Source organism: Rhodococcus (subgen. Prescottella) equi (genome assembly GCF_003013675.1).
In the GTDB taxonomy this organism is placed as follows: domain Bacteria; phylum Actinomycetota; class Actinomycetes; order Mycobacteriales; family Mycobacteriaceae; genus Prescottella; species Prescottella equi.
The window spans coordinates 3,544,338-3,601,581 of record NZ_CP027793.1; the positions used below are offsets into that span (position 1 = coordinate 3,544,338).

Genomic DNA, 57,244 nt, shown 5'->3' on the forward strand with positions numbered 1-57,244 from the left:
TTGAACGTGGTCTTGATGACGCCGGCGCGGGTGCCGCCGATGCCCTTGGCGTAGGACAGAGCCAGGGCCTGGCCCTCACCCTTCGGGTCCTGGTGGACGGCGATCAGGGCCGGAACGCCCTTGCCGTCGACGAACTGGCGGCGGACCAGGTGGCCCGGGCCCTTCGGCGCGACCATGCCGACCGTGACGTTCGCCGGCGGCGTGATCAGGTCGAAGTGGATGTTGAGGCCGTGGCCGAAGAACAGCGCGTCGCCGTCCTTCAGGTTCGGCTCGATGTCGTTCTTGAAGATCGACGCCTGAGCGGTGTCGGGGGCGAGCACCATGATGACGTCGGCCCACTCGGCAACCTCGGCCGGCGTGCCGACGGTCAGGCCCTGCTCCTCGGCCTTCGCGCGGGACTTCGAACCCTCCTGGAGGCCGATGCGCACATCGACACCGGAATCGCGCAGGCTCAGCGAGTGCGCGTGGCCCTGGCTGCCGTAGCCGATGACCGCGACCTTGCGGCCCTGGATGATCGACAGGTCTGCATCGTCGTCGTAGAACATCTCGACTGCCACAGTTCTTACCTTCCCTCTGGGTTCTATGAACGCTTGATTGTCTGTTGTCGGCTGGTGAACGGTTCTAGCGGGTGGCCGTGATGGACTTCGGCCCGCGGCCGACGGCCACCACACCGGACTGCACGATCTCGCGGATGCCGAACGGATCGAGCATGCGCAGGAGTGCGTCGAGCTTGGAACGGGTGCCCGTCGCCTCGATGGTGACGGCCTCCGGAGCGACGTCGATCACCTTGGCGCGGAACAGGTTCACCGTCTCGATGACCTGTGTGCGCACGCTGGAGTCCGCCCGCACCTTGATCAGGATCAGCTCGCGCGCCACCGACGCCTCGTTGTCCTGCTCGACGATCTTGATGACGTTCACCAGCTTGTTGAGCTGCTTGGTCACCTGCTCGAGCGGGAACTCGTCGACCGTGACGACGATCGTCATGCGCGAGATGTCGGGGACCTCGGTGCCGCCCACGGCGAGCGACTCGATGTTGAAACCCCGGCGGGAGAAGAGTGCAGCGACACGGGCCAGCACGCCCGGCTTGTCCTCGACGAGAACACTGAGGGTGTGGCTGGTGCTCACTGACGTTCCTCTCCGGAAGCGGCCTCACCGGCACGCTGCTCGCGTTCCATGGCCTCGTGAATGGTTGCGGGCTCGTCCGCAGCTTCGTCCTCGTCGAACAGCGGACGAATTCCGCGGGCGGCCATGATCTCGTCGTTGCTGGTGCCGGCGGCGACCATCGGCCACACCTGGGCGTCCTTGCCGACGATGAAGTCGATGACGACGGGCTTGTCGTTGATCGACTGAGCGGTGCGGATGGCGTCCTCGACGTCCTCCTCGCGCTCGACGCGGATTCCGACGCAGCCCAACGCCTCCGCCAGCTTGACGAAGTCCGGGATGCGGACGGCGCCGTGCGTGCCGAGGTTCGTGTTGGAGTAGCGCTCGTCGTAGAACAGCGTCTGCCACTGGCGGACCATGCCCAGGTTGCCGTTGTTGATGAGCGCGACCTTGATCGGGACACCCTCGACCGCACAGGTCGCGAGCTCCTGGTTGGTCATCTGGAAGCAGCCGTCGCCGTCGATGGCCCAGACCTCGCGGTCCGGCAGACCCATCTTGGCGCCCATCGCGGCCGGGACGGCGTAGCCCATCGTGCCGAGGCCACCGGAGTTGAGCCACGTGCGCGGCTTCTCGTAGTTGACGAACTGTGCCGCCCACATCTGGTGCTGACCGACTCCCGCGCAGTAGACGGCGTCCGGACCGGCGAGCCGGCCGACGGCCTGGATCACATACTCGGGCGACAGCGCACCGTCCGAGGGACGGTCGTACGCCAGCGGATAGGTGCGACGGATGCCGTCGAGGTACGCCCACCACTCGGTGAGATCGAAGGACGTGCCCGTCGCCTGGTCGGCGCGGATCGCCTCGATCAGCTCGGCGATGACCTCCTTGCAGTCGCCCACGATCGGGACGTCCGCGTGGCGGTTCTTGCCGATCTCCGCCGGGTCGATGTCCGCGTGGATGACCTTGGCGTCGGGGGCGAAGGAGTCCAGCTGGCCGGTGACGCGGTCGTCGAAGCGCGCGCCCAGCGTGATCAGCAGGTCGCTCTTCTGCAGCGCGGCGACGGCCGCGACGGTGCCGTGCATGCCGGGCATGCCGCAGTTGAGCTGGTGGCTGTCGGGGAACGCGCCGCGCGCCATCAGCGTCGTGACGACCGGAATGCCCGTCAGCTCAGCGAGTTCGAGCAGTTCGGCCGATGCCTCGGCCTTGATGACACCGCCACCGACATACAGCACCGGCGACTTCGCGTCGGCGATGAGCCGAGCTGCCTCGCGGACCTGCTTGCCGTGCGGCTTGGTGACCGGACGGTAGCCGGGCAGGTGCATCTCCGGCGGCCACGAGAACGTGGTCTGCGCCTGCAGGATGTCCTTCGGGATGTCGACGAGGACCGCACCCGGGCGACCGCTCGACGCGAGGTAGAACGCCTCCGCCAGGATCCGCGGGATGTCGACACCGTCGGTGATGAGGAAGTTGTGCTTGGTGATCGGCATGGTGATGCCGGAGATGTCGGCTTCCTGGAAGGCGTCCGTGCCGATCAGCCCGCGACCGACCTGGCCGGTGATCGCGACGACCGGAACCGAGTCCATCTGTGCGTCGGCGAGCGGCGTCACCAGGTTGGTCGCGCCGGGACCGGAGGTCGCCATGCAGACGCCGACCTTGCCGGTGGCCTGCGCGTAACCGGTCGCGGCGTGGCCTGCGCCCTGCTCGTGGCGGACCAGGACGTGGCGGACCTTCTTCGAATCGAAGAGCGGGTCGTACACCGGCAGAACGGCACCACCCGGGATACCGAACACGGTGTCGACCTCGAGCTCCTCGAGGGCGCGGACCACCGACTGCGCGCCGGTGACGCGCTCGGGCGCGACCTGACGACGGTTACCGGGCTGCGAGGCGGCGGCCCTGCTGTCTCCCGCGGTCGGGCCGGTAGCTCCCGACTTGCGCGGCGTGGGTTGAGGCCGTGCGGTTGGTGCGCTCACTGGAGAAGTCCTCTGCGATTCTGGCTCTGCGGTTCTGGATCCGGGCAACAAAAAACCCTCGTCAGCATCAGCTGTACGAGGGTGGCGCGTCGTTATCTGGCGAGTTGCAACAACCGGCTCAGGCGACGACGCGCCGGCCGATTACGAGCAACTCATTCTGCTTCACGCGCTCGACGGTAGGCGCGCCAATGGTAGACAGTCAACTTTGGTGAGTGCGCTGTCCCAGAATGTAAGATGCCTCGGCTGCAGTGCGAAGATGTAGAGGTGTCATCTCCTCAGCAGCCCGTGCCACCACAGCCATCATCCCATACGCCCGCGGACAGCCGACAGGTCATCCGGATTTCGCCGCTCGCGCTGATTGCGTGCATCTTCCTGCTGTTCTGCCTCAGCTTCCCCGTTCTGGGTTGGCCGGCGGCGTTCGCCTGGACGTTGGTGATCCCCTTCCTGATCGGCGCCTGGGTGCTGCGCGTGCGCACCACCGTCACGCCGGACGGGCTCGAGCTGCGGCGAGCCTTCTCGTCGCAGTCCATATCGTGGGATCAGGTGAAGGGCTTCCGCTTCCCCAAACGCGGCTGGGCCCGGGCCGACCTCGTGGACGGCACCGAGGTGTCGCTGCCGACCGTGACGTTCGGCCGACTGCCCCAGCTGGCGTCCGCGAGCGGTGGGCGGGTCACCGACCCGTACGCGGCCGCTCGTGCGGCCGAGGCACGCAAGCGTGCGGCCGAAGCCGAAGCAGCCCGGTCGGACGAGACCGCAGCTACCGACGCGCCGGAGCCGAATGCCGAATGACCCGGTCACGGGAGTAGCGTCGCACCAGGACGTCTCCCACTCCCACCGGAGATGACGAGGCAGTTCTCACAGCCGATATCGGGTCCAGCCGACCAGCACCCCACGGGCCCACACGTACACACTTTTCTCGCTGCGCTCGGCGTGCACAGCCCGCCGCCGAGAACCGCTGATCGACGAAGGAATCCGCCCATGCCCCCGCTGAGGTCACGCACCACCACCGTCGGACGCAACGCTGCCGGAGCCCGCTCGCTGTGGCGGGCCACCGGTATGACCGACTCCGACTTCGGTAAGCCGATCGTCGCGATCGCCAACTCGTACACCCAGTTCGTCCCCGGCCACGTTCACCTCAAGAACGTCGGCGAGATCGTCGCCGAGGCCGTCCGCGCCGCCGGCGGCGTGCCCCGCGAGTTCCACACGATCGCCGTCGACGACGGCATCGCCATGGGCCACGGCGGCATGCTGTACTCGCTGCCCAGCCGCGAGATCATCGCCGACTCCGTCGAGTACATGGTCAACGCCCACACCGCCGACGCACTGGTGTGCATCTCGAACTGCGACAAGATCACCCCCGGCATGCTCAATGCCGCGATGCGCCTGAACATCCCGACCGTGTTCGTCTCGGGTGGCCCGATGGAGGCCGGCAAGGCCGTCGTCGTCGGTGGCGTCGCGCAGGCACCCACCGACCTGATCACCGCGATCTCCGCGAGCGCCAACGACTCCGTGTCCGAGGAGGGTCTCGACGAGGTCGAGCGCTCGGCGTGCCCGACGTGCGGTTCGTGCTCGGGCATGTTCACCGCCAACTCGATGAACTGCCTCACCGAGGCACTGGGCCTGGCCCTGCCCGGCAACGGCTCCACGCTGGCCACCCACGAGGCGCGCCGCGCCCTGTTCAGCCGCGCCGGCACCACCGTCGTCGAGGCCGCGCTGCGCTACTACCGCGACGAGGACGAGTCGGTTCTGCCGCGGAACATCGCCACCCCCAAGGCGTTCCGCAACGCGATGGCACTGGACGTCGCGATGGGCGGCTCCACCAACACGGTGCTGCACACGCTCGCCGCGGCGCAGGAAGGCGAGGTCGACTTCGACCTGAGCACCATCGACGAGATCAGCCGTCGGGTGCCGTGCCTGTCGAAGGTCTCCCCCAACTCGGACTACCACATGGAGGACGTCCACCGCGCCGGTGGTATTCCCGCGCTGCTCGGTGAGCTGCGCCGCGCCGGCCTGCTGGAGACCGACGTCTCCACCGTCCACACCAAGAGCTTCGACGAGTGGCTCGACACGTGGGACATCCGCTCCGGCAAGGCGTCCGACGAGGCGATCGAGCTCTTCCACGCGGCACCGGGCGGCGTGCGCACCACCGAGCCGTTCTCGACGAACAACCGTTGGAGCGCACTGGACACCGACGCCGAGGGCGGCTGCATTCGCGACCTCGAGCACGCCTACACCGTCGAGGGCGGCCTGTGCGTGCTGCGCGGCAACATCGCCGTCGACGGCGCGATCCTCAAGACGGCCGGTATCGACGAGGAACTGTTCTCGTTCCAGGGTCCGGCCGTCGTCGTCGAGTCGCAGGAAGCGGCCGTCTCGGTGATCCTGCAGAAGCAGATCAAGCCGGGCGACGTCATCGTGGTTCGCTACGAGGGTCCCAAGGGCGGCCCGGGCATGCAGGAGATGTTGCACCCCACCGCCTTCCTCAAGGGCGCCGGGCTCGGCAAGGAGTGCGCCCTGATCACCGACGGCCGCTTCTCCGGCGGCACGTCGGGCCTGTCGATCGGCCACATCTCCCCCGAGGCCGCGTCGGGCGGTGTGATCGGACTCGTCGAGGACGGTGACCAGATCCGCATCGACGTCGCGACTCGCACGCTTGAGGTCCTCGTCGACGACGAGACCCTCGCCGCGCGCCGCGCCAAGATGGAGGCGTCCGAGCGTCCGTGGCAGCCGGTCGACCGCCAGCGCACCGTCACCACCGCGCTGCGCGCGTACGCCGCCCTGGCCACCTCGGCCGACAAGGGCGCCGTCCGCCAGGTGCCGTAACACCGCTACAACGGCTGAAGGGTCCCTTCGCGCGCTGTGAGCGCGTGAAGGGACCCTTCAGCTGTATCGGGCGGCTCAGATGACGGGATTCGCGCCGTTGAAGACGAACCACACCGTCAGACCGGCGGCGACCCCGACGAGCAGGATGACGACGGACCCGACGTGCGGCCGGGTGGCCCACTTGCGCCGGCCGTCGAGCGCGATCCGGCCGGGACCGGTGAGGACGATGGCAGCGGCGGCGGCCCCCAGGAGCGTCTCGTACTCGACGCCGTCGGGCGCGAAGTACTCGAGACCGGGCAGCGCCGACTGCTTCAGGCACCACGCGTTGATCATCACCGCCAGCACCGCCGCACCCGCGAACGGCGTGAGCAGGCCCAGGATCAGCAGCGCACCGCCGGCCACCTCGCCGACCGCGCCCGCGACCGCGAGGGCACGCGCGTGATCGAAACCGGCAGTGACGAGGTCGTCGCGGTATCCGCCGAGCCCCGGGCCGTTCCACCATCCGGTCAGCTTCTGCAGACCGTGCGCGAGGAGGGTGCCTCCCACGGCCAGACGCAGGACGAACAGTCCGACGTCGAGCGTGCCGCGACGCTGGTCCGTGCTCTCGGGCGGTGGCCCCTGCGGGGACACTGCGACGGGGGCGGCGACCGTGACGGGTTCGGACACTATCGGCTCCGAAGCAGTCGGCCCCGAAACGATCGGCTCCGACACCGTGGGCTCGGGACGCGCAATCACCTCGGTGACCTGATCGTCGACAACCGGCGGGGCCGGTGCGTTCGCGGCGGGCCGGTAGACGGGCAGCTGTTCGGTCGGCAGACTGCTCAGATCGTCCGCCCCGGGGTCGAAATCGTCGTCGGTGCGCGGGATCGACGGCCGGACGGACTGTGCGGGAAACCGCTCCGTCGGCTGGTCGAACGGACTGGGCGCGGTTCCCTGGCCGGTGGACGCTGGGTGCTCTCTCGGCTTGTCGGTCACGAAAGGCAGCCTAGGGCGGATCGCGGTGGGTCACCGGATTGGCGCCTCGGCGCGCCGGTCACACCGGGCGACGTGGCGGCGACGGCGTGCCCTTCCGTAACGTCGTGCAGCATGAGGATGCGTGTACCGAGCCTGCGGGCCCGCCGTGCGACGGCGGCCGCATTCTGTTCGATCGTCGTGGTCGCGGCGGCGGGATGCGCTCGCTTCGACGACACCGCGTCCTCCCCGTTCACCCCGGAACCGACGTTCGGGTCGGGTGGCGAGGTGCAGCCGAAGGAACCGTCACCGCCGTCGTCGGTGGCGCCGCAGCCGTCGGTGCCCGACGAGCCGTGCTTCGACCGCGATCCGAACGTCGTGGCGACGTGTCTCGACGCCACCGGCGGACTGGTGATGCTGCCCGACGGGGCGTCGGCGCTGGTGACCGAGCGGCGCACCGGGCGCATCCTGCTGGTGACGCAGGGCCAGGCGCCCACCGAATTCGCCTCGGTGCCCGTGGATTCGGGATCCGACGGCGGCCTGCTCGACATCGCGCTCTCCCCCACCTTCGGGGAGGACCGGCTGGTCTATGCGTACATCACGACGGACACCGACAACCGCGTCGTGCGCGTCGCCCCCGGCGACGTTCCCAAGGACGTGCTCACCGGCATTCCGCGGGGCGCCGAGGGCAACGCCGGGTCACTGACCTTCGCGAAGCCCGGCGAGCTCATGGTGCTCACGGGCGATGCGGGCAACCCGGCCGCCGCGGCCGATCCGGGATCGCTGGCCGGCAAACTCCTCCGTGTCACGTCGCTGTCGACGGCTCCGGCGCCGCCGCCTCCGGCCGTCGCCGCGTCGGGGTTCGGCCGCGCCGGCGGCGTCTGCACCGACGTGGACGGCGGAGTGTGGGTGACGGATCGGACGGCGACCGAGGACCGGCTGCAGCGGATCCGCCCGGACGGCGGCGTCGGCGCCGCCCCGGTGTGGACGTGGCCCGACAAGCCGGGCGTCGCGGGATGCGCGGTGGCGGCGGGCGCCGTCGCGATCGCGCTCACCGACGGGCGCGCGGTGGCGGTGCTGACGACCGACCGCGAGACCGGTTCGGTGTCGTCCGCGCCCGCGCAGCTCGCACAGAATCTCTACGGCCGGCTCGGCGACGTCACGATCAGCGGTGAGGGTCAGATCTGGGCGTCGACGGTCAACAAGTCGGGCGGCGAGCCCGGGCCGACGGACGACCGCGTCGTGAAGATCCCCTTGCCGTCCGGCGGCGGCGGATTCGACTGACGCTCAGGCGCTCACCCCCTCGTGGGCGTCGCCCGGCGACGTCGGGGAGCGCCTCACGAGGAACCCCGCGAGCATCGGCAGGATCAGCACCGAGATGGCGCCCGCGGCAACGAGGATGGATGCGGTGGCGTTCGACATCTGCCCCGCCGACACCGCGACGCCGGTGACCGCGACGATGAGCGGCAGACCGGTGGTGGAGTACAGCGCGACCTGCAGGCTCTCGCGCGTGTCGAACGATGCGATCCGGTCGTAGCGCGACGCGACGAACACCGGCAGACCGCGCACCACCACCAGCAGGGCGAGGAACGCGGCCAGCACCCCCGGCTCGTCGGCGACGGCCGACACGTCGATCGCCATGCCGGAGGTGACGAAGAAGATCGGGATGAGCAGGCCGAAGGCCAGACCCTCGAGTTTGTGTTCGAGCTGCTCGTTGCCGTCCGGCACGGTGCGCCGCAGGATGAAGCCTGCCGCGAACGCGCCCAGAATGATGTCGAGGTCGAAGACGGCTGCGACCGCGATGAGCGCGACGAGCAGCAGCATCACTAGCCGGACCGTGGTCTGGGCGGTGGTGTCCGACCCGCGGCGGACGACGGCCAGCAGGTCGGTGCCCTCGCGCAGGATCCGCGCCGGGAGCAGCGCCACCACCACCGCGACGGCCGCGAACGCCGCCAGCACGACCAGCGACAGCACCGCACCGCGCGCACCCAGCAGCACCGCCATCGCGATGACCGGGCCGATCTCACCGATCGCGCCGTGGTTGAGCACCGCGCGGCCGACGGGGGTCTCGACGAGACCGCGGTCCTTGAGGATCGGCAGCAGGGTGCCCAGCGCGGTCGACGTCAGCGCGATCGCAACGGCGATCTCGGAGTGCACCAGTCCCGCCGCGGCCAGCCCGCCGACGACGGCGAACGCCAGCGCCAGGCAGATCAGCCACGTGATCAGGGCACGGCGTCCGCCGCGGCCCGTCAGTTCGTCCCTGTCGATCTCGTATCCGGCGAGCAGGAACAGCATGCCGAGCCCGAGCTCACGCAGCAGCTCGATCTCGGAGTCGACGTTCGCCAGGTCCAGCGCGTACGGCCCGATCACGATCCCGGCCACGAGCAGCAGCACGACCTCGGGAATCAGCTTGCGCCGCAACGATCCCGCGATCAGTGGCGCGATCGCCGCGGCGACTGTGATCCAGAAGAGTGACGTGGCTACGGCAGCGCTCATGCGCCGCTACATTAGCTGCACGCGGCGATGACGAGTTCCTTGACACGCGCCGGATCTGCTTGTCCGCGAGTGGCCTTCATGACGTCGCCGACGATCTTGCCGGCCGCCGCGACCTTGCCGCTGCGGATCTTGTCGGCGATGTCGGGGTTCGCGGCGAGAGCCTCGTCGACCGCGGCCTGGAGTGCCGAGTCGTCACGCACCACCTCGAGGCCACGGGCGGCCACGACCTCTTCCGGCTCACCCTCGCCGGCGAGCACGCCGTCGACTACCTGGCGGGCCAGCTTGTTGGTCAGCTTGCCGTCCGCGACGAGGGCGACGACCTTGGCGACCTGCGCCGGGGTGATCGCCAGCTCGGTCAGCTCGACACCGCGAGTGTTGGCCTGCTGCGCGAGGTATGCCACCCACCAGGAGCGGGCCTCGGACGCGGGTGCGCCGGCCTCGGTGGTCGCGATGACGAGGTCGAGGGCACCGGCGTTGACGAGGTCGCGCATCTCCTCGTCGGAGACGCCCCACTCCTCCTGGATGCGGGCACGGCGGAGCCACGGCAGCTCGGGCAACGTGCCACGCAACTCCTCGACCCACGCGGCGTCCGGTGCGACGGGCTCGAGATCGGGCTCCGGGAAGTAGCGGTAGTCCTCGGCGGTCTCCTTGCGGCGACCGGCGGACGTGGTGCCGTCGCCCTCCTGGAAGTGCCGGGTCTCCTGGATGACTTCGCCACCGGAGAGCAGAACGGCGGCCTGACGGCGCATCTCGTAGCGGACGGCCGTCTCGACGCTCTTGAGCGAGTTGACGTTCTTGGTCTCCGTGCGGGTGCCGAACACGTCGGCGCCGATCGGCATGAGCGAGACGTTCGCGTCGCAGCGCAGCGAGCCCTGATCCATGCGGACGTCGGAGACGTCGAGGGCCTTGAGCAGGTCGCGCAGGGCGGCGACGTAGGCCCGCGCCACCTCGGGGGCCCGCTCACCGGCACCGGTGATCGGCTTGGTCACGATCTCGACGAGCGGCACGCCCGCGCGGTTGTAGTCGAGCAGCGAGTGGCTGGCGCCGTGGATACGACCGGTGGCGCCGCCCACGTGCAGCGACTTTCCGGTGTCCTCCTCCATGTGCGCGCGCTCGATGTCGACCCGCCACGTGCTGCCGTCGTCCAGCACGACGTCGAGGTAGCCCTCGGTCGCGATGGGCTCGTCGTACTGCGAGATCTGGTAGTTCTTCGGCTGGTCCGGGTAGAAGTAGTTCTTCCGGGCGAACCGGCCCCACGGGGTGATCGAGCAGTTCAGCGCGAGGCCGATGCGGATCGCCGACTCGACGGCGGCCTGGTTGACGACGGGAAGCGCTCCCGGCATGCCGAGGCACACGGGGCACACCTGCGTGTTGGGCTCGGCACCGAACGTCGTGGGGCACGGGCAGAACATCTTGGTGGCGGTGTGCAACTCGACGTGCACTTCCATGCCCAGTACGGGCTCGAACTTCGCGAGGACGGCGTCATAGTCGAGAAGGTCAGCGGACACGGCGGCAGTCATGGCCATGAGTTTATGCGCCTCGTCACCCGAAGAACGCGGCCGCCTCCCGGTAGCGCTCGACGGGCACCGTCTTGAGTTGCTTGGTCGCCTCCGACAGCGGCACCAACTCGATGTTCGTGCCGTGCAGCGCCACCATCTGCCCGAACTGTCCGTTGTGCGCCGCGTCGGTCGCATGGACGCCGAACCGGGTCGCCAGCACCCGGTCGTACGGGGTGGGTGTGCCGCCGCGCTGCACGTGACCGAGCACCGTTGTGCGCACCTCCTTGCCGATGCGTCGCTCGATCTCGACCGCCAACTGCTGCGCGACGCCCGTGAAGATCTTGTGCCCGAACTCGTCGATCCCGCCCTCACGCAGCGTCATCGACTCCGGGTCCGGCGCCGCTCCCTCGGCGACCACACAGATGAAGTGCGAGTCGCCGCGCTGGAACCGCTTCTTGACCAGTGCGCAGACCTCGTCGACATCGAACGGCACCTCGGGCACCAGTGTCAGGTGCGCGCCGGACGCCATGCCGGACTGCAGAGCGATCCACCCGGCGTGCCGGCCCATCACCTCGACGAGCATCACGCGCTGGTGCGACTCGGCGGTGGTGTGCAGCCGGTCGATCGCCTCGGTCGCGATCGTCAGTGCCGTGTCGAACCCGAACGTGACGTCCGTGCAGTCGATGTCGTTGTCGATCGTCTTCGGGACGCCGACGACGGGCACGCCGCTCTCGGCGAGCCAACTGCCGGCCGTGAGCGTGCCCTCGCCGCCGATCGGGATGAGGACGTCGATGCCGTTGTCGTCGAGCGTCTGCTTGATCCGGTCGAGACCGTCGTGCAGTTTCTGCGGGTTGACGCGGGCGGTGCCGAGGATCGTGCCGCCGCGCGCGAGGATGCGGTCGATCCGGTCCTCGTTCCGCATCTGGACCTTGCGGTCCTCGAGCAGGCCGCGCCAGCCGTCCCGGAATCCGACGACGGTGCTGCCGTACCGACTGTCCGCGGTGCGCACGACGGCGCGGATCACGGCGTTGAGACCGGGGCAGTCGCCGCCTCCGGTGAGTATTCCGATGCGCATCACGGCACCTCTCGGCGTTCGCTTGCAGAGCGGTCCCTGTTCATCTTGCCGCTCCAGCGCCGATCCGGCACGCCGAGTCGATCAACCGGGGGTGACCAGCCCCGATTCGTACGCCATGACGACGGCCTGCGCGCGATCGCGCAGCGAGAGCTTCGACAGCACCTTGCCGACGTGGGTCTTGACGGTCTGTTCCGCGACGAACAGCCGTTCGGCGATCTCGACGTTCGACAGTCCCGCCGCGATCAACTCGAGTACCTCACGCTCGCGGGGCGTGAGCGTCTCGAGCTGCCGGTCGCGGCGGCGCGGGGAGGCCCGGCGCCGCGTGACGTCCTCGATCAACCGTTTGGTCACGCTCGGAGCGAGCAGCGCCTCCCCCGCCGCCACCACCCGCACCGCCCGGATCAGCTCCTCCGCCGGCGCGTCCTTGAGCAGGAAGCCGCTCGCGCCGATCCCGAGCGCCTCGTACACGTACTCGTCGATGTCGAACGTGGTGAGCATCAGCACGCGCACCGGCGGTTCCATTGCTGCTGCGAGGATCTCGCGCGCCGCGTCGAGCCCGTTCATCTCCGGCATCCGCACGTCCATCAGCACGACGTCGGGCCGCAGCCGCTTGACCTCGGTGACCGCGGCACGACCGTCGGGGGCGTCGCCGATGACGCTGATGTCGGGCTGGGCCCCCAGCAGCGCACCGAAGCCCTGCCGCACCATCGCCTGATCGTCCGCAATGAATACCGTGATCGCCACCGCCACAGCCTAGGCGAGCGGGGCGTTCGGGATATGTCCCCGGACCTCGAATCCGCCGTCGTCCCTCGCGGTGGCGTCGAGAGTGCCGCCGATCGCGGCCGCGCGTTCACGCATGCCCGCGATCCCGCTGCCGCCCGACGATTCCGGCCGCGGCGAGGCCGCCGAGGAGGCGAGCGCGGGACCGTTGGCCACCACGAGGGAGGTGACCGAGGGCCCGTAATCGACCGACACCGTCACGTGTGCGCCCGGGCAGTGCCGCGACGCATTCGACAGCGACTCCTGCAGGATGCGGTACACCGTCAGCCCGGACATCTCGGACAGCACCGACGGATCACCGGTCACGTTCCACGACAACGTCATCCCGGCACGCCTACTACCGTCGAGCAGCGCCTGGACCTGGTCTACGCCGGGCTGCGGCGCCCGCTCGATCGTCTCCGCGTCGCTCCGCAGCACACCGAGCAGACCGCGGATCTCGTTGAGCGCCTCCCGCGCGGTGGCGCCGATGGACTCGAACTCGGCCTTGGCCTCGTCGGACACCGATGCGATCCGGTACGGCGCACTCTGCGCCTGCACGACGACCATCGACATGTGGTGGGCCACGACGTCGTGCAGGTCCCGGGCGATGCGTGCCTTCTCCTCGAGGATCGCCCGCCGTGCCCGCTCCAGCTCACCGGCCTCCTCTTCCGCGGCGAGCTGTCGGCGGGACAGCACCAGCCAGCGGACCAGCAGACCGAACACCACCAGGGCACTCAACCCGACCGCCCAGCCGATGCCGTCGTCGCCCGGAGCGTCGGCGAAGAACAACAGCACCGTGGAGATCCACGCCACCACGACGGTGGGCGGCCCGGCGACGAGGCTCACCGCCAGCAGCAGCGTCATGATCACGATGATGTGCACGACCTGCCACGGGTACACGTACCCGGAGTCCGGGACGAGGTCGAACACCCACGGGATCACGAGCGCCGACACGGCCGAGACTGCCCATCCGAGTGCGGGATTGGCCCGGACGAGGATGAACGGCCATGCGGCGAGCGCCGCGATGATCGGCTGCATCGGGTACGAGACCTGATGGGTGAGATGCAGCGTCGGCCACGCCACCGCGTACAGGACGACGGTGACGAGGCCGATGAGGATGTTCACCCCGTGCCCACGCATCCGATTCGTCGCATCACGGACCACTCGATTGCCACTCACGGATCCGACTCTAGGAACTGCGGTCTCGTCGGGCGTCATACCTGAGAGTGAGATCGCGGTGGTTCCCCGGTACGAGCGGCTCGTCGCCCGTCCCGCCGCGGGGCGGGGCGTGATCCGCACTTCGGGGTGATGTCCCAGCGCAATACCCGTTTCTAGCGTCGTTTGGCATGCGAACCAGAATCTGGGCCGGCGCGGTCCTGGCCGCCACCTCGATCGTGACCGCGACGTCGTACGCTCCCGCAGCCGACGCCGATCCTCTGCGCGAGGACACCGTCGCCGCGCGTGCGGTGGCCGCGCTGACGGCAGACGACCGGTCACCGGAGGTCGTCCCGCACGATTTCACCACGGTGATGGGCTACCGGCCCACCGTCGTGGACGGGATGCTCGTCAATCCGGACGGAGCATGCTCGTCGCCGATCCCGCTGCCGTCCGAGTTCGACACCGCCTGCAAGTCGCACGATCTCGGCTACGACCTGCTGCGGTACGCCCACCTGAACGGCGGCGACCTGGGAACGTGGGCGCGCACCGAGATCGACGCCCAGCTGGACCGGCGCCTGCACGACGCCTGCGATGCCCGGATCCGGGACCGCGCACAGTGTTTCGTGATGGCCGATACCGCCGCGACCGCGGTCGGCTGGAACTCGCGGCGGCAGGGTTACGGCGCCCCCGTCGACGAACCCTGGATCCGGTACACCGTCGGGGGCGCCCTCGCCGCCGCCGGCGTACTGCTCACGGCGTTCGTGATCCGGCGGATCAGGACGGGGGGTGCGGCATGAGTGCCGTCGACGCGTCACGCGCGGCGGCCGCGGGCGCCCTCTCCCTGCCCCGCGTCGCCACGACGGCGGCGGTGACGAGCGGGGCCGTGGCGTCGCTCGCACCGTCGCTGTTGCCCCGCGGCCCGGTGGTGCAGGGTGTGCTGACCGGGATACTGGCGGTGCTCGGCTGGGGCGTCGTGACGACGGTGCGACGCCTGCGGTCCGTCCACCCGGCCCCGCACCGGGACGCCCGGGTGGTCGCGCTCGTCCTCGCGGGTGCCGCCGTCGTCTGGTCGGTCGGAACCGCGAATCACTGGCAGAATGCGGTGCGGGCGGCGATGGGAGCACCACCGGTCGGGGCCGGGCACTGGGCGGAAGTGACGGTCTGGGCAGGAATCACCGGCCTGGCCCTGTTCGCGGTCGCTCGCGGAATCCGCAGTGTCGCGCGACGTCTCGGTCTGCTGCGCGGCGCCGCACTGGCGCTCGTCGCCGGGACCGTGCTGATCGCGGGCGCCGCACCGGCAGCGGCCGATGCTGCGGCGCAACACTTTCGGAACACGAGTGGCCGTATCGACCCGACACTCGCGCCGGGTGATCCGGATTCGCTCGTCCCGTGGTCGACGCTGGGCGCGGAGGGCCGCCGGTTCGTCGCCGGTATCTCCGACCCGCGCAGCGTGCGGACCTACGTCGGTCTCGACTCGGCCCCGGAGCCGGGGGCCCGGGCGCGCCTCGCGGTCGCCGAACTCGAGCGCGCGGGCGGCCTGCGCCGGGCGCACGTGGTGGTCGCGGTGCCGACCGGCTCCGGGTGGATCGACGGTGAGGCCGCACGCGGACTCGAACGCCGCTTCGCCGGCGACGTCGCGATCGTGGGCATGCAGTACTCGTACGCGCCGAGTTGGGCGACGTTCGTCTTCGGCCGGGCCGATGCGGAGGCGTCCGCCCGTGCACTGTTCGCCGCCGTCGCGGCGCGGATCGGAGAGTTGCCCGCCACCGAACGTCCCGCGCTGCACGTGTACGGGCAGAGCCTGGGGTCCATCGGTGGCAGCGCGATCTTCGACGACGTCGCCGACCAGCGCGCACGGACGTGCAGTGTGCTCTGGGCGGGCCCGCCGGCCGGCTCGGTGCGCACCGACGACGCGACAGTCCTCGCGAACAGTTCCGACCCGGTCGTCTGGTGGTCGCCGGCACTTCTGACGCGAGCACCCGACCTCGCCCATGCGCGGGTCGATGCGCCTGTGCCGCAGTGGATTCCCGTCGTCAGCTTCGTCCAGACCGGCATCGATCTCGTATTCGCCCTGAATGCCCCGTCCGGGCACGGCCATCGCTACGGCGACGACCAGGGACTGGCGATGCGTGACTGCGGCTGACCCCGATCCCCGGACACATTCGTCTGACCCACCTACCGTGGAGACATGAGTGCAACGGACACGGAACCAGCGCGGGCGATCCTGCGGGACAATTTCGAACGGATCCGCGAACTCGTTCTCGCGAGCACCGACGGACTGACCACCGAGATGGCCGACTATCGTCCCGGCCCACAGGCGAATTCGATCGCGTGGCTGATCTGGCACCTCACCCGCGTCCAGGACGACCACGTGAGCGACATCGCCGACGTGGATCAGGCCTGGACGTCCCGTGGTTGGCAGGACCGGTTCGGCCTGCCGTTCCCCGCGTCGGACATCGGGTTCGGGCACGACAGCACCCAGGTCGGCGAGGTCCACGCCGACGCCCAACTGCTCGCCGACTACCACGGCGACGTCCACCTGGCGACACTCGAGTACCTCGACGAACTCACTGCCGACGAACTCGACCGGGTAGTGGACCGGCGGTGGGATCCGCCCGTCACGGTGTCCGTCCGACTGGTCAGCGTGATCGGGGACTGCCTGCAGCACCTCGGGCAGGCCGCGTACGTGCGGGGGCTGTTCGAGGAACGTTAGCCGCGGACCCGCCCCAGTCGCGGCCCGCGAACGCCGACGGCCCGGATCCGTGTCTCGGATCCGGGCCGTCGTGCGGAGCGGGTGTTACGCGACGGGCGACGCGATCGGCCCGCGGGCCGCCTCGTAGGCCGCGCCGACGCGGTACAGGCGCTCGTCGGCCAGCGCCGGGGCCATGATCTGCAGGCCGACGGGCAGACCGTCGTCCACCGACACACCCGACGGCACGGACATCGCGCAGTGACCGGCCAGGTTGGTCGGCAGCGTGCACAGGTCGGACAGGTACATAGCCAGCGGATCGTCGACCTTCTCGCCGAGCTTCCACGGCGTGAACGGGCTCGTCGGCGACACCAGGACGTCGACCTTCTCGTAGGCGGCATCGAAGTCGCGGGCGATCAGCGTCCGAACCTTGAGCGCCGAACCGTAGTAGGCGTCGTAGTAGCCGGACGACAGCGCGTAGGTGCCGATCATGATGCGGCGCTTGACTTCCTTGCCGAATCCGGCCGCGCGGGTGGCGGCCATGACCTGCTCGGCGCTCATGTTGCCGTCGTCGACCCGCAGGCCGTAACGCATCGCGTCGAAGCGTGCGAGGTTCGAGGACACCTCACTCGGCAGGATCAGGTAGTACGCCGCGAGCGCGTGCAGGAAGTTGGGGCACGACACCTCGACGACCTCGGCACCGAGCGCCGTCAGCTGCTCGACGGCGGCGTCGAACGACGCGATGACGCCGGGCTGATAGCTGTCGGAGTGCAGTTCCTTGACGACGCCGACCCGCACGCCCTTCAGGTCGCCGGTCGCACCCTGACGGGCGGCCTCGACGACCGGGCGGACCGGCTCGTTCACCGACGTGGAGTCGCGCGGGTCGTACCCGGCGACGACCTCGTGGAGCAGCGCGGTGTCGAGGACCGTACGACCGCAGGGACCGCCCTGGTCGAGCGACGACGCGCACGCCACCAGACCGAAGCGCGAGACGGTGCCGTACGTGGGCTTGGTGCCGACGGTCGCGGTGACCGCGGCCGGCTGGCGGATCGAGCCACCGGTGTCGGTGCCGATCGCCAGCGGCGCCTGGTACGACGCGAGCGCGGCCGCGGAGCCGCCACCCGAACCACCCGGGATACGCGTGGTGTCCCACGGATTCCGTGTGGGGCCGTACGCGGAGTTCTCGGTGGACGAGCCCATCGCGAACTCGTCCATGTTCGTCTTGCCGAGGATCGGGATGCCGGCCTCGCGCAGCTTGGTGGTGAGCGTGGCGTCGTAGGGCGAGACCCAGTTCTCGAGGATCTTCGACGCGCACGTGGTCGGCATGTCGGTGGTCGTGAAGACATCCTTGAGGGCGATCGGCACGCCCGCGAGCGCCGATACCGGCTTGTCACCGGCGGCGATCGCGGAGTCGACCTCCTTGGCCGCGACGAGCGCCTGCTCGCCCGCGACGTGCAGGAACGCGTGCAGCTCGCCGTCGACCTTTGCGATCCGATCCAGGTGCGCCTGCGTGGCCTCGACCGACGAGATCTCGCGCGAATGGATCTTCGACGCCAGGTCCGAGGCGTCGAGACGGGTCAGATCGGTGCTCATTCGCCCTCTCCCAGGATCTGCGGAACGGCGAACCGGTCCTCTTCGACGGCCGGAGCGCCGGACAGTGCCTGCTCGGGCGTCAGACCCGGGACGACGACGTCGGGCCGGGTCACGTTGACGACGGGGTTGGGGTTCGCGGTGGGCGGGACATCATCTGCCGCGACCTCCGCCACCGCCTTCACGTGGCTGAGAATCGAATCCAGCTGACCGGCGAACTCGTCGAGTTCCGCGTCGGTCAGGGCGAGCCGGGACAGCCGGGCGAGGTGGGCGACCTCGTCACGGGAGATGGCAGGCACCTTCGGTGACCCCTTTCAGGTCGGAGTGAACGTTCCCACCAGCCTAGAGCGTGGCCGTCGCGGGCCGTGCAGCCCGTCACCCGAGCAGCGGCGGGACCGGGGTGAAAGGATGGAGGCGGCGGGGGCTCGCACCGTGTCCCTTCTTCGGTGTCGAAACTTCAGTCTTCGAACGAACGGAAAGGCCGCACGTGTCGTACCTGCTGCGAGTCCAGCTGCCCGATCGTCCCGGCAGCCTCGGCGCACTCGCCGTCGCGCTCGGCTCGGTCGGCGCGGACATCCTCTCGCTCGACGTCGTCGAGCGGGGTTCGGGATTCGCCGTCGACGATCTCGTAGTGGACGTCGCGAGCGGCTCGCTTCCCGACACGCTCATCACCGCCGCCGAACATCTCCCCGACGTCCGCGTGGACTCGATCCGCCCGTACGCCGGAATCCTCGACACCCATCGCGAACTCGAACTCATCGACAACGTCGCGGCGGCGCACTCCGACCGGCTGCAGGTCCTCGTGGACGGCGCACCGCGCGTGCTGCGCGTCGGTTGGTCGACGGTGATGGACCTCGGTCCGCACGGCGCGTTCCGGGTCGTCGGCAGCCCGGGGGCGCCGGAGACACACGCCGGCGACGCCCCGTGGATGCCCCTCGCGAAGGCGACCGTCCTCGACGGCCAGGCCGACTGGGTACCGCAGTCGTGGCGCGACATGGACACCACCCTCGCCGCCGCGCCGCTCGGCACCAGCGGCAAGGTGCTCGTGCTGGGCCGCCCCGGCGGGCCCGAGTTCCGCCCGTCCGAGGTGGCCCGCCTGGGCTATCTGGCCGGGATCGTCGCGACCGTGCTGGGCTGAGACCGCTAGACCAGTTCGCGGACGAGGGCGGTGAGCTCCATGCCGGGAACCGGCTCCCAGTTGCGCTCGGGCGCCGGGACGAAACCGTTGCGGTCGTAGATCCGTCGGGCGTCCACCATGTCGGACTGCGTCGAGATCACGACAGCGCGGTCACCGCGCTCGTAGGCGACGTCCAGCACGTGCCGGACGAGGGCCGATCCGACGCCCTTGCCGCGGGCGGTGGGCGCGACCGCCAGCATGCGGAACTCGAGCTCACCCTTCTCCGCGACGTCCGCGAACTTCGATTCGGGTGCGGCGATGGTGACCGACCCGACGATCTCGTCACCGACGACCGCGACGACCACGTCGGCGTGCTCGGCACGGGACGCCGTGTCGCGCAGCCGTTCCGCGTACATGTCGGACTCCGATACGAAACCACCGTCGATGTAGACGTCGGCGGTCAGGGTGCCGACGGCGTCGTAGTCGGCAGGCGTGGCGGTCCGGATATCGATCATGGCGTCACTATGTCAGCCACTGCCCTCCGTCAGAAAACCGATTCAGATGCCCCGAGCGGCGGAAATGAGACGCCCGCCACACTCGGACCACTCGGTCTGGACGAACGCGATCACCACCGCGGGCGCGCCGGGTACGTGCGCCGCGCCACAACGGAACCGACTCCCACCAGGATCGATGGACGTCGACCCACCTCGCCGAGCGGCGACCGAACCCCCGCTCGCTCCGCCCGGCCGATGCCCGACGCCAACGACGCCTCGTCGTAGAGTGGCATTCATCACGTAGACAAGATGCCCGATTCGGTGTGAATGTTCGTGTCGCGCTGCGCTTCTCCGGCTGTGGCCGTCAGACTCCCTCGGGCCCGTGGTCGAGGAGGCGCCGGAAACCGTCCTCGTCGAGGATCGGGACACCCAACTCCTCCGCCTTCGCCGCCTTCGATCCGGGCGCCTCCCCGATCACCACGAACGCCGTCTTCTTCGACACCGATCCCGCCGCCTTCCCGCCGCGAACGAGGATGGCTTCCTTCGCCTCGTCACGACTGAAGCCCTCGAGCGAACCCGTGACGACGATCGACAGTCCCTCGAGATTGCGCACGATGGACTCGTCTCGTTCGTCCTCCATCGTCACTCCCGCGGCACGCCACTTCGCGACGATGTCGCGGTGCCAGTCGACCTCGAACCAGGCCACGACAGCCGCCGCGATCGTGCCGCCGACGCCGTCGACCGCGGCGAGTTCCTCGACACCGGCGTTCTCGATCCGCTCGAGGCTGCCGAATTCGCTTGCCAGGGCCCGCGCCGCGGTCGGCCCGACGTGCCGGATCGACAGCGCGACCAGCACGCGCCACAGCGGTTGCTGCTTGGCCGAGCCCAGATTGTCGAGCAGGCGGCGGCCGTTGGCGGACAACTTCCCCGCCTTGGTGCGGAACAGCGGCGCCTCGAGCAGGTCGTCCTCGGTGAGCGAGAACAGGTCGCCCTCGTCACTGATGACACCCGCCTGCAACAGTGCGGTCGCGGCCTCGTAGCCGAGCACCTCGATGTCGAAGGCGCCGCGCCCCGCGACGTGGAACACCCTCTCCCGCAACTGCGCCGGGCACGAGCGCTGGTTGGGGCAGCGGATGTCGGCGTCGCCCTCCTTGGCGGGGGCCAAGGTGGTGCCGCACTCCGGGCACTCGGTGGGCATCACGAACTCGCGCTCGGAGCCGTCCCGCACGTCGACGACCGGGCCGAGAACCTCGGGGATCACCTCGCCGGCCTTCCGGATCACCACGGTGTCCCCGATCAGCACACCCTTGCGCTTGACCTCGGACGCGTTGTGCAACGTCGCGAGGGCCACGGTCGACCCGGCGACCAGCACCGGCTCCATGTAGGCGAACGGCGTGACGCGTCCGGTGCGGCCGACGCTGACCCGGATGTCGACGAGCTTGGTGGTGGCCTCCTCCGGCGGGTACTTGTACGCGACCGCCCAGCGCGGCGCCCTCGACGTCGCGCCGAGGCGACGGTGGAGCGACATCTCGTCGACTTTCACTACGAGGCCGTCGATTTCGTGTTCGACGTCGTGCCGGTGTTCGTCCCAGTACTTCACCTTCTCGACCACCGCGTCCGCCCCGACGACCCGCGACGTGTGGGTGGAGACCGGCAGGCCCCACGCCGCGAGCGCGGTGTACGCGTCGTACTGCCCGGCCGGATCGAACCCCTCGGTGCGGCCCAGGCCGTGGCAGATCATGCCCAGCCGCCGTCGCGCGGTGACCGCGGGATTCTTCTGCCGCAGCGAGCCGGCCGCGGAGTTCCGCGGATTCGCGAAGGGCGCCTTGCCGTCCGCGACCAACGAGGCGTTGAGAGCGGCGAAGTCCTCGAGCCGGAAGAAGACCTCGCCGCGCACCTCGAGCAGCGCGGGAATCGGGTATTCGTCACTGGGCGTCAGGGTTTCGGGAATGTCCGAGATGGTGCGGGCATTGAGCGTGACGTCCTCACCGGTGCGACCGTCACCCCGAGTCGCGGCCCGGACGAGTCGACCGTTCTCGTAGACCAGGTTCAGAGCGACGCCGTCGATCTTGACCTCGCACAGATAGTGCAGGTCGGGGTGGGCGGCAGCGGAGCCCGCAGAGCGACCGTCGGACACCTCTGCCTCGATGCGGCCGATCCAGGTACGGAGCTCGTCGTAGTCGAAGACGTTGTCGAGGCTGAGCATTCGCTCGAGATGGTCCACGGCCTTGAATTCGGTCGCGAAGCCGCCGCCGACCAGCTGGGTGGGCGAATCGGGCGTGCGCAGATCCGGATGCCGTTCCTCGAGGGCGTTCAGTTCGCCGAACAACTGGTCGAACTCGCCGTCGGAGACGATCGGCGAATCGAGCACGTAGTAGCGGAACTGGTGGTTGCGTACGACCTCGGCCAGCTCCTGCCAGCGCTCCCGATCCTCGGCGCTCGCGGGCACGACCTCCACGTCGGGCTGACTGGTCACGGAGGCGGGGGCTTCGTTCTGGTCCACCTGGGAAGGTTATCGCAGCCAGCCGACAAGTTTCGGCCGCCGAGAGACCCCTCAGCGGGTCCGGTCGGGGTCCGCCCCGTCCGCGAAAGCGCGGGTCACATCGTTCGCCGACCGCAGCGCCGCGCGGGCCCGGTCCAGGCTCGCGCCGGCCAGTCCGCACGCCGGGGTCACAGCGACGCGCGACGACAGCAGTTCGCGGGGGAAGCCGAGCCGGTCGAACAGCCGGGTCGCGGGCTCGGCCAGCTCCCGCCAGCCGGGCGTGCGCTCGGGCTCACCGGTCGGCACCAGTCCCAGCGCGAGGTCGACGCCACCGTCGAGCAGTTCGCCGATGCCGTCCAGGTCGGAGGTCCCGAGGGTGTCGACATCGAAGCCGACCATCGCGGCGCCGCTGCGGCGCAGCAACCCCCACGGGACATCGGACGCACAGCAGTGCACCAGAACCGGGGCATCGATGCGCCCGATCGCCTGCTGCAGGACATGAAGTGCCTCGGGCTCCGGCAGCGCACGAGGCGTCTGCAGGATCGACACTCCGGACAGCGAACCTGCGAGCACCGCCGGCAGGCCCGGCTCGTCGAGTTGCACCACCACCGGCGAACCGAGACGTCGCGCGGTGTCGGCGACGTGGTTCGCGACGCCCTCGGCGAGCGACTCGGCCACGTCCCGCAGCGCCCCGGGATCGGTGAGCACGCGGTGCCCGCCGTGCAGTTCGAGTTGCGACGCCAGCGTGAGCGGGCCGACGGCCTGCACTTTCACCGGTTGGTCGGTGCCACGGCGTCCGGCCAGCTCCCACGCCTCCTCGAGCGCGTCGAGATCGCGGGCCAGCAGGTCCCGGGCGGTGCGGGTGGCGGCGCCGACGCGCTGCGCCAGGCGATACCCCGTCGTGGAGGTGTCGATCGGGATGTCGATCAGCAGGGCTCCCGCTCGGCCGATCATGTCGGCGCCGATGCCCCGCGCGGGCAGTTCGACGAGGTGCGGCAGGGCCGCTAGTTCTCCGACGACGATCTCCGCCGCCGCTCGCGGATCGGTGCCCGGCCACGATCCGACACCCGTCGCGACACCGACGGGAACCCGGGAGGCGGTCACGGACGGTCCGCGGAGGTTCCCGCGATGGTGCCGCTGCCGATGACGACGTCGCCGTCCTCGTCGGGGCGGTACAGCACCACGGCCTGTCCCTTCGCGACGCCGGTCAGCGGTTCCGACAGCTGCACGACGATGCCGCCGTCGCGACCTTCCCCGTCGCTGCGCTCGCCCCGGACCGCCTCCGCGACAGCACGCGCGGTACCGCCGTGCGCACGCACCTGCACGATGCACTCGATCGGCCCCTCGGGCGCCTGCCCCGACGTCCAGATCGCTCGTTCGGCGGTGATGGTCCACACGTCGAGGCGCGCGGCCGAGCCGACCCGCACGGTGCCGGTCTCGGGCTCGATCGCGGTCACGTAGCGGGGCTGACCGTCGGCGGCCGGCCCCTGCACGCCGAGCCCCTTGCGCTGCCCGATCGTGAACCCGTGGACGCCCTCGTGCTGCGCGAGCACCTCACCGGTGTCGGCGTCGACCACCGCGCCGGGTCGGATCCCGATCCTGGCTCCGAGGAACGCCCGGGTGTCGCCGGACGGGATGAAGCAGATGTCGTGGCTGTCGGGCTTGTTCGCGACCGCGAGTCCGCGTGCGGCGGCCTCTTCGCGGATCTGCTCCTTGGGGGTGTCGCCGACCGGGAACATCGCCCGGGACAACTGGTCGGCGGTGAGCACCGCCAGCACGTACGACTGATCCTTGTCCGCGTCCACCGCACGGCGCAGCTCGCCGTCCTCGAGACGGGCGTAGTGCCCGGTGGCGACGGCGTCGAAGCCCAGCGCGTACGCCCGGTCGGCGAGCGCCGCGAACTTGATCTTCTCGTTGCACCGCAGGCACGGGTTGGGGGTCTCGCCGGCGGCGTACGACTCGACGAAGTCGTCGATCACGTCTTCCTTGAAGCGGTCCGCGAAATCCCATACATAGAAGGGGATTCCGAGTACGTCGGCGGCACGCTTCGCGTCACCGGCGTCCTCCTTGGAGCAACAGCCTCGCGAACCGGTGCGCAACGTGCCGGGCGCGGTCGACAGGGCGAGGTGCACGCCCACGACGTCGTGACCGGCCTCCACGGCGCGGGCCGCGGCCACCGCCGAGTCCACACCACCGCTCATCGCAGCCAGAACTCGCATCTAACGATTCCCTCCTCGAGCGCCCGCGCTCGCCAGTCCGGCGGCCCGGGCACGTTCGATCACCTGCGGCAGAGCGGACAGCAGCGCCTCGACGTCCCGCTCGGTCGACGTGTGCCCCAACGAGAAACGGAGCGATCCACGAGCGACGACCGGGTCGACGCCCATCGCGGTGAGCACGTGGCTGGCGCTCGCGACCCCGGCCGTGCAGGCCGACCCGGTGGAGCACTCGACACCCGCGACGTCGAGGAGCATCAGCAGCGAATCCCCTTCGCAGCCGGGGAAAGTGAAGTGCGCGTTACCCGGGAGCCGCGCCGGCCCGGTGGCGCCGTTGAGGATGGCGTCGGGCACGACGGCGCGCACACCCTCGATCAGACTGTCCCGCAACGTGATCAGCTCGGCGCTGCGCGACGCCATCTCCGTCGTCGTGATCTGCAGAGCCGATGCGAGGCCGACGATCGACGCCGTATCCTGCGTGCCCGAACGCAGGTCACGCTCGTGGCCGCCGCCGTGCGACAGCGGCACGCACGGCACCTGCCGGCCGAGCAGGAGTGCACCGACACCCTGGGGGCCGCCCAGCTTGTGGCCGGCGATGCTGAGCGCCGACAGCCCACTCGTCGCGAAGTCGATCGGCAGGTGCGCTGCGGCCTGCACTGCATCGGAGTGGATGGGGACGCCGTACTCGGAGGCGATCGCGGCGATCTCCGCGATCGGGTTGACAGTACCGACCTCGTTGTTGGCCCACATGACGGTGACGAGCGCGGTCTCCTCGGCGTGCAGTGCCAATTCGGCCCGCACGGCGTCGGGGTCGACGGCACCGTCGGCGTCGACGGGCAGCCACGTCACCCGGGCGCCCTCGTGTGCGGCGAGCCACTCGACGGCGTCGAGCACGGCGTGGTGCTCGACCGCGCTCGCCAGGATCCGGGTGCGCCGGGGGTCGGCGCCGCGCCGCGCCCAGTAGATGCCCTTGACGGCCAGGTTGTCGCTCTCGGTGCCGCCGGAGGTGAAGATCACCTCGGACGGGCGGGCGCCCAGGCACGCCGCAATCGACTCGCGGGCCTCTTCGATACGGCGTCGCGCCGACCGACCCGATCCGTGTAACGACGAGGCGTTACCCACCGTGGCGAAGACCTCGGTCATCGCCTCGATCGTGGCCGGATACATGGGTGTGGTCGCGGCGTGGTCGAGGTAGACCGCTGAGCTGGTGGCAGGCGAGATCATGACCCGACAAGGATAGCCCGTCGCCCGCAGTCACCGTTTGGCCGGAGACCGCAGTCACGCTGCTTGCGCGTGGTCCGGCTGGTCGAGCCGCGCCAGGAGCCGGTCGATCGTCGGCCGGGAGCCGTCCCGCACCTGTCGCGAGCAGCGGTCCGCGAGCTCGCGCCGATCGCTGCCGGGGTGCTGCATCTCCCCCGCGGTCACCCGGACGCGCAGGCCCCGGGCCCGGAGGACGCGGCGCATCGACGCGCCGATCGTGTCGGCGCCGACGAAGGCCGGCACCGTGGTGCCGTCGCCCGCGGCGTCGAGGTAGTCCACCGACAGCGGCAGCACCGGTCGCTGCGCGTCGATCGCCGACTGGAACAGCGCGGGCCGGAAGCGCCCGAACGCCCGACCGCACCACGTGGTCCCCTCCGGGAACGCGATCACCGTCTCCCCCGCGGACAACCGGTCGCGGACGGTGGCGACCGTCGCGGGCAGGCCGCGCAGTCGGTCGCGGTCGATAGTGATGACTCGTGCTCGCCTCGCGACCGCGCCGAGCAGCGGCCACGTCACCAGGTCCGCCCGGGCCACGAACCGGCCGGGCACCACGGCGGCGAGCACCAGCACGTCCAGCCACGACACGTGGCCCGCCACGACCAACGTGCCGTCCGGGACCCGTAGCCCGGCCCCACCCTCGACTCGGATCCCGATGCCCCGCAACGCAGCCCGGGCCAGACGCCGGTGACATCGCGCTCGCGTGGGCTGTGGGAGCGCGCGCAGGAGCGGGAACAGCAGCATGCTCGACGCGGCCGCCGCCAGCGCCACCCATCGCGCGCAGGCCGTCGGCACCGAGACGCGGCCGACCCCGCTCACGCAGCGCTCACCGCACGGACTCGTAGGCGCCCAGGGGTGGCTCACGCCGCGGCCTCGAGGGTCGCGGCGGCGCGCTGGAGCCGTTCCAGGTAGCGGGTGTCGGCGTCGTGCAAGGTCTGCAGCGCGACGAAGTCCGCGACACCGAAGTCCGGGTCGTGCGCCGGCTCCCCGCAGATCTTCGCCCCCAGCCGCAGGTAGCCGCGCAGTAGTGGCGGAACCGCCGGCCGCAGGGGTGCGGCGATGTCATCGAGCGGTCGACCGTCCACCCGCACCGGTCGCAGCGGTCGCACCCACGACGACGGCTCCGCGGCGTGGCGGCCCAGCAGGAAGTCGCGGACGCCGCGCACGTTCGCGCCGGCAACGGCGTCGGGCCGGTCCTGCATCGGCACCGACACGCAGCCCATGACCGTGTCGTGGCCGGTGAGCTGCAGGTAGTGCAGGATGCCCGCCCACATGAGCGCGAGCACCGAGCCGGAGCGGTGCTCGGCGTCGACGCACGCGCGCCCCATCTCGACCACGCGACGCCCAGTGGGATCGAGCGCTTCCAGGTCGAACTCGGTGGCGGTGTAGTAGCCGCCGGCCGCGATCGCGGCGTCGGGCGGAAGCATCCGGTAGCAGCCGACGAACTCGTCGGTCGCGTTGTCGCGGACCAGCAGGTGGTCGCAGAAGTCGTCGAAACGGTCGGCGTCCAGACGGTCGTCGGACGCGGGGATCACGAAGCCGGGTTCGGCGGCGAACACGCGGTAGCGCAGGGCCTGAGCGGCTAGGCGGTGCTCACGATCGGAGGACACCAGGAGGGAGTAGCGCGAGGTCTCTCGCGGGGAACAGACGGTCTCGACAGTCGACGAAGTTGTCATGCCAGAGGTCTATCGAGTGGGTACGGCGATCAGGCGTCGCGGACGTGTCGCGTCGATGCAGCTTCGGTGAACGTGCCGCACGGCCTCCCACCCGCGCCCTCCGACCACCACCATCTGATCCATGGACGAGCTCACACCGCACGCACTGCGCCGCCGCGACGCACTCGCCCGCGGGTACACGGACTCCGAGATCCGCACGCTCTGCCGCAACGGCGGCCTCGACCGGCTTCGTCCGGGCGCGTATCTGCGTGGCGGAGTCGAACTCGATCCGCGGCAACGACACGTGGAACTGATCAGGGCGACGTTGCCCGGAGTGAGCGTCGACGCAGTCGTCAGCCACCAGTCGGCGGCCGTCCTGCACGGCCTGCCGATGTGGGGAATCCCACTCGACCGTGTACACGTCACGCGCGACAGAACCGGCGGCGGGCGGCGGACCCGGCACCTGCACTCACACTCTGCGCCCCTCCCCGACCGGAACGTGCTCGTCCGCAACGGGATCCCGCTGACGTCACTCGCCCGCACCGTCGCCGACCTGTGCCGAACCTCCTCGTTCGAGACGGCTGTCGTCATCGGCGATGCAGCGTTGCGCGTGTCCGCCGTCCAACCCGACGAGATCAGGGACGCATCGACCTACGCGATCGGACCCCCTGGTTACCCCGCCGCACTGAGGGCGCTCGAATTCCTGAACGGTCGCAGCGAGAGCGTCGGCGAGTCACGCAGTCGCGTCGCTCTCGCTGCGCTCGGACTCCCGGCCCCGGATCTCCAGGCGTCGTTGCTCGACGCCGACGGCCTGTTGCTCGGGCGAGTCGACTTCCTGTTCGCCGATACGGGAGTGGTCGGCGAGTTCGACGGGAAGGTCAAGTACGGCAAGTACCTACGCGACGGCCAGGCTCCGGGTGACGCGGTGTTAACCGAGAAGCAGCGTGAGGATCGGATCCGCGACGCCGGATGGGGACGAATGCGCGCGCGAGAGCGACCGACACGACGCGAGAGCCCCCGCCACCGGATGCGGTGACGGGGGCTCTGCGAGCGCGTGGCCGGGTGTCAGCCCTTGTGAGCCTTGACGGCCTCGGTGAGCTGCGGAGCGACGTTGAACAGGTCGCCCACGACGCCGAAGTCCGCGATCTCGAAGATCGGGGCCTCTTCGTCCTTGTTGACCGCGACGATGGTCTTCGAGGTCTGCATGCCGGCGCGGTGCTGGATGGCGCCGGAGATGCCGAGCGCGATGTACAGCTGCGGCGAGACCGTCTTACCGGTCTGACCGACCTGGAACTGACCCGGGTAGTAGCCCGAGTCGACTGCGGCACGCGAGGCACCGACGGCGGCACCCAGCGAGTCGGCGAGCTCCTCGACGACCGAGAACTTGTCCGCCGAGCCGACGCCACGGCCACCGGAGACGACGACCGACGCCTCGGTGAGCTCCGGACGATCGCCACCGACGATGGGCTCACGGGAGACCACCTTGACGGCGCCCTCTTCCTGGCCCGGAACCTCGACGACGACCTGCTCGCCGGCAGCGGCCTGCGGCTGGGCCTCGACGGCACCCGGGCGGACCGAGATGACCGGGACCTCGCCGTTGGCCTTGGCGTCGACGGTGTAGGCGCCACCGAAGATCGAGTGGACGGCGCTGCCGTCGGACTTGACCTCGACGACGTCGGACAGCAGGCCGGAGCCGATGCGGGCCGCCAGGCGACCGGCAACTTCCTTGCCCTCGGTGCTGGCCGCGAGGATCACGGCGGCCGGGCCGGCGGTCTCGACCAGGCCGGCGAGGACGTCGACCTTCGGGGTCACCAGGTAACCCTCGATGTCGTCGGACTCGGCGACGTAGATCTTGGCGGCACCGGCAGCGGCCAGGGCCTCGGCCAGCTTCGCGGCGGTGCCGGCGGGACCGGCGACGACGGCGGCCGGCTCACCGAGAGCACGGGCGGCGGTGATGAGCTCGAGGCTGACCTTCTTGAGTGCACCCTCGGCGTGCTCGACGAGCACGAGTACTTCTGCCATTGCTTACTTCTCCCTGTCTTGTCTGCTGGTCTCGAGGGGGCCGGATCAGATGATCTTCTGGCCCACGAGGTACGCGGCGATCTTGGTGCCGCCGTCGCCCTCGTCGGAAACGCGCTCGCCAGCGGTACGCGGGGGCTTGGGGGTGGAGCCGGTGACGGTGGTGCCGGCGTTCGCGACACCCACGGTCTCGGGATCGACACCCAGGTCGGCCAGGGTGAGGACCTGAACTTCCTTCTTCTTCGCGGCCATGATGCCCTTGAAGGACGGGAAGCGCGGCTCGTTGATCTTCTCGGTGACCGAGACGATGGCCGGGAGGCCGGCCTCGAGGCCGAATACGCCCTCGTCGGTCTCACGCTCGCCGGTGACCTTGCCGCCCTCGACCGTCAGCTTGCGCAGCTGGGTGAGCTGCGGCAGGCCGAGGTACTCGGCGATGATGGCCGGGACGGCGCCGATGCGGCCGTCGGTGGCCTCGTTGCCGGCGATGACGAGGTCGGCGGCCTCGCCGTTCTCGAAGCTGATCTGTCCGAGCGCCGCGGCGAGAGTCCAGCCGGTCTGGATGGCATCGGAGCCGTGCAGCGCCGGGTCGTTCACGTGAACGGCCTTGTCGGCGCCCATGGACAGCGCCTTGCGGATGGCATCGGTGGCGCGGTCGGGACCGGCGCACAGGACGATGACCTCGCCGCCGTCGCGCTCCTTGATGAGGAGGGCTTCCTCGACGGCGCGCTCGTTGATCTCGTCGAGCACGGCGTCGGCGGCCTCACGGTCGAGCGTGAAGTCGCCGTCGGACAGCTTGCGCTCGGACCACGTATCGGGGACCTGCTTGATCAAAACGACGATGTTCGTCATGGGTCTTCGTCGACCTCCTGTGTGTAGCCGGCTGATAGTCGCGAGAAACTCCGCGACATGCCGAGCTCTCGTAAGTAATTTCGTCGCACGTTGGCTGTGCGACAGATTACCTCACACTAAGTTACCAGCCGGTAACTTAGGCGAAATCCGGTCTCACCATAACCGCCGGAGCGGCGTGTCGCGGCTGTGATGTGGACCACCCCGACAACTGTCCCTCGCGGTGCCACTAACCTCGCTGGGGTGAGCGAATCCACAGTCGGTTCCACAGCCAGCCCCCTCGACGCCGGGGCGACATCGCCCGACGATGCCTCGACACTGCCGTTGACGGGCGAGCGAACGGTGCCCGGAATTCCCGAGGAGAACTACTGGTTCCGGCGGCACGAGGTGGTCTACCGCGACCTGCTCCCCCGTTGCACCGGTCGCCACGTGCTCGAGGCGGGTTCCGGAGAAGGCTACGGCGCCAACATGATTGCCGATGTGGCAACGAAGGTCACAGGACTCGACTACGACATCTCCGCGGTCGAGCACGTCCGTTCCCGGTACCCCCGAGTGGAGATGCTGCACGGCAATCTCGCGGAACTGCCGCTCCCGGACGGCTCCGTCGACACGGTCGTCAATTTCCAGGTGATCGAGCACCTGTGGGATCAGGCACAGTTCCTGCGCGAGTGCCACCGCGTGCTGGCGCCCGGTGGCGAACTGCTCGTGAGCACCCCGAACCGAATTACGTTCTCGCCCGGGCGCGACACTCCCCTCAACCCGTTCCACACGCGTGAGTTGAATGCCGCGGAGCTCACCGAACTTCTCGTCGACGCGGGCTTCCGGGTCGAGGTAATGACCGGAGTGCACCACGGCGAGCGCCTGCGCGCCCTCGACGCCAAGCACGGCGGCTCGTTCATCGACGCCCAGATCGAGCGCGCTCTCGCAGGAGAGCCGTGGCCCGAGGACCTCACGCGCGACGTCGCGGACATCGGTGTCGACGACTTCGAGCTGCGTGAGGCCGACATCGACGCGAGCCTCGACCTCGTGGCGATCGCGATCAAGGATCCCGTGGCGTGACCGCGGCTCAGGGGGAAACCGTGACATCCCGCGAGCCGGGCATGTTCTGCCTGGTCCTGCACTCGCACCTGCCGTGGCTCGCCAACCACGGCCGCTGGCCGGTGGGCGAGGAGTGGCTGTACCAGTCGTGGGCAGCCACCTACCTGCCCGTCACCGCTGTGCTCCGCCGCCTCGCCGCCGAGGGGCACTCGCGGATGCTGACGCTCGGCGTCACCCCGGTCCTCGCGGCTCAGCTCGACGACCCGCACTGCCTCGACGGGATGCACCACTGGCTCGGCAACTGGCAGATCCGCGCCCACGAGGCCGCGGGGATGCCGTCGGCCTCGCACAAGGAGCTCGGCGCGCGCGAGCACCGCGCGTCCGCGGCAGCCCTGGCGGACTTCGAAACCCGTTGGCGCCACGGCGGTTCCGCCGTCCTGCGGGAACTGATCGACGCCGAGGCGATCGAACTGCTCGGCGGTCCGCTCGCGCACCCGTTCCAGCCGCTGCTCGACGAGCGGTTGCGGGCGTTCTCCCTCACCGAGGGCCTCGCCGACGCGCACGCCCGCTGGGGCCACACCCCGTCCGGGATCTGGGCACCCGAGTGCGGCTACACGCCCGGCATGGAACGCGGGTACGCCTCCGCGGGCGTGTCGCACTTCATGGTCGACGGACCCGCGCTGCGCGGCGACACGTCCGCCGGTCGGCCGGTCTGGGGCTCCGACGTCGTCGCGTTCGGTCGCGATCTAGAGGTGAGCTACCGCGTGTGGTCGCCGAAGACCGGGTACCCCGGTCACCCGGCCTACCGGGACTTCCACACCTACGACCACGACACCGGGCTCAAGCCCGCCCGGGTCACCGGGCGCTCGGTGCCGTCGGAGAAGAAGGCACCGTACGACCCCGAGTCGGCGGCGGCCGCCCTCGACAAGCACGTCGACGACTTCGTCGAGACCGTGCGCCGACGACTGCGCAGCGAGTCCGAGCGCATCGGCAAGGGCGCCCTCGTCGTCGCCGCGTTCGACACCGAACTGTTCGGGCACTGGTGGTACGAGGGCCCGCAGTGGCTCGAGAAGGTGTTGCGCGCCCTTCCCGAGGCCGGCATCCGTGTGGGCACCCTCGCCGACGCCCGCGCCGCCGGTTACGTGGGCCAAGCGGTGGAGTTGCAGGACTCGTCGTGGGGGTCGGGCAAGGACTGGCGGGTGTGGGCCGGAGACCAGGTGCAGGACCTGGTCCAGCTCAACGCGGAGGTCGTGCAGACCGCGCTGGACACGATCGACAAGTCCCGCGACGCGAATCCGGGCAGACCGGAACTTCGCAATCGGGTCCACGACCAGATGTTGCGTGAGACGCTGATGACGGTCTCCAGCGACTGGGCCTTCATGGTCAGTAAGGATTCGGCGGCGGGATACGCCCGCGACCGGGCCCACAAGCACGCCCACGCGCTGCGGGAGATCGCCGACGCCGTCGCGTCCGGCCGCGACGATCTCGCACGACGTCTCGCGGACGGATGGAACGCCGCCGACGGCCTCTTCCCCGCACTCGACGCGCGGCGCCTGCCCGGTCGCCGGACCGAAACAGCCGCATTCGCTGGGAGCGTGTGATGAAGATCCTCATCGTGTCGTGGGAGTACCCGCCGGTCGTCGTCGGCGGGCTGGGGCGGCACGTCCACCATCTGGCGACGGAACTCGCCGCGGCCGGCCACGAGGTGGTCGTGCTGTCGCGCCGGCCGTCGGGTACCGACGCGTCGACGCATCCGACGGTCACCGAGATCGCCGACGGAGTGCTCGTGGTCGCGGTCGCCGAGGATCCGCCGCACTTCATCTTCGGCGAGGACATGCTGGCGTGGACGCTCGCCATGGGTCACGCGATGGTCCGCGCCGGCGTCGCACTGGCGAAGGAGGGCATCGGCGCGGGCTGGCAGCCCGACGTCGTGCACGCCCACGACTGGCTGGTGGCGCACCCCGCCATCGCACTGGCCGAGTTCTACGACGTCCCGCTGGTCTCGACGCTGCATGCCTCGGAAGCCGGTCGGCACAGCGGCTGGATCTCGGGCCGGATCAACCGCCAGGTGCACTCGGTGGAGTGGTGGCTGGCCAACGAGTCCGACTCGATCATCACGTGCTCGGCGTCGATGCACGACGAGGTCACCGAGCTCTACGGCCCGGAGCTGCCGCCGATCACCGTGATCCGCAACGGGATCGACGTCACCACCTGGAGCTTCCGGCCCCGCGCGCCGCGGTCCGGGCCGGCGACCCTGCTGTACGTGGGACGACTCGAGTACGAGAAGGGTGTACAGGACGCGATCGTCGCGCTGCCGCGGATCCGGCGCAGCCACCCCGGCACGACGCTCGCCGTCGCCGGTGAAGGCACGCAGTTCGAGTGGCTGCAGCAGCAGGCCCGCACGCATCGGGTCGCGCGTTCGGTGACGTTCCTGGGCAACCTCGACCACGAGGAGCTGCTCGGCTGGCTGCACGGAGCCGACGCGATCGTCCTGCCCAGTCGATACGAGCCGTTCGGCATCATCGCCCTCGAGGCGGCCGCCGCGGGCACCCCGCTGATCGCCTCCACCGCGGGCGGGCTCGGCGAGGCCGTGGTGGACGGGGTCACGGGCCTGTCGTTCGAGCCGGGCGACGTCGATGGACTCACCTCGGCGGCGCGGGAGGTGCTCGACGATCCGGCCGCCGCGCAGCGGCGTGCGGTGGCTGCACGAGAGCGTCTCACCGCCGACTTCGACTGGCACAAGGTGGCCGAGGAGACCGTGCAGGTGTACGCCGCCGCGAAGCGACGGGTGCGGCATCCGCTGGCGCGCCCGCAGATTCCGGAGCGTCCGCTGCCCGGTCGGTAGCGGACGCCCCGTTCACCGAGCGATCAGGCCTGACTGCCGGCGCCGTTCCCGTTCACCGCGGGGGCGGCGTCGGCCCCGTTCGAGGCGAGCTTCTTGCGCGCGATGTCCTCCAGCGCCGCGATGTACTTCGCGCGGTCCGCCGCGCCGGCCTCCCAGTCGGCCCTACGGTTCTTCACCGCCTTCGCAGGCGAGCCCACGGCGATGCTGAAGTCCGGGATGTCCCCCTTGACCACGGCGTGGGCGCCGAGCACGCAGCCACGACCGACCCGGGTGTTACGCAGCACCGTCACCTTGGCGGCGATCCAGGTGTCGGGTCCGATCCGCACCGGCCCCTTGACGATGCCCTGGTCCTTGATCGGCACGTCGACGTCGTCCATGCGGTGGTCGAAGTCGCAGATGTAGCACCAGTCGGCGACGAGGGTGGACGCGCCGATCTCGATGTCGATGTAGGTGTTGACGACGTTGTCCTTGCCGAAGACGACCTTGTCCCCGATCCGCAGCGAACCCTCGTGGCAACGCAGCGCGTTGCCGTCGCCGATGTGCACCCACTTGCCGATCTCCATGCGGGACAGGCCCGGCGTGGAGTGGATTTCGACGTTCTTGCCGAGGAAGACCATGCCGCGGGTGATGATGTGCGGATTGGCGAGTTTGAACTTCGCCAGGCGGTAGTAGCGGACCAGGTACCACGGGGTGTACGCCTTGTTCGCGATCACCCACTTCAGCGAGGCCACCGTCAGGAAACGGGCCTGTTCACTGTCCCGACGTCGCGATCCGCGCCACCTCGAGCGCAACGGTGCGCCCCACATGCTCGTCATGACCCGTAAGCCTACGGACCGCGACTGTGCGCCCGGTCACGTGCCCCGTGGGTCGCCCGTCCCGTGGTCGTCAGGTCGCGGCGCGGCGCCCCACACCGTGGCGGGCGTCCCACGAGTGACGGGTCCACCGCGGTGCGACGAGAACCTGGTGTCGGCGGGCACGGCGCCGGCGCATCGACCGCAGCCACTCGTCGTCGTGCGCGACGACGTACGCGATGAGCGCCCCGACCGCCGCGGTGATCACCATCGCGACGACCGAGACCATGACCAGTCCCACCGCCGCGGCGACCCCCACCACCAGGCCGCCGATGACTGCCCGTCCCGCGGCGGGGGTACCGAGGAGAAAGTCGTCGGGCCCGGAGCCGGGGAGGGTGTCAGCGGAAGTGTCCGGGTCCACCTCGGAACGGCTCTCGGCGACAACGGATTCGGGCGGCGGACTCGTACCCTCCCGGGGATCCGATGTCGGGGCGTCTGCCTCGATCGTGACTGATTGCCGCACGTCGACTTCGGATTCTGTCCGCACTCCCGGCTGCATGAATCCATTAGACACAATTCCGCAGCGCGTGTCGCGACCGAATTCGATAAACGATCTGCAACGATCGTCACCCGCGCGAATTGCATGCGTGGCGTTTTCCACTATCGGGCATTTCAACCGTTCAGGGCACTTTCCACGGTGACGCACGGGAGCGCATGGGCCTCGGCGACCGGCGCATGTGTCACCTGCCCCGACCAGGTGTTCAAGCCTGCGGCCAGGGCACTGTCCGCGCGCATGGCCGCCCGCCAACCCTTTTCCGCGACGACGCCGACAAACGGAAGGGTGACGTTTACCAAAGCCCGGGTGGACGTATGGGGAACAACACTCGGCATATTGGGAACCGCATAGAAAATTGAATTGTGAACCACGAAAGTCGGGTGATCGTGAGTAGTCGGGCGGGAGTCTTCGAAACAGCCGCCCTGATCGATCGCGATGTCGACCAGCACGCTCCCCGGGAGCATCCGGGCGACCTGCTCGGAGGTGACGAGGCGCGGCGCCCGCGCACCGTGCAGCAGCACAGCACCGATCACCAGGTCCGCATCCGTCAGCGTCTGTTCGAGCTCGGTACGGGTGGAGACGGCCGTCGAGATGCGGGAGCCGAACCGGTCGTGCAGCGCCCGCAGCCGCTCGACGTCCCTGTCGAGCACGGTGACCCTCGCCCCCATCCCCACCGCGACGGCCGTCGCGTGCGTGCCGGCGCTGCCCGCACCGATCACCACCACGCGCCCCGGCGGCACCCCGGGTACCCCACCGAGCAGAATGCCCCGCCCGACACCACCGGCTGTGGCCTGCAACGCATGTGCGCCGACCTGGGTGGCGAGCCTGCCCGCCACCTCACTCATCGGCGCGAGCAGGGGAAGCGAGCCGTCGGGCCGCTCCACCGTTTCGTATGCGATCGCGGTCACCCCGCTCGACAGCAGCGCCTCGGTGCATTCCAGTGAGGCGGCGAGATGGAGATAGGTGAACAGCACCTGACCGCGTCGCATCAGCCCGAACTCGGGAGCCAACGGCTCCTTCACCTTCACGACCATGTCGGCCTCGGCCCACACGTCCTCCGCCCGATCGAGGATTCGTGCGCCCGCCATGACGAATTCGCCGTCGGGCATCGCCGATCCGATCCCGGCGCCGCGCTCGACCAGGACGTCGTGGCCGCGCGCACGTAATTCGTTGACGGCCAGCGGGGTCAGCGCCACCCGCAGTTCACCGCTCTTGATCTCCCTGGGCACACCAATTCGCATGATGTCTCCTCCGCCGGAACGGATCCGTCCTTCGAGGGTCCCACGATTGCGGGTGGGGCGGTTGGCCGACGGAGAATCCGGGCCGGGATAGTCTCGCTCCGGACGGATTCCGATTCGAGGAGAAGTGATGCGGCGTGCCCTCAGGTCGTCGGCGGCGGCGCTGACGACGATCTCGGCCCTCCTGCTCGCAGGGTGCGCCGGCGATTCCGGCGCCGAGAACGTCTTCGGCGCGGGCGGCTGGCCGGGCATGCATTCCGACGCCCGCAACAGCGACACCGCCGCCGTGACAGGATCCCGGTCCCTCGATTTCCAGTGGTCACGGCCGCTCGGCGGCCCGACGACGACGAACGCCTCCGTCGCCGCCAACGGCCAGGTGTTCCTGACCGCAGCCACCGACGCGGGCTGCAACGTCTTCTCGTTCCAGGTCGACACCGGACGCAAGCGCTGGTGTGCCCGGGTCGGACCCGGAGCCGCGCTGTCGACTCCCGTGGTGGACCGTGCCACCAACACGTATGTCGGCGAGGACGGCGCAATGCTCTCGTTCGACGAGCGCGGCCAATTGCGCTGGCGCACACCGGTCACCGGCACACCACTGTCCGCACAGTTCACCGGTGACGGGAACCTGCTGTTCGTGACGCAACTCGGGCAGGTGAACGTCGTCGATCCGCAGACCGGCCGCACGGTGGCGGCGCCGTACGACCTCATCCCCCCGGCGTCGTACCCGCAGGGCGCGAACATCGATCCCCTGCCGAACGATCTGGGCGTCCAGGACTGCCTCGCGGGCGGGCCGCTGTGCCCGGTGGCGACGTCCCCCGCGATCGACCTCGACAACGGACGCATCGTCGTCACGTACTGGCGCCCCGGCGCTCCACAGGCCGACCTGGTGGCTCTTCGATACGGCGACGGCGAGCGACCCCGAATCACCGAGGAATGGTCCACGAGCACCCTCGCCGCCGGCAGCGCATCTGCGCCAGTGCTGTCGCGGGACGGAAAGACCGTGTACGCCAACGACAACGCCGGACACCTGTGGGCGCTCGACGCCGAGTCCGGCTCCGTCAGGTGGCAGTACGACCTCGGCTATGCGGTACGCGGCGGCCCGTCCGTCTCCGGCAGTGGGGCGATCATCCCAGCGGGCGCGGAGAACGGCCGTCTCCTGGCCCTGCGCGACCGCGGCGACCGCGCCGAGGTGCTGTGGGAACGCGCCGACGTCGTGCAGCGCGGTGCGCCCGCCCAGACGTCCGGCTCCACCGCATACACCGTCGTCCGGGACGGCGACAACGGCCTGGCCCTCCTCACCTTCGACACCGCGTCCGGGGAGACACTCGACCAGGACGCGCTGCCCGGGGCGTCCGGATCGACCGCGGGGACGTCCGTCGGACCCGGCGGCGAGGTACTCACCCCGACGCTGATCGGCGAACTGTTCGTCCTGAAGTAAGGGTCAGAGCCGGGCAGCGCACACGAAGGCGACGGGCGTGCGGCCGATCCGGGTGAGCACCACCGACAGTGGCGTGGTGCCCCGCAACTTCAACCGCGGCCGCAGCACGGCGGGATCGATGTCGAGTCCGCGGACGAGGATCTCGGCCGAACCGCAGTCCCGCGCCGCCAGCTCCTGACGCAACGCCTTCTCGGTGTACTTCAGCCGCGCCAGCACCCGGAACCCGCGCACCCCGTCCGGCACGCTGTCGCCCGTGAGGTAGGCGATCCGCGGATCCAGCTGCCACAGCCCGTGCCGCGCCGCGTAATGGCGCACCAGGCCCGCCCGCACCACGGCGCCGTCCGGGTCGACGATCCACTCCCCCGGCTCGCGCTCGGGGATGTCGTTGGATTCGGCATCGGTGACCTCCCACGACGACCCGTCCGACCGCAGGACGGTGGCCCGCCGCCGCACCCCCGCGCCGGCCAGTCCCGGCGACCACAGGCACGCCTCCCGCACGCCGCCGTCGAGCGAGACGACCTCCACCTCGCCGTCCCATTCGAGCCGGTCGAAGTCCAGACCGGGCGCACATTTCACCGCGAGGTCCCGGCCGGCGTAGACGTCGAGCAGGTCGGGCAGCGGCGGCATGAGCGCCGCCGGATCGTGTGTGCGTCTGCCACCGGAACGGCGCGCCGGATCGGCGATGACGACGGTGTCGCGCGTGCACGGCCGCAACGCGTCCGCCCGGACCAGCGTCGCGCCCGGAACGTTGTGCGCGGCCATCGCGAGCCGCACCGGGTCGAGGTCGCTGCCGACCACCGTGTCCGCCACCGGAACGAGCGCCGACAATTCGGCGCCGATCGAGCACGTGACGTCGTGGACGCGGCGCCCAGCAAGCCGCTCGCCGCGATGGCGGGCCACCGCGAGCGGGGTTGCCTGTTGCAGCGCGTCGTCGGTGAACAGCCAGGAGTCGGCGCCCGACAGCTTGGTCTCGGCCTTGCGCCGCAGCAGGACGGTCTCGATCAGCAGTCCGGCGCGGTCGCCGAAACGCGCACGCGCCCGGCCGATGTCGGCCAGGCGCGTCCGCGTGGACAGCTCCGACTCCGCCGTCCGAGTCAGCGCCGCGATGCCCTCGGCGCTGCGCAGATAGTCGACGTCGTCGATCGTGAAGTCGTATCCCAAAGCTCGTTCGACTCGGTTCAGTCGGTGGTGCCCGGCTTCACGCCGGTGATCATCACGTTGTAGAAGAAATTGCGCGGGACGACGTGCTGGAGCACCTTGTCGTCCACCCAGCTCAGCGTCTTGAAGCCGCCGAACGCGAACTTGGCCCAGCCCCAGCCCAGCTTCTCCGGCGGCACGGCGGCCTCGAAGGTGCGGACCGGCCAACCGAGGAGCGCCGCGGCGAACTCCTCCGTCTTGGCCTTGACCTCGACCGCACCGGCCGACTTCGCGATGTTCTCGAGGTCGGTGGGGTCGAAGGTGTGCAGGTCGACGACGGCCTCGAGAGCGGCGGCACGCGACGACTCGTCGAGCTCGGCCTGCGGGCGACGCCAGTCGGACAGGAACGGCAGTTTGGTGACGTTGGTGGTCGCGGCCCACGTCGCGCGACCGAGCCAACGGGCGTAGAAGTTACCGATCGTGCTGGGTTCACCGGCGAAGACGAAACGGCCACCCGGCTTGAGCACGCGTAGCACCTCGCGCAACGACTGCTCGACGTCCGGGATGTGGTGCAGCACGGCGTGCCCGACGACGAGGTCGAATGTGTCGTCCTCGTACGGGATGGTCTCGGCGTCGGCGACGCGGCCGTCGACCGGCAGTCCGAGGTGCTCGGCATTGCGCAGCGCGACCTTCACCATGCCCGGGGACAGGTCGGTGACCGAACCGGTCTTCGCGACGCCGCCCTGCATGAGGTTGAGGAGGAAGAAGCCGGTGCCGCAGCCCAGTTCGAGTGCCCGCTCGTACGGCAGCGGCTGGTCGCCGGCGACGGCGTCGAAACGCCCGCGTGCGTAGTCGATGCAGCGCTCGTCGTACGAGATAGACCACTTGTCGTCGTAGGTCTCCGCTTCCCAGTCGTGGTACAGGACCTGGGCGAGCTTGGTGTCCTGCAGCGCAGCCTCGACCTCTTCGGCCGTGGCGTGCGGGTTGGGCGCGGGATCTGTCGGGCTTGCAGTCATGCCGGGAATCCTACCGAATGGTAAGGAATGAACAAGTTCTAGTTTTGCGGTTCTTCCCCCCGCGTTTCGCGCACTTGTCGTCGCCTCGGGGCCCGGAGAACGACGACAAGTGCGCGAAACGCGAGAAGAGGCGCGGCTACTTGCCGGTGAACTTCGCCTTGCCGGGGCCGTTCTCGACGAACGACTCCATCCCGATGGTGCGGTCGGCGGTCGCGAACAGCGACGCGAACAGGTGCTGCTCGATCTTCAAGCCCGTTGCGAGGTCGGTGTCCAGGCCCTGGTCGATCGCGGCCTTCGCGGCGGCGATCGCCCGGCTCGCGGCACCGGTGAACTGCGACGCCCACGTACGCGCGGCGTTGTAGACCTCGTCCGGTGCGACCATCTCGTCGATGAGACCGATCGCAAGGGCCTCCTCGGCGCCGACGAAGCGACCCGTGAAGACCATGTCCTTGGCCTTGGCGGGGCCCACCAGGCGGGCCAGACGCTGCGTGCCACCGCCACCGGGGATGATGCCGAGCAGGATCTCCGGCACCCCGAGCTTGACGTTGTCGCCCGCGATCCGGCGATCCGCGCCGAGGGCCACCTCGAGGCCGCCGCCGAGCGCGTAGCCGGTGATCGCGGCGACCGTCGGCTTCGGGATGTCGGCGATCGCGCCGAGCGCCGACTGCAGGTCGGCGATGATCTCGCTCATCTGCACGAAATCGAGCTCCGCCATCTCCTTGATGTCGGCGCCCGCGGCGAACACCTTCTCACCGCCGTACACGATGACGGCCTTGACCTCCGGATCGACCGTCGCCTGACGCGCAGCCGCCCGAATCTCCTCCTGCACCTGACGGTTGAGGGCATTCATCGGAGGACGCGCCAGACGGATCGTGCCGATACCTTCGGAAACCTCGAGAGTCACAAACTCAGCCATGCGGCTCAGGCTACTGGGCGTCACCCCAGGGCAGCGCCCCGGTGTCGTAGTAGCCCTCGTCACCCGGGAAGGACACCCGCGGCTTGCCGTCGACGAAACTCAACTCCGGCAGGATCGGCGAAATCTCCGGCTCGGCAGCGAGAATCGCGTCGACGCCGTCGAACTCACCCAACGTCGCGAGCTGACGCCACGTCGGCGGCAGCAGGACGCTGCGACGCTGACGCCAGTCGTCGACGGCCGCGGTCGGGGTGCGCCACGCCACCTCGGCGGCCTCGGACGTCTCCCCGTCGGCGTTCTGACCCTCGGGCAGCACTGCGACGAAGAAGCGGGTGTCGTAGCGACGCCCCTCCTGGACCGGGGTGATCCAGTTCGCCCACGGGCGAAGCAGATCCGCACGCAGGACGAGGTTCTCGCGCGTCAGGAAGTCCGCGAACGACAACTCCCGCGACTCGAGCTGGCGACGGGCCTCGGCGTACCCGGCCGTGTCCGCGACGACGGTGTCCTCCGTCGGGCCGGCGAGCAGGACGCCGCACTCCTCGAACGTCTCCCGTACCGCCGCGCACACGAGCGCTTTCGCGCGGGCCTCGTCGACGCCGAACCGCTCCGCCCACCACGCGGGCGACGGGCCGGACCAGCGGACGTCGGCGGTGCCGTCGGACGGATCGACGCCGCCGCCCGGAAACACCGTCATGCCACCGGCGAACGCCATACCGGCGACCCGCCGCAGCAGGAACACCTCGACACCGTCGTCACCGTCGCGCACGAGCATCACGGTGGACGCGTCCTTCGGCGCCGGAGCCGTGGACACGGTCTGCGACTCGTCGAACATTCCGGCCTGCTGCGGGGCACCGGCGGTGGGTGCGCCCGACTCTCGAGAAGTTCCCATACCGGGAACTTACGCCCCGAGTGACGGACGCCTCACCACCAGTCCCAGCGGGCGCGCCCAGCGCGCGTGTCGCGAACGGGCCGGCCGGGTCAGGCCCGGTGCCGTCCGGGATGCCGTGTCCGACGGGCGAAGTAACGGCCGTCGACGCGATCGAGCGTGATCGACTGGCTGAACGCCTCGCTGAGGTTCTCGGCCGTGATGACGTCGTCGAGCAGACCCTGCGAGACCACCCGCCCCTCGGACAGCAACATCGCGTGGGTGAAGCCCGGCGGGATCTCCTCGACGTGGTGCGTGATGAGCACCGTCGCCGGCGAATCGGGATCGGCCGCGAGGTCACCGAGGCGTGCGACGAGTTCCTCACGGCCTCCCAGGTCCAAGCCCGCCGCGGGCTCGTCGAGCAGCAGCAGTTCCGGATCGGTCATCAGTGCCCGGGCGATCAGCACGCGCTTGCGCTCGCCCTCCGAGAGGGTCCCGTACACGCGGTTCGACAGATGCTCGGCACCCAGGCTCTCGAGCATCTCGACGGCGCGCTCGGTGTCCATGTCCTCGTAGCGTTCCCGCCAGCGACCGAGCACCGAATAGCCCGCCGACACCACCAGGTCGCTCACGATCTCGTCCGCCGGGACGCGATGGGCGAGCGCCGACGACGACAACCCGATCCGGGGTCGCAGTTCGGTGATGTCGACGCGGCCGAACGTCTCGCCGAACAGGCGCGCCACACCGGACGTCGGGTGGATCTCGGCGGCCGCCATGCGCAGCAGCGAGGTCTTGCCCGCGCCGTTGGGGCCGAGCACGACCCACTTCTCGTCCAACTCCACTTTCCAGGAGACCGGGCCGACGAGGGTCGCTCCGCCACGGCGAATCAGGACGTCTTCGAAATCGATGAGGAGATCAGGATCTGGTTCCGACACAGCGACCATCTTCGCGTACCGCCCGCCGGAGGGTCCGATCGGACCGGATCTGCGTGTCGGCGGGCCGATCAGGGGATCGGGGCGATCACCGTCATGGAACCGGGCGCTACCTCGGTGAACCCGGCGTCGCGCACCGCCACGGCCGCGCCGCGAGCGACTTCGTCACACAACTGGGCCCACTGCCCGGGGTCGGCGTCGCGCACCGCGCAGCGATAGCCGTCCGCGGCCCAGCGGCGCACCCGTTCCACCGGCATCGCGCCGGCCAGGATCATCGACGCGTGCCCCACCTGCGCGGCAGCCTTGCCGACGCTCATGCCGAGCGAGGCGTTCACCCACATCGTCGGGACGCCGTCCGGCACCGGCCCGGGCTCGTCGTGCTCGAGGTCGGTGCCGCCGATCTGCAGCTTGCGGATCCGCGGGTCGAGCGCGCCGACCGGTCCCGGCACCAGCGCTCGGGCCTGCGCGCCGGCGACGTCGACGGTGACGCCGTCGACGTCCTGCGCCGCCAGCCACTGCGCGCCACGCGCCCGACGCGCCACCTTGCGGATGCGCGCGTCGGCCCACTCCCGGAACGCGCCCTGCCACGGGCCCGGCTCACCGTCGTCGTCCGGGCCGACCCGTTCGTCGAGGCACAGGGCGACCGTCGCGGACGCCGCCGCGGCCAGCAGGTCGCTGCGCGCGGGCGGATCGACCTTGGGGAGGTGCAGGACCATCGGCATCGCGAGGACCTGGGCGGGATCCTCCGGGTCGGGACGGCTGCCGTGCCCGGCGCCGAGTACGCCGTGCCGAGCCGCGAACCCGTCCCCGGTGAGGGTCATGCGATCGGTACGCGCCGCACGACGCCGTCGACCGCGTCCGCCGCCTCGACCTCGTTCCGGGTGACACCGAGCACGAAGAGCACGGCATCCAGGAACGGGTGCGACAGCGCGGTGTCGGCGACCTCGCGCAGGGCCGGCTTGGCGTTGAACGCCACGCCGAGCCCGGCGGCGTTGAGCATGTCGATGTCGTTGGCGCCGTCGCCGACGGCGACCGTCTGCTCCATGGGAACGCCCACGTCCGCCGCGAACTTGCGCAGCGCGACGGCCTTGGCAGCGCGGTCGACGATGTCGCCCACGACGCGTCCGGTGAGCTTGCCGTCGACGATCTCGAGGGTGTTGGCCTGGACGAAGTCGAGTTCGAGTTCGTGTGCGAGCCCCTCGATCACCTGACGGAACCCGCCCGACACGACGCCGCAGTGGTACCCGAGACGACGCAGCGTCCGGATCGTGGTGCGCGCGCCCGGGGTGAGCTGCAGGTCGGCGGCGACGTCGTCGATGACCGAGGCGTCGAGGCCCGCGAGCGTCGCGACCCGCTGGTGCAGCGACTCGGTGAAGTCGATCTCGCCGCGCATCGCTGCTTCGGTGACGGCACGGACCTCGTCCTCCACGCCGGCGCGCGCCGCGAGCATCTCGATGACCTCGCCCTGGACGAGGGTGGAGTCGACGTCGAACACGATGAGGCGCTTGGCACGGCGGGCGAGTCCGGCGTGCTCGACGGCGACGTCGACGTTCTCGCCGACCGCGACCTCCGCGAGCCCGGTACGCAACTGCTTGTCCGCCTCGGCGCCGGTGCTCGACGCGGTGACCATCAGCTCGAGGCCGGTCACCGGGTAGTCGGCGACCCCCCGGATCGAGTCGATATTCGCGCCCTGCCGGGCCAGCTCACGCGACAGCGAGCGGAACGCCCGCGCACTGACCGGGCTGCCCAGCACGACGACGGCGTGCGTGGACACCTGCTGCCGACCCGCCGGGTCGGCACCGATCTCGACGTCGACGTTCATGCCGACGGTGTCCATCGCCTCTTCGAGCTCCTCCTGGAGCGCCTCCGGGTCGGTGGGACACGCGACCAGCACGCCGAGGGTCAGGCGCCCCCGGATCACGACCTGCTCGACGTCGAGCAGGCTCACGTCGTGACGCGACAGCGCCGCGAAGAGCACCGACGTCACGCCGGGCCTGTCCGGACCAGTAACCGTCACCAGAACCGTGGCGTCTGACGCACCCACCGAGAGAACTCCGTCCGTTCGAACTCGAACAACTCGACAATGAAATACCGCTCCCCATTCTGCCAAGTCGGCGTGAGAGCAGCGGAAAGGCCCCGCCCGTAGTACGGGCGGGGCCTTCCGGTAGTGCAGGGACCCTCGGGTCCGCTAGGACTTGGTGTCCTCCAGGACCGCGGTGGAGTGCTTTCCGCCACCGTGTCCGATACCGACATGGGCCTCGTCGCGCATGCGCTCGACCATGTGCGGGTAGTGCAGCTCGAACGCCGGACGCTCCGAACGGATCCGGGGCAGCTCGGTGAAGTTGTGCCGCGGCGGCGGGCAGGTGGTGGCCCACTCGAGCGAGTTGCCGTAGCCCCACGGGTCGTCGACCTTGACGACCTCGCCGTAGCGGTAGCTCTTGAAGACGTTCCACAGGAACGGCAGCGTCGACGCACCGAGGATGAACGAGCCGATCGTGGAGATCGTGTTCAGCGTGGTGAAGCCGTCGGTCGGCAGGTAGTCGGCGTAGCGACGCGGCATGCCCTCGGCACCGAGCCAGTGCTGGACCAGGAAGGTGGCGTGGAAACCGATGAACGTGGTCCAGAAGTGCCACTTCGCGAGACGCTCGTCCATCATGCGGCCGGTCATCTTCGGGAACCAGAAGTAGATACCCGCGTAGGTGGCGAACACGATGGTGCCGAAGAGCACGTAGTGGAAGTGCGCGATGACGAAGTACGAGTCCGTGACGTGGAAGTCGATCGGCGGGCTCGCGAGCAGGACGCCCGACAGACCACCGAAGAGGAAGGTCACGAGGAAGCCGACCGAGAAGAGCATCGGCGACTCGAACGTCAACTGGCCCTTCCACATCGTGCCGATCCAGTTGAAGAACTTCACACCGGTCGGGACCGCGATGAGGAACGTCATGAAGGAGAAGAACGGCAGCAGCACGGCGCCGGTGGCGTACATGTGGTGCGCCCACACGGCGATCGACAGGGCAGCGATGGCCATGGTGGCGTACACGAGGCCGCTGTAGCCGAAGATCGGCTTACGCGAGAAGACCGGGAAGATCTCCGAGACGATGCCGAAGAACGGCAGCGCGATGATGTAGACCTCGGGGTGACCGAAGAACCAGAACAGGTGCTGCCACAGCAGGACGCCACCCGTTGCCGGGTCGAAGATGTGGCCACCGAGGTGACGGTCGACGAACAGGCCCATGAAGGCAGCGGTGAGCAGCGGGAACGCCAGCAGGACGAGGATGCTGGTGATCAGGATGTTCCAGGTGAAGATCGGCATCCGGAACATCGTCATGCCCGGTGCGCGCAGGCACACGATGGTGGTGATGAAGTTGACGCCACCGAGGATGGTGCCGAGACCCGCGACGGCGAGGCCGAGGACCCAGAGGTCCGCGCCGACGCCCGGCGAGTGCAGAGCGCTCGTCAGCGGGGTGTAAGCGGTCCAGCCGAAGTCGGCAGCACCACCGGGGGTGATGAAGCCGGCCGTCGTGATGAGGGCGCCGAACAGGTACAGCCAGTAGCTGAACGCGTTCAGACGCGGGAACGCCACGTCGGGGGCACCGATCTGCAGCGGGACGATGTAGTTGGCGAAGCCGAACACGACCGGGGTCGCGTACAGCAGCAGCATGATCGTGCCGTGCATCGTGAACAGCTGGTTGAACTGTTCGTTCGAGAGGAACTGCAGGCCCGGCACCGCGAGCTCGGTACGCATCAGCAGCGCCATCAGGCCACCGATGAGGAAGAACGCGAAAGAGGTGACCAGGTACATGATCCCGAGCACCTTGGGATCGGTGGTCGTCACCATCTTGTAGATGAACGAGCCCTTGGGTCCCTGCCGCGGCGGGTAAGGCCTCGCTGCTATCTCCGGGACTGGCTGGGGCGCTACGGCAGTCACTGATCCTCCTGAATGTGCCCTTGGTCGCTCCGCAGGCCGCGCTCTGAGCGCCTACCCCGGACTGGCGGAAGAGGCGATCGCTGGCTTGCGCTCATCGAATCGTAGACGGTGCTTTCGGGCACCGCGGACCGGGTCCTACTCCCTGTCGTACTCGGGCCCTTCGACCTTCGGGCCTCGAGGCCGCGAACAGGGCTTTAGTCCCCCATCGGACCTCTCGACCACCGGCCCGCGGCGTGTCGGCGCGGCGCGGGCCTCACCGCCGAGTCGTACCCGGCTGTCGAGAGCAACGACACATCCATGCTATTAAGGTTTTCCTTACCTAATCCCCTCGGCTCGTCCGTTCCACTCGCTTGGAGTTCCATCTCGTGTACACACTCGCCCGACGCCGCACCCTCACTTCCCTCGCCGCCGTGGGAGCTGCCGTGAGCATCGCCCTCACCGGCTGCTCCTCCACCGAGAGCACAGCCGATACAACGGCCACCGAGTCGACCGGGTTCCCGCGGACCGTCGAGCATTTCCGGGGTGTGGCGAACATCGACGCCGAGCCGCAGCGCATCGTCACGCTCGACAACAGCTACGCCGATGCCGTGCTACTGCTCGAGTCGCCGCTCGTCGGCTTCGTCGACTACCGCGAGCAGGGCCTGCCCGACTACCTCGGCGACGCCCGTGACCGGTTCGCGGCCGACGCGGTGTCGGTCGGCAAGGTGCAGAACGTGAGTCTCGAGAAGGTGGCCCAGCTCGAACCGGACCTCGTCCTCTCGGCCGAGGTGCGCGACGGCAAGAACTACGAGGCGCTGTCGGCACTGGCACCGACGGTCTTCTCCCAGTCGACCGGCCCCACGTGGAAGGACAACATCCGCCTCGTCGCGAAGGCACTCGGCAAGGAGGATCTGGCCGAGCAGAAGATCGGCGACTACGAGGCCCGCGCCAAGGCCATCGGCGACGAGATCAACGCCAAGGCGAACAACCCCACGGTGTCCGTCGTGCGATTCGCCGGCGAGCCGACCGCTCGCCTCTACCGGACGACGTCGTTCAGCGGCATCGTTCTCGCCGACGCCGGACTCGCCCGCCCGGCCAGCCAACAGGCCGACCCCGCCGACGCCGGCAGCATCATGAACTCGATCAGCCCCGAGCGCCTGGCCGACGCCGAGGCCGACGTCATCTTCGTCGCGACGTACGAGGATCCCGAAGGCAAGTCGATCAAGGCCGCCGAGGCGTTCCGCCAGAACCCGCTGTGGGGAACGCTGAAGGGGCGCATCGTCGAGGTCGACGACGCGATGTGGATGACGCCGGTCAGCATCCAGGGCGCGCACAAGATCCTCGACGACCTCGCCGAGGCCTTCGGCGTCGACCCGCACAACGGCTAACCTGAGGCGGCCACACGCCGCGCTCGCCGAAGAGGAAGTCGTCGCATTGTCCAGTGCCCAGCCCGTCAGATCTCGCCGTATCGCCGCCGTCGCGCTCGCGACCGTGGCGCTCGTGGGACTCGCCGGCTGCGGTAGCGACACCGCCGACGACGCGAGCACCATCGTGCGGACGACGACCAAGATCGCCGGTGCCGGTGTCGTGAACGTCGAACGCGACACCGGCAACGCGTGCGCGGAGCCCTCGCCCGCCGACCCGGGCGCAGCCGACCCGCAGCGGATCGTCGTCCTCGACACCGCCGCACTGGACGCTGTGTGCGCGCTCGGCCTGCAGGGCCGGGTCGTGGGCACCGTAACCCCGGACGGCGCCGATCGGCAGCCGTCGTACCTGGGTCCGGGCGTCGCGGCGCTGCCCGGCATCGGACCGGCCGGCGCCCCCGACGTCGATCTCGTCGCGAAGTCCGCCCCCGACCTGATCGTCGGGGCCGCGCCCGCGGATCCGGTTCTGGCCGATCGACTTCGCGCACTCGCGCCGACTGCGTTCGTCGGCGCCGACACCGTCTTCTGGAAGAACCGCTTCCTCGCGACCGGTGAGGCGCTGGGACGCTCCGGCGCGGCCCGGCAGGCCCTCGACGCCTACACCGCCGACGCGGCACGGATCGGGAACGATCTCGCTGCCCGGCAGACGCAGGCGTCGGTAGTACGGTTCGGCGCCGATTCGCTCGCGATCACGGGGCCGGGCAGCTTCTCGGGCCAGGTCCTCGCCGACGCGGGCGTCCAGCGACCGGCCTACCAGCGCCTCGAGGTCGCGGCCGAGGAGATCGACGATCTCGGTACCGCGGAGGGCGACGTGATCTACGTCAGCTTCGACGGCCCGGACGGGCTCGAGCACGGCAAGTCCGTGATGGATTCCGACGAGTGGTACGCCCTCGGCGCCGTCCCCGACAAGCGCGTCTTCGCGGTCGACGACGAGATCTGGAACGGCGGGAACGGCATCGTCGCCGCGCGGGCCGTCCTCGCCGATCTGCAGCCGAGCCTCAACGGCTACGCCTAGGAGTTCACCGTGCCGGTACCGGAATTCGTCGCGGCGCTCCGCGACCACGTGGGGCACGCCCCGCTGTGGCTGCCCGGTGTGAGCGCCGTCGTGGTCGACGACACCGGACGGCTGCTGTTGACCCAGCGGGCCGACAACGGCAAGTGGGCCGTGGTCTCGGGCATCCTCGAGCCCGGTGAGGAACCGGGTCCGGCGGCGCTGCGCGAAGTTCGCGAGGAGACAGGCATCGACGCCGAACTGGTCCGGGTGAGCAGCGTCGACACCGCGGGGCCGATCACCTACCCGAACGGCGACGTCGCCAGCTACCTGGACGTGTGCTTCGTTGCGCGCGCGGTGGCGGGTGAGGCTCGCGTGGCCGACGACGAGAACCTCGACGTGCGCTGGTTCTCCCCCGACGCCCTGCCCGCGAATCTCACCGATTCGTCGCGGCGGCGGATCGCGGCCGCCCTCCGCGACGACGAGCGCACCTGGTTCGCGAGGGACTGACCCGTCCCCGACTCAGCCCTGCGCGGTCTCCCACAGACCCATGACGTTGCCTTCCGGATCACGGAAGTAGGCGGCGAAACCCATTGTGCCGACGGGCTGTTTCGCGGCGACGGTGGCGCCGCCGAGCGCCTCGATCTTCGCCAACGCGGCATCGATGTCGGCGACGTCGACGGTGATCACCGGACCCCTGGGTGCCTGGTCGGACCGCTGGAACATGCCGCCGCCGATGTATCCGGGCTCGGCCGGCATCCCGGACTCGGCCACCGGACCCGTGGACACGCCCGTGTACTCGAGTTCCGGCATCTCGGTGACGTTCCACCCGAACGCCTGCCGATAGAAGTTGCGGGCTCGGTCTCCGTCGTCGAACGGGACCTCGAAGTGCACTACTCGACCGGTCATCGCCGTCTCCTCGATCGTCGTCGACTGGGGTCACCTCACTCCAAAGTAGGCCGGGTGCACCGCCGGACTCAACGGCCCGCCGAAACCCCGCCCACACCATTGCCTTTCGCGGTGGCGTCCGGCACCCTTTCCCGGTGACGACATCAGAGTTCGACGCAACCACTCCCCCTGGTGCGGTTTCGCCGCCGCTCCCCGACAAGCACGGCGAGTCGGACGATCCGCGCTATCCGTCGCCGCGGCAGGCGCGGCAGGCGATCGCGTTCGTCGTCGACTGGATCCTGCACGTCGCTGCCGGGCTGGCTGCGATGACCGTTGCGATGGACATACCGGCGGTCGCGGACTGGGCCGCGCTCGCACTGCCGATCGGATGGATCGCCGCGTCGCTCATCGATCGCGTGGTGTTGCAGCGGATCGTCCACGCGACCGTCGGCAAACTCCTGCTCGGCGTCTGCGTCATCCGTCCGTCCGACGGCTCCTGGCCCACCCTCGGCTACCTGCTGAAGTGGTGGCTGCTCGGCGCCCTCGACGCGGTCGCCACCTTCTCGGACAGCCCGTGGCTCGGCAACTACGACAACTCCCCCACCGTGGTCCGACGCCGAGACGTCACGGCGCTCCGAACCGCCCCGTGAAACGCCGACGGCCGAATGTCACACCGGTTCAGTCCAACTGAACGCGTGTGACATTCGGCCGCGGAGAGTGCGGTGGAACTAGAAGTCCCAGTCGTCGTCCTCGGTGTTGACGGCCTTGCCGATCACGTAGCTCGAACCCGAGCCCGAGAAGAAGTCGTGGTTCTCGTCCGCGTTCGGCGACAGGGCCGAGAGGATCGCCGGGTTGACGTCCGTCTCGTCCTTCGGGAACAGACCCTCGTAGCCGAGGTTCATCAGCGCCTTGTTGGCGTTGTAGCGCAGGAACTTCTTGACGTCCTCGGTGAGACCGACCTCGTCGTACAGGTCCTGCGTGTACTCGACCTCGTTGTCGTACAGCTCGAACAGCAGCTCGAACGTGTAGTTCTTGAGCTCCTCACGCTCGGCCTCGGTGACCCGCTCGAGTCCGCGCTGGTACTTGTAGCCGATGTAGTACCCGTGCACGGCCTCGTCACGGATGATGAGGCGGATCACGTCGGCCGTGTTGGTCAGCTTGGCCCGCGACGCCCAGTACATCGGCAGGTAGAAGCCCGAGTAGAACAGGAACGACTCGAGCAGCGTCGAGGCGACCTTGCGCTTGAGCGGGTCGTCGCCCTTGTAGTAGTCGAGGACGATCTGCGCCTTGCGCTGCAGGTTCGGGTTCTCCTCCGACCAGCGGAACGCGTCGTCGATCTCCCGCGTCGTGCACAGCGTCGAGAAGATCTGCGAGTAGCTCTTCGCGTGCACCGACTCCATGAACGCGATGTTCGTGAGCACGGCCTCCTCGTGCGGCGTGACCGCATCCGGGATGAGGCTGACGGCGCCGACGGTGCCCTGGATGGTGTCCAGCAGCGTCAGACCGGTGAACACGCGCATCGTGAGCTGCTGCTCGTTCGGTGTGAGGGTGGCCCAGGACTGGATGTCGTTGGACACCGGCACCTTCTCCGGCAGCCAGAAGTTGCCGGTGAGACGGTCCCACACCTCCGAGTCCTTCTCGTCGGGGACGCGGTTCCAGTTGATCGCCGAGACGCGGTCGACCAGCTTGATGCGCGTGCCGTCGGCCGGAGAGTGCACGTTAGGGGCGGAGGTCATCGTTCTTCCCTCTTCGAGTTTCGTTGCGGGGTCTCAGAATTGGCGATCACAACATGCACGAGACGCAACCCTCCACCTCGGTCCCCTCGAGGGCCATCTGACGCAGGCGGATGTAGTACAACGTCTTGATTCCCTTGCGCCACGCGTAGATCTGCGCGCGGTTGACGTCACGCGTGGTGGCGGTGTCCTTGAAGAACAGCGTCAGCGACAGGCCCTGGTCCACATGCTGTGTGGCGGCCGCGTAGGTGTCGATGATCTTCTCGTACCCGATCTCGTACGCGTCCTGGTAGTACTCCAGGTTGTCGTTCGTCAGGTAGGGCGCCGGGTAGTAGACGCGACCGATCTTGCCTTCCTTGCGGATCTCGATCTTCGCGGCCACCGGGTGGATCGAGCTCGTGGAGTTGTTGATGTACGAGATCGAGCCCGTCGGCGGGACGGCCTGCAGGTTCTGGTTGTAGATGCCGTACTGCTGCACCGACGCCTTCAGCTCGCGCCAGTCGTCCTGCGTCGGGATGTGGATACCGGCGTCGGCGAACAGCTGCCGCACCTTCTCGGTCTTGGGCTCCCACACCTGGTCGGTGTACTTGTCGAAGTACTTGCCCGACGCGTAGTCGGACTCCGGGAAGCCCTTGAAGTGGGTACCCCGCTCCTTCGCGATCAGGTTCGACGCGCGGATCGCGTGGTACACGACCGAGTAGAAGTAGATGTTCGTGAAGTCGATGCCTTCTTCGGAGCCGTAGAAGATCCGCTCGCGCGCGAGGTAGCCGTGCAGGTTCATCTGCCCCAGGCCGATCGCATGAGAGTCGTTGTTGCCCTGCTCGATCGACGGCACCGAGTAGATGTGCGTCTGATCCGAGACGGCGGTGAGCGCGCGGATCGAGGTCTCGATGGTCTTCGCGAAGTCCGGCGAGTCCATCGTCAGCGCGATGTTCAGCGAGCCGAGGTTGCACGAGATGTCCTTGCCGACATGGCTGTAGGACAGATCGTCGTTGAACGTCGACGGGGTCGAGACCTGCAGGATCTCCGAGCACAGGTTCGAGTGCGTGATCTTGCCGGCGATCGGGTTCGCCCGGTTCACCGTGTCCTCGAACATGATGTACGGGTAGCCCGACTCGAACTGCAGCTCGGCGAGGGTCTGGAAGAACTCGCGCGCCTTGATCTTCGACTTGCGGATCCGCTTGTCGTCGACCATCTCGTGGTACTTCTCGGTGACGTTGATGTCCGCGAACGGCACGCCGTAGATGCGCTCGACGTCGTACGGCGAGAACAGGTACATGTCCTCGTTCTTCTTCGCGAGCTCGAACGTGATGTCGGGGATCACGACGCCCAGCGACAGCGTCTTGATGCGGATCTTCTCGTCCGCGTTCTCACGCTTGGTGTCGAGGAAGCGGTAGATGTCCGGGTGGTGCGCGTGCAGGTACACCGCGCCGGCACCCTGCCGGGCACCGAGCTGGTTCGCGTAGGAGAACGAGTCCTCGAGCAGCTTCATGATCGGGATGACGCCCGAGCTCTGGTTCTCGATCTTCTTGATCGGCGCGCCGTGCTCACGAACGTTGGTGAGCAGCAGGGCGACTCCGCCACCGCGCTTGGAGAGCTGCAGGGCCGAGTTGATCGAACGGCCGATCGACTCCATGTTGTCCTCGATGCGCAGCAGGAAGCACGACACGGGCTCGCCGCGCTGCTTCTTGCCGGAGTTGAGGAACGTCGGCGTCGCCGGCTGGAAGCGTCCGGCGATGATCTCGTCGACCAGTTCGGTCGCGAGCGTCTCGTCGCCCGCCGCGAGGGTGAGCGCCACCATGCACACACGGTCCTCGAAGCGCTCGAGGTAGCGCTTACCGTCGAACGTCTTGAGGGTGTACGACGTGTAGTACTTGAAGGCACCGAGGAACGTGGGGAAACGGAACTTCTTCGCGTAGGCCCGGTCGATCAGCCACTTCACGAAGTTGCGCGAGTACTGGTCGAGGACCTCACGCTCGTAGTAGTTCTCCCTGACCAGGTAGTCGAGCTTCTCGTCCAGGTTGTGGAAGAAGACCGTGTTCTGGTTGACGTGCTGCAGGAAGTACTGCTTGGCGGCCTCACGATCCTTGTCGAACTGGATCTCGCCGCTCGGACCGTACAGGTTCAGCATCGCGTTGAGCGCGTGGTAGTCCAACTCGCCCGCCGACGCGTCGGGTTGTGCCGCAGCGCGCTCTACACTCCCAGCCGGGGCTGAATCTGTGATGGTCGGTGCCACTGTTCACTCTCCATGAATTGTGCGAGGCCCTCGCGCACGGCGACGACGTCCTCGGCTGTTCCCATTAGTTCGAAGCGGTACAGGTACGGGACCCGACACTTCTGTGAAATCACGTTCCCGGCGTAGCAGTAGGACTCGCCGAAGTTCGTGTTGCCGGCAGCAATCACCCCTCGGATGAGGTCGCGATTGTGCTCGTTGTTGAGGAATCGGATGACCTGCTTGGGCACGTAGCTCGTGTCGCGTCCCGTCGACGTCGTGCCGCCCCCGTAAGTGGGGAGGATCAGGACGTACGGTTCGTCGACCTCGAACGCGCCTTCGCGGTCACGTAGTGGAATGCGCGTAGCGGGGACACCGAGTCGTTCGACGAATCGGTGTGTGTTCTCCGACGCGCTGGAGAAGTACACCAGCGAAGCCATCGGCGTTCACCATTTCACTCGAGGTGGATCGTCCCCGCAGGGCTGCGGCGCGGCGGCTCAGGCAGCGTTTGCGGTGAGGTCCTTGATGCGGTCCGGGCGGAAGCCCGACCAGTGCTCCTCGCCGGCCACGACGACGGGGGCCTGGAGGTACCCGAGGGCCATCACGTAGTCGCGAGCCTCGGGGTTCTCGGAGATGTCGACGATGTCGTATTCGAGACCGGCCTTGTCGAGGGCACGGTAGGTGGCATTGCACTGAACGCAGGCGGGCTTGGTGTAGACGGTGATGCTCATGACGGGTCCCTCTTTCCACGGCCTGGCGAGCTCTGGATGTGCACTCTGTTGCCGAGGATGAGGCCTACTTTCGTACCCGGGATCTGATTCGTTCCCGTTGTGCCCTCTCGGCTGTGTAGACACTACACCTTGTGGCCGACAGAAACCCACAACCCGATATCTTGCGAGTGACACGGTTGATATTCGCAGGTCGGCCGCTTCCGGAGCACCCAGCGAAACCGCCTTTCGGCGTGTCGCGGGTCACATTTCCGGGGCCGTGCGGGGGTGAGTTCGATCACGCCGCCGCCCCCGGCCTGCACGGGCGCGTAACCGGCGCCACAGAACCGGCCGGACAGGGCCGACCACACCGCCCGCGCGCCGCCGTTCACCGCCTCGACGCCGCGCCCCCGAGCCCCTGCGGGAGCCCGCTTCCGACACGCCGAGCGCGACACGCCGAGATCCTCTCCATGCATCGCGATCGGTATCACCCGAGGCCCCGCCAGTGCCGTTAACTGGAAGATAACCAACCGTCACGCGGTGCCCCATGGTCGGGCACCCTGTGCCAGGGTGGGAAGCGTGCCCGACAATCCGAGCCCGTACCTCTTCGCACCCGTCTCGGACGTCGTCCGCGTCACCCCCAACATGCAACGCATCACCCTGCGGGGCGGCGACCTGCGGCACTTCGCTTCGAGCGGCGACCCCGACGAACGCCTGCTGGTGGTGTTCCCGAACCCGGGAGACGACGCACCCCCGCGCCCGCAGCGGATCGGAACCGCCGTCGACTACCCGGCCGACGGCGCCCGTCCGGAAATGCGGAGTTACACGGTGCGGCGGTGGGATGCGTCGGCCTTCGAGATGGACCTCGACTTCGCCGTCCACGAGGGCGGCGCCGCCGTGCGGTGGGCGCTGCAGGCCCGCCCGGGGCAGACGCTGGGTGTCACCACCGCATCCGGTTGGTACCGCCCACCGCCCGACACCGCATGGCAGCTGCTGCTCGCCGACATGACGGCGCTACCCGCGGTGGGCCGCATCGTCGAGGGGTTGCCCCGCGGCGCCCGGGTGCACGTCGTCGCCGAGGTCACGACTCCCGCCGACGAGCAGCGATTCGACACCGCCGGCGACGTGACCTACACGTGGCTGCACGGCACCGGAAACGGCGTGGGCCCCAGCGCGCTCGCGACGGCCGCCCGCCGGCACGACCTTCCGGACGGTCCGGGCTACGTGTGGTTCGCGGGTGAGGCCGGACTCTCACGCGAGATACGCCGGTGGCTGCGCCACGATCTCGGTCAGCCCACCGAGCGCTACCACGTCCTCGGCTACTGGCGCGCCGACAAGGAGGCGTGGACGGCGCGCTACGAGCAGGTGCGCGAACAGATCGAGTCCGCCCAGATCGCCGCCCTGGAATCGGGCGGCGACTTCGACTCGGTCCGCGACGCCGTCGACGCGGCAATGGACGACGCCGGACTCTAGGCTCCCGAAACGGCTGAAGGGTTCCTTCGTACGCTCGGAGCGCACGAAGGAACCCTTCAGCTGTAGGACAGGCCGGCGTCAGGCGCTGACGAGATCCTTGGAAGCCTCGACCAAGGCGGCGACGACGCCACCGACCTGCTGGGCGACCTCGGCGTTCTCACGCGGGTGCAGCTCGCCGAACTTCTGGATGGTGCCACCGATGGACAGTTCGGCGGCGAGGACGTTGCCGCCGGCGATGCCGAGCGCCTTGCGGGCGTCGTCGTGGGCCCACTTGGCGGCGTTGGGGCTCGGGGAGGCGCTGATGACGGCGACCGGCTTGTCCTTGACGGCACCGGCACCGTAGGGGCGCGAGAGCCAGTCGATGGCGTTCTTGAGAACGGCGGGAACGGTGCCGTTGTACTCGGGGGTGACCAGGAGCAGGGCGTCGGCCTGGGCGGCGGCGGCACGGAGCTCGTCGACACCGGCGATCGAGGCACCCGGGACGTCGATGTCCTCGTTGTAGAAGGGCAGGTCTCCGAGGCCCTCGAAGATCGTGACCTCGACGCCCTCGGGGGCGACGGCCGCGGCGGTCTCGGCGACCTGACGGTTGACGGAGCCGGCGCGGAGGCTGCCGACGAGGGAGAGAACGCGGGTCTCAGACATGACTGGTGCTTCCTTCGATGGTGCGATGGTTGACGCTGCAACAGGTATAGCAGCATAAACGGACCGCGGTCCACTTCTGTTCCCGCTGGGCTACGATGCCTCACGTGAACAGCCCACTCCTTCCGCTGGTGGATGCCGAGATCCCCGAGAGATGTGACGCTGCCCGCAATCGGAAACTGCTTCTCGATGCGGCGGCGGACCTCGTCGCGGAGCGCGGCGTCGACGCCGTGACGATGGAGGCCGTCGCCGCCAAGGCCGGGGTCGGCAAGGGCACCGTCTTCCGACGGTTCGGCAGCCGCTCCGGACT

Annotated in this window: 55 protein-coding genes (2 of these 55 only partly in view); 18 read left to right on the forward strand and 37 right to left on the reverse strand. The window is 69.3% G+C overall.

Annotated features, from left to right (window positions below):
• The 3 genes from ilvC to C7H75_RS16545 form a co-directional block, all read right to left on the reverse strand.
• Positions 1 to 557: the 5' portion of a ketol-acid reductoisomerase gene (gene ilvC, locus C7H75_RS16535; RefSeq protein ID WP_005519013.1), read on the reverse strand. Its footprint begins 457 nt before the window's first position; only the first 557 of its 1,014 coding nucleotides appear in the window; the start codon lies at positions 555 to 557; the stop codon falls past the left edge of the window.
• Between the two features lie 64 nt (positions 558 to 621).
• Positions 622 to 1,125 carry an acetolactate synthase small subunit gene (gene ilvN / locus C7H75_RS16540; protein ID WP_005519012.1) on the reverse strand — a complete coding sequence of 168 codons (504 nt, stop codon included), beginning with the start codon at positions 1,123 to 1,125 and terminating at the stop codon, positions 622 to 624.
• A complete protein-coding gene (locus C7H75_RS16545; protein ID WP_005519011.1) occupies positions 1,122 to 3,071 on the reverse strand; it encodes an acetolactate synthase large subunit in 1,950 nt (649 codons plus the stop codon). The genes ilvN and C7H75_RS16545 overlap by 4 nt, the downstream gene beginning before the upstream one ends.
• Positions 3,072 to 3,356: 285 nt before the next feature.
• On the opposite strand from C7H75_RS16545, the gene C7H75_RS16550 reads away from it, so the two are divergent.
• Positions 3,357 to 3,860, forward strand: coding sequence for a PH domain-containing protein (locus C7H75_RS16550; protein WP_013416611.1), 504 nt, complete (start codon positions 3,357 to 3,359; stop codon positions 3,858 to 3,860).
• Positions 3,861 to 4,049: 189 nt separating this feature from the next.
• Positions 4,050 to 5,891 (forward strand): dihydroxy-acid dehydratase, encoded by a 1,842-nt coding sequence (gene ilvD / locus C7H75_RS16555; RefSeq protein WP_005519009.1) that lies wholly within the window; start codon positions 4,050 to 4,052, stop codon positions 5,889 to 5,891.
• 75 nt (positions 5,892 to 5,966) lie between these two features.
• On the opposite strand, the gene C7H75_RS16560 is transcribed toward ilvD, so the two are convergent.
• A complete protein-coding gene (locus C7H75_RS16560; protein WP_106851609.1) occupies positions 5,967 to 6,866 on the reverse strand; it encodes a DoxX family protein in 900 nt (299 codons plus the stop codon).
• A 117-nt stretch (positions 6,867 to 6,983) separates the two neighbouring features.
• Here C7H75_RS16560 and C7H75_RS16565 point away from each other — a divergent pair, with 117 nt between their 5' ends.
• A complete protein-coding gene (locus tag C7H75_RS16565) occupies positions 6,984 to 8,126 on the forward strand; it encodes a PQQ-dependent sugar dehydrogenase (RefSeq protein ID WP_106851610.1) in 1,143 nt (380 codons plus the stop codon).
• 3 nt (positions 8,127 to 8,129) lie between these two features.
• Here the strand turns inward: C7H75_RS16565 and C7H75_RS16570 are convergent, their stop codons facing one another.
• From C7H75_RS16570 to C7H75_RS16590, 5 genes are all read right to left on the reverse strand, one after another.
• A complete protein-coding gene (locus tag C7H75_RS16570; protein ID WP_022596926.1) occupies positions 8,130 to 9,338 on the reverse strand; it encodes a cation:proton antiporter in 1,209 nt (402 codons plus the stop codon).
• 11 nt (positions 9,339 to 9,349) lie between these two features.
• Positions 9,350 to 10,858, reverse strand: coding sequence for an Asp-tRNA(Asn)/Glu-tRNA(Gln) amidotransferase subunit GatB (gene gatB, locus C7H75_RS16575; protein ID WP_037086173.1), 1,509 nt, complete (start codon positions 10,856 to 10,858; stop codon positions 9,350 to 9,352).
• A gap of 22 nt (positions 10,859 to 10,880) precedes the next feature.
• Entirely contained in the window at positions 10,881 to 11,912 is a 1,032-nt protein-coding gene (locus C7H75_RS16580; RefSeq protein WP_005519004.1) for an ATP-dependent 6-phosphofructokinase, read from the reverse strand.
• Positions 11,913 to 11,993: 81 nt separating this feature from the next.
• Positions 11,994 to 12,656, reverse strand: a complete 663-nt coding sequence (locus C7H75_RS16585) for a response regulator (protein WP_106852027.1) — start codon at positions 12,654 to 12,656, stop codon at positions 11,994 to 11,996.
• Positions 12,657 to 12,665: 9 nt separating this feature from the next.
• On the reverse strand, positions 12,666 to 13,811 hold the full coding sequence (locus tag C7H75_RS16590; RefSeq protein WP_005519001.1) for a sensor histidine kinase: 1,146 nt from the start codon (positions 13,809 to 13,811) through the stop codon (positions 12,666 to 12,668).
• Positions 13,812 to 14,017: 206 nt separating this feature from the next.
• Here C7H75_RS16590 and C7H75_RS16595 point away from each other — a divergent pair, with 206 nt between their 5' ends.
• Genes C7H75_RS16595 through C7H75_RS16605 form a run of 3 tightly spaced genes read left to right on the forward strand, consistent with a single transcriptional unit; the run spans position 14,018 to position 16,542 of the window.
• Complete coding sequence (locus C7H75_RS16595; protein WP_005519000.1) at positions 14,018 to 14,626, forward strand: hypothetical protein; 609 nt, start codon at positions 14,018 to 14,020, stop codon at positions 14,624 to 14,626.
• On the forward strand, positions 14,623 to 15,972 hold the full coding sequence (locus C7H75_RS16600) for an alpha/beta-hydrolase family protein (protein WP_081182261.1): 1,350 nt from the start codon (positions 14,623 to 14,625) through the stop codon (positions 15,970 to 15,972). Before C7H75_RS16595 ends, C7H75_RS16600 begins: the two co-directional genes overlap by 4 nt.
• 45 nt (positions 15,973 to 16,017) lie before the next feature.
• On the forward strand, positions 16,018 to 16,542 hold the full coding sequence (locus C7H75_RS16605) for a mycothiol transferase (protein ID WP_005518997.1): 525 nt from the start codon (positions 16,018 to 16,020) through the stop codon (positions 16,540 to 16,542).
• Positions 16,543 to 16,626: 84 nt separating this feature from the next.
• Here C7H75_RS16605 and gatA read toward each other — a convergent pair whose 3' ends face one another.
• Both gatA and gatC read right to left on the reverse strand, forming a co-directional pair.
• Positions 16,627 to 18,111 (reverse strand): Asp-tRNA(Asn)/Glu-tRNA(Gln) amidotransferase subunit GatA, encoded by a 1,485-nt coding sequence (gene gatA / locus C7H75_RS16610; RefSeq protein ID WP_081182266.1) that lies wholly within the window; start codon positions 18,109 to 18,111, stop codon positions 16,627 to 16,629.
• The gene (gatC, locus tag C7H75_RS16615; RefSeq protein WP_005518991.1) at positions 18,108 to 18,407 is read right to left on the reverse strand and encodes an Asp-tRNA(Asn)/Glu-tRNA(Gln) amidotransferase subunit GatC; all 300 of its coding nucleotides are present in this window, start codon (positions 18,405 to 18,407) and stop codon (positions 18,108 to 18,110) included. Before gatC ends, gatA begins: the two co-directional genes overlap by 4 nt.
• A gap of 188 nt (positions 18,408 to 18,595) precedes the next feature.
• Between gatC and C7H75_RS16620 the strand changes: the two genes are divergently transcribed.
• Positions 18,596 to 19,246, forward strand: a complete 651-nt coding sequence (locus tag C7H75_RS16620) for an ACT domain-containing protein (RefSeq protein ID WP_005518989.1) — start codon at positions 18,596 to 18,598, stop codon at positions 19,244 to 19,246.
• 5 nt (positions 19,247 to 19,251) lie between these two features.
• On the opposite strand, the gene C7H75_RS16625 is transcribed toward C7H75_RS16620, so the two are convergent.
• From C7H75_RS16625 to C7H75_RS16655, 7 genes are all read right to left on the reverse strand, one after another.
• Positions 19,252 to 19,740 (reverse strand): GNAT family N-acetyltransferase, encoded by a 489-nt coding sequence (locus C7H75_RS16625; protein ID WP_013416622.1) that lies wholly within the window; start codon positions 19,738 to 19,740, stop codon positions 19,252 to 19,254.
• A gap of 343 nt (positions 19,741 to 20,083) precedes the next feature.
• Positions 20,084 to 22,177 (reverse strand): NAD-dependent DNA ligase LigA, encoded by a 2,094-nt coding sequence (ligA, locus tag C7H75_RS16630; protein WP_081120765.1) that lies wholly within the window; start codon positions 22,175 to 22,177, stop codon positions 20,084 to 20,086.
• A 96-nt stretch (positions 22,178 to 22,273) separates the two neighbouring features.
• Positions 22,274 to 23,305, reverse strand: a complete 1,032-nt coding sequence (locus C7H75_RS16635; RefSeq protein WP_022596946.1) for a methionine synthase — start codon at positions 23,303 to 23,305, stop codon at positions 22,274 to 22,276.
• Positions 23,302 to 24,420 (reverse strand): tRNA 2-thiouridine(34) synthase MnmA, encoded by a 1,119-nt coding sequence (mnmA, locus tag C7H75_RS16640; RefSeq protein WP_005518983.1) that lies wholly within the window; start codon positions 24,418 to 24,420, stop codon positions 23,302 to 23,304. The genes C7H75_RS16635 and mnmA overlap by 4 nt, the downstream gene beginning before the upstream one ends.
• Complete coding sequence (locus C7H75_RS16645) at positions 24,421 to 25,638, reverse strand: cysteine desulfurase family protein (protein WP_005518982.1); 1,218 nt, start codon at positions 25,636 to 25,638, stop codon at positions 24,421 to 24,423.
• Positions 25,639 to 25,692: 54 nt separating this feature from the next.
• Positions 25,693 to 26,490: a lysophospholipid acyltransferase family protein gene (locus C7H75_RS16650; protein WP_180998906.1), complete on the reverse strand. Its 798-nt coding sequence runs from the start codon at positions 26,488 to 26,490 to the stop codon at positions 25,693 to 25,695.
• 41 nt (positions 26,491 to 26,531) lie between these two features.
• The gene (locus C7H75_RS16655; protein ID WP_064078265.1) at positions 26,532 to 27,347 is read right to left on the reverse strand and encodes a GNAT family N-acetyltransferase; all 816 of its coding nucleotides are present in this window, start codon (positions 27,345 to 27,347) and stop codon (positions 26,532 to 26,534) included.
• A gap of 121 nt (positions 27,348 to 27,468) precedes the next feature.
• Here C7H75_RS16655 and C7H75_RS16660 point away from each other — a divergent pair, with 121 nt between their 5' ends.
• Entirely contained in the window at positions 27,469 to 28,362 is an 894-nt protein-coding gene (locus tag C7H75_RS16660; RefSeq protein ID WP_084845768.1) for a hypothetical protein, read from the forward strand.
• A 29-nt stretch (positions 28,363 to 28,391) separates the two neighbouring features.
• Here C7H75_RS16660 and C7H75_RS16665 read toward each other — a convergent pair whose 3' ends face one another.
• Together C7H75_RS16665 and C7H75_RS16670 are read right to left on the reverse strand one after the other, a co-directional pair.
• Positions 28,392 to 29,348 (reverse strand): electron transfer flavoprotein subunit alpha/FixB family protein, encoded by a 957-nt coding sequence (locus C7H75_RS16665; protein ID WP_005518976.1) that lies wholly within the window; start codon positions 29,346 to 29,348, stop codon positions 28,392 to 28,394.
• A gap of 45 nt (positions 29,349 to 29,393) precedes the next feature.
• On the reverse strand, positions 29,394 to 30,194 hold the full coding sequence (locus C7H75_RS16670; RefSeq protein WP_022596960.1) for an electron transfer flavoprotein subunit beta/FixA family protein: 801 nt from the start codon (positions 30,192 to 30,194) through the stop codon (positions 29,394 to 29,396).
• Between the two features lie 240 nt (positions 30,195 to 30,434).
• On the opposite strand from C7H75_RS16670, the gene C7H75_RS16675 reads away from it, so the two are divergent.
• Genes C7H75_RS16675 through C7H75_RS16685 form a run of 3 tightly spaced genes read left to right on the forward strand, consistent with a single transcriptional unit; the run spans position 30,435 to position 34,074 of the window.
• A complete protein-coding gene (locus C7H75_RS16675) occupies positions 30,435 to 31,250 on the forward strand; it encodes a class I SAM-dependent methyltransferase (protein WP_005518973.1) in 816 nt (271 codons plus the stop codon).
• Between the two features lie 41 nt (positions 31,251 to 31,291).
• Entirely contained in the window at positions 31,292 to 32,830 is a 1,539-nt protein-coding gene (locus C7H75_RS16680; protein WP_106852028.1) for a 1,4-alpha-glucan branching protein domain-containing protein, read from the forward strand.
• Positions 32,830 to 34,074, forward strand: coding sequence for a glycosyltransferase family 4 protein (locus C7H75_RS16685; RefSeq protein ID WP_106851611.1), 1,245 nt, complete (start codon positions 32,830 to 32,832; stop codon positions 34,072 to 34,074). The genes C7H75_RS16680 and C7H75_RS16685 overlap by 1 nt, the downstream gene beginning before the upstream one ends.
• Positions 34,075 to 34,097: 23 nt before the next feature.
• Here the strand turns inward: C7H75_RS16685 and C7H75_RS16690 are convergent, their stop codons facing one another.
• From C7H75_RS16690 to ald, 3 genes are all read right to left on the reverse strand, one after another.
• Positions 34,098 to 34,889 (reverse strand): acyltransferase, encoded by a 792-nt coding sequence (locus tag C7H75_RS16690; protein WP_005518968.1) that lies wholly within the window; start codon positions 34,887 to 34,889, stop codon positions 34,098 to 34,100.
• A gap of 70 nt (positions 34,890 to 34,959) precedes the next feature.
• Complete coding sequence (locus tag C7H75_RS16695; RefSeq protein WP_233281784.1) at positions 34,960 to 35,388, reverse strand: hypothetical protein; 429 nt, start codon at positions 35,386 to 35,388, stop codon at positions 34,960 to 34,962.
• Positions 35,389 to 35,537: 149 nt separating this feature from the next.
• Positions 35,538 to 36,662, reverse strand: a complete 1,125-nt coding sequence (ald, locus tag C7H75_RS16700) for an alanine dehydrogenase (protein WP_081182292.1) — start codon at positions 36,660 to 36,662, stop codon at positions 35,538 to 35,540.
• Positions 36,663 to 36,789: 127 nt separating this feature from the next.
• On the opposite strand from ald, the gene C7H75_RS16705 reads away from it, so the two are divergent.
• Positions 36,790 to 38,097, forward strand: coding sequence for an outer membrane protein assembly factor BamB family protein (locus tag C7H75_RS16705; RefSeq protein WP_106851612.1), 1,308 nt, complete (start codon positions 36,790 to 36,792; stop codon positions 38,095 to 38,097).
• A gap of 3 nt (positions 38,098 to 38,100) precedes the next feature.
• Here the strand turns inward: C7H75_RS16705 and C7H75_RS16710 are convergent, their stop codons facing one another.
• The 8 genes from C7H75_RS16710 to ctaD form a co-directional block, all read right to left on the reverse strand.
• On the reverse strand, positions 38,101 to 39,258 hold the full coding sequence (locus C7H75_RS16710; RefSeq protein WP_106851613.1) for a THUMP-like domain-containing protein: 1,158 nt from the start codon (positions 39,256 to 39,258) through the stop codon (positions 38,101 to 38,103).
• Positions 39,259 to 39,275: 17 nt separating this feature from the next.
• A complete protein-coding gene (locus C7H75_RS16715; RefSeq protein ID WP_005518962.1) occupies positions 39,276 to 40,250 on the reverse strand; it encodes a class I SAM-dependent methyltransferase in 975 nt (324 codons plus the stop codon).
• Between the two features lie 136 nt (positions 40,251 to 40,386).
• A complete protein-coding gene (locus tag C7H75_RS16720; RefSeq protein ID WP_005518961.1) occupies positions 40,387 to 41,166 on the reverse strand; it encodes an enoyl-CoA hydratase/isomerase family protein in 780 nt (259 codons plus the stop codon).
• Positions 41,167 to 41,176: 10 nt separating this feature from the next.
• Entirely contained in the window at positions 41,177 to 41,995 is an 819-nt protein-coding gene (locus C7H75_RS16725) for an NUDIX hydrolase (RefSeq protein ID WP_175280068.1), read from the reverse strand.
• 146 nt (positions 41,996 to 42,141) lie between these two features.
• Positions 42,142 to 42,972 carry an ABC transporter ATP-binding protein gene (locus C7H75_RS16730; RefSeq protein WP_005518959.1) on the reverse strand — a complete coding sequence of 277 codons (831 nt, stop codon included), beginning with the start codon at positions 42,970 to 42,972 and terminating at the stop codon, positions 42,142 to 42,144.
• A 59-nt stretch (positions 42,973 to 43,031) separates the two neighbouring features.
• Positions 43,032 to 43,781 (reverse strand): aminoacyl-tRNA hydrolase, encoded by a 750-nt coding sequence (locus tag C7H75_RS16735; RefSeq protein WP_106851615.1) that lies wholly within the window; start codon positions 43,779 to 43,781, stop codon positions 43,032 to 43,034.
• On the reverse strand, positions 43,778 to 45,004 hold the full coding sequence (gene serB, locus C7H75_RS16740) for a phosphoserine phosphatase SerB (RefSeq protein WP_044991308.1): 1,227 nt from the start codon (positions 45,002 to 45,004) through the stop codon (positions 43,778 to 43,780). The genes C7H75_RS16735 and serB overlap by 4 nt, the downstream gene beginning before the upstream one ends.
• Before the next feature lie 144 nt (positions 45,005 to 45,148).
• On the reverse strand, positions 45,149 to 46,888 hold the full coding sequence (ctaD, locus tag C7H75_RS16745; RefSeq protein ID WP_013416639.1) for an aa3-type cytochrome oxidase subunit I: 1,740 nt from the start codon (positions 46,886 to 46,888) through the stop codon (positions 45,149 to 45,151).
• Positions 46,889 to 47,253: 365 nt separating this feature from the next.
• Here ctaD and C7H75_RS16750 point away from each other — a divergent pair, with 365 nt between their 5' ends.
• From C7H75_RS16750 to C7H75_RS16760, 3 genes are read left to right on the forward strand one after another with little or no spacing between them, the layout of a single operon-like run.
• Positions 47,254 to 48,255 carry an ABC transporter substrate-binding protein gene (locus C7H75_RS16750; protein WP_037086169.1) on the forward strand — a complete coding sequence of 334 codons (1,002 nt, stop codon included), beginning with the start codon at positions 47,254 to 47,256 and terminating at the stop codon, positions 48,253 to 48,255.
• 46 nt (positions 48,256 to 48,301) lie between these two features.
• Complete coding sequence (locus C7H75_RS16755) at positions 48,302 to 49,306, forward strand: ABC transporter substrate-binding protein (RefSeq protein ID WP_106851616.1); 1,005 nt, start codon at positions 48,302 to 48,304, stop codon at positions 49,304 to 49,306.
• 9 nt (positions 49,307 to 49,315) lie between these two features.
• Positions 49,316 to 49,792: an NUDIX hydrolase gene (locus tag C7H75_RS16760; protein ID WP_064077613.1), complete on the forward strand. Its 477-nt coding sequence runs from the start codon at positions 49,316 to 49,318 to the stop codon at positions 49,790 to 49,792.
• 12 nt (positions 49,793 to 49,804) lie between these two features.
• Here C7H75_RS16760 and C7H75_RS16765 read toward each other — a convergent pair whose 3' ends face one another.
• Complete coding sequence (locus C7H75_RS16765) at positions 49,805 to 50,191, reverse strand: VOC family protein (protein ID WP_013416643.1); 387 nt, start codon at positions 50,189 to 50,191, stop codon at positions 49,805 to 49,807.
• A 134-nt stretch (positions 50,192 to 50,325) separates the two neighbouring features.
• On the opposite strand from C7H75_RS16765, the gene C7H75_RS16770 reads away from it, so the two are divergent.
• Positions 50,326 to 50,820 carry an RDD family protein gene (locus tag C7H75_RS16770; RefSeq protein ID WP_064059217.1) on the forward strand — a complete coding sequence of 165 codons (495 nt, stop codon included), beginning with the start codon at positions 50,326 to 50,328 and terminating at the stop codon, positions 50,818 to 50,820.
• A gap of 78 nt (positions 50,821 to 50,898) precedes the next feature.
• Here C7H75_RS16770 and nrdF read toward each other — a convergent pair whose 3' ends face one another.
• The 4 genes from nrdF to nrdH are packed head-to-tail and all read right to left on the reverse strand — an operon-like array spanning position 50,899 to position 54,846.
• A complete protein-coding gene (nrdF, locus tag C7H75_RS16775; RefSeq protein WP_005518949.1) occupies positions 50,899 to 51,906 on the reverse strand; it encodes a class 1b ribonucleoside-diphosphate reductase subunit beta in 1,008 nt (335 codons plus the stop codon).
• Positions 51,907 to 51,952: 46 nt separating this feature from the next.
• Positions 51,953 to 54,139, reverse strand: a complete 2,187-nt coding sequence (gene nrdE, locus C7H75_RS16780; RefSeq protein ID WP_005518948.1) for a class 1b ribonucleoside-diphosphate reductase subunit alpha — start codon at positions 54,137 to 54,139, stop codon at positions 51,953 to 51,955.
• Positions 54,097 to 54,555: a class Ib ribonucleoside-diphosphate reductase assembly flavoprotein NrdI gene (nrdI, locus tag C7H75_RS16785; RefSeq protein ID WP_022596977.1), complete on the reverse strand. Its 459-nt coding sequence runs from the start codon at positions 54,553 to 54,555 to the stop codon at positions 54,097 to 54,099. The genes nrdE and nrdI overlap by 43 nt, the downstream gene beginning before the upstream one ends.
• A 57-nt stretch (positions 54,556 to 54,612) precedes the next feature.
• Positions 54,613 to 54,846, reverse strand: a complete 234-nt coding sequence (gene nrdH, locus C7H75_RS16790) for a glutaredoxin-like protein NrdH (protein WP_005518946.1) — start codon at positions 54,844 to 54,846, stop codon at positions 54,613 to 54,615.
• Between the two features lie 555 nt (positions 54,847 to 55,401).
• Here nrdH and C7H75_RS16795 point away from each other — a divergent pair.
• Positions 55,402 to 56,295, forward strand: coding sequence for a siderophore-interacting protein (locus C7H75_RS16795; protein ID WP_106852029.1), 894 nt, complete (start codon positions 55,402 to 55,404; stop codon positions 56,293 to 56,295).
• Positions 56,296 to 56,373: 78 nt separating this feature from the next.
• On the opposite strand, the gene C7H75_RS16800 is transcribed toward C7H75_RS16795, so the two are convergent.
• Positions 56,374 to 56,937, reverse strand: coding sequence for an NADPH-dependent FMN reductase (locus tag C7H75_RS16800; RefSeq protein WP_005518943.1), 564 nt, complete (start codon positions 56,935 to 56,937; stop codon positions 56,374 to 56,376).
• 95 nt (positions 56,938 to 57,032) lie between these two features.
• Between C7H75_RS16800 and C7H75_RS16805 the strand changes: the two genes are divergently transcribed.
• Positions 57,033 to 57,244 carry the 5' portion of a TetR/AcrR family transcriptional regulator gene (locus tag C7H75_RS16805; protein WP_005518942.1) on the forward strand. The gene runs 412 nt beyond the window's last position, so only the first 212 of its 624 coding nucleotides appear in the window; its start codon is at positions 57,033 to 57,035; its stop codon lies beyond the right edge, outside the window.

Coding starts and splice junctions, on each gene's coding strand:
- C7H75_RS16715 (WP_005518962.1), bottom strand. CDS start 40,250: ATGACTGCAAGCCCGACAGATCCCGCGCCCAACCCGCACGCCACGGCC.
- C7H75_RS16730 (WP_005518959.1), bottom strand. CDS start 42,972: ATGGTCGCTGTGTCGGAACCAGATCCTGATCTCCTCATCGATTTCGAA.
- nrdF (WP_005518949.1), bottom strand. CDS start 51,906: ATGACCTCCGCCCCTAACGTGCACTCTCCGGCCGACGGCACGCGCATC.
- gatA (WP_081182266.1), bottom strand. CDS start 18,111: ATGAGCACCGATCTGACCCGTCTCGACGCCTCGGACCTGGCGTCGAAG.
- gatB (WP_037086173.1), bottom strand. CDS start 10,858: ATGACTGCCGCCGTGTCCGCTGACCTTCTCGACTATGACGCCGTCCTC.
- C7H75_RS16670 (WP_022596960.1), bottom strand. CDS start 30,194: ATGACGAACATCGTCGTTTTGATCAAGCAGGTCCCCGATACGTGGTCC.
- mnmA (WP_005518983.1), bottom strand. CDS start 24,420: ATGCGAGTTCTGGCTGCGATGAGCGGTGGTGTGGACTCGGCGGTGGCC.
- C7H75_RS16685 (WP_106851611.1), top strand. CDS start 32,830: ATGAAGATCCTCATCGTGTCGTGGGAGTACCCGCCGGTCGTCGTCGGC.
- C7H75_RS16595 (WP_005519000.1), top strand. CDS start 14,018: ATGCGAACCAGAATCTGGGCCGGCGCGGTCCTGGCCGCCACCTCGATC.
- C7H75_RS16645 (WP_005518982.1), bottom strand. CDS start 25,638: ATGATCTCGCCTGCCACCAGCTCAGCGGTCTACCTCGACCACGCCGCG.
- C7H75_RS16570 (WP_022596926.1), bottom strand. CDS start 9,338: ATGAGCGCTGCCGTAGCCACGTCACTCTTCTGGATCACAGTCGCCGCG.
- C7H75_RS16705 (WP_106851612.1), top strand. CDS start 36,790: ATGCGGCGTGCCCTCAGGTCGTCGGCGGCGGCGCTGACGACGATCTCG.
- C7H75_RS16600 (WP_081182261.1), top strand. CDS start 14,623: ATGAGTGCCGTCGACGCGTCACGCGCGGCGGCCGCGGGCGCCCTCTCC.
- C7H75_RS16765 (WP_013416643.1), bottom strand. CDS start 50,191: ATGACCGGTCGAGTAGTGCACTTCGAGGTCCCGTTCGACGACGGAGAC.
- ilvD (WP_005519009.1), top strand. CDS start 4,050: ATGCCCCCGCTGAGGTCACGCACCACCACCGTCGGACGCAACGCTGCC.
- C7H75_RS16720 (WP_005518961.1), bottom strand. CDS start 41,166: ATGGCTGAGTTTGTGACTCTCGAGGTTTCCGAAGGTATCGGCACGATC.
- C7H75_RS16680 (WP_106852028.1), top strand. CDS start 31,292: ATGTTCTGCCTGGTCCTGCACTCGCACCTGCCGTGGCTCGCCAACCAC.
- C7H75_RS16725 (WP_175280068.1), bottom strand. CDS start 41,995: ATGTTCGACGAGTCGCAGACCGTGTCCACGGCTCCGGCGCCGAAGGAC.
- nrdH (WP_005518946.1), bottom strand. CDS start 54,846: ATGAGCATCACCGTCTACACCAAGCCCGCCTGCGTTCAGTGCAATGCC.
- C7H75_RS16665 (WP_005518976.1), bottom strand. CDS start 29,348: ATGGCAGAAGTACTCGTGCTCGTCGAGCACGCCGAGGGTGCACTCAAG.
- C7H75_RS16590 (WP_005519001.1), bottom strand. CDS start 13,811: ATGCGTGGGCACGGGGTGAACATCCTCATCGGCCTCGTCACCGTCGTC.
- C7H75_RS16655 (WP_064078265.1), bottom strand. CDS start 27,347: ATGACAACTTCGTCGACTGTCGAGACCGTCTGTTCCCCGCGAGAGACC.
- C7H75_RS16625 (WP_013416622.1), bottom strand. CDS start 19,740: ATGATCGATATCCGGACCGCCACGCCTGCCGACTACGACGCCGTCGGC.
- C7H75_RS16690 (WP_005518968.1), bottom strand. CDS start 34,889: ATGACGAGCATGTGGGGCGCACCGTTGCGCTCGAGGTGGCGCGGATCG.
- C7H75_RS16605 (WP_005518997.1), top strand. CDS start 16,018: ATGAGTGCAACGGACACGGAACCAGCGCGGGCGATCCTGCGGGACAAT.
- C7H75_RS16580 (WP_005519004.1), bottom strand. CDS start 11,912: ATGCGCATCGGAATACTCACCGGAGGCGGCGACTGCCCCGGTCTCAAC.
- nrdI (WP_022596977.1), bottom strand. CDS start 54,555: ATGGCTTCGCTGGTGTACTTCTCCAGCGCGTCGGAGAACACACACCGA.
- C7H75_RS16735 (WP_106851615.1), bottom strand. CDS start 43,781: ATGACCCTCACCGGGGACGGGTTCGCGGCTCGGCACGGCGTACTCGGC.
- C7H75_RS16660 (WP_084845768.1), top strand. CDS start 27,469: ATGGACGAGCTCACACCGCACGCACTGCGCCGCCGCGACGCACTCGCC.
- C7H75_RS16800 (WP_005518943.1), bottom strand. CDS start 56,937: ATGTCTGAGACCCGCGTTCTCTCCCTCGTCGGCAGCCTCCGCGCCGGC.
- ald (WP_081182292.1), bottom strand. CDS start 36,662: ATGCGAATTGGTGTGCCCAGGGAGATCAAGAGCGGTGAACTGCGGGTG.
- C7H75_RS16565 (WP_106851610.1), top strand. CDS start 6,984: ATGCGTGTACCGAGCCTGCGGGCCCGCCGTGCGACGGCGGCCGCATTC.